Annotated in this window: 45 protein-coding genes and 1 tRNA gene; 24 read left to right on the top strand and 22 right to left on the bottom strand. The window is 72.0% G+C overall.

The window, feature by feature from the left end:
- The first annotated feature begins 3 nt into the window (after positions 1-3).
- On the top strand, positions 4-795 hold the full coding sequence (locus tag AB0A90_RS25855) for a phosphatase PAP2 family protein (protein ID WP_357252916.1): 792 nt from the start codon (positions 4-6) through the stop codon (positions 793-795).
- Between the two features lie 37 nt (positions 796-832).
- On the top strand, positions 833-1,537 hold the full coding sequence (locus tag AB0A90_RS25860) for a phosphatase PAP2 family protein (RefSeq protein ID WP_357252919.1): 705 nt from the start codon (positions 833-835) through the stop codon (positions 1,535-1,537).
- A gap of 13 nt (positions 1,538-1,550) precedes the next feature.
- Here AB0A90_RS25860 and AB0A90_RS25865 read toward each other — a convergent pair whose 3' ends face one another.
- From AB0A90_RS25865 to AB0A90_RS25890, 6 genes are all read right to left on the bottom strand, one after another.
- Positions 1,551-2,729, bottom strand: a complete 1,179-nt coding sequence (locus tag AB0A90_RS25865; protein ID WP_357252922.1) for a MarP family serine protease — start codon at positions 2,727-2,729, stop codon at positions 1,551-1,553.
- Positions 2,730-2,792: 63 nt separating this feature from the next.
- The gene (locus AB0A90_RS25870) at positions 2,793-3,485 is read right to left on the bottom strand and encodes a CoA pyrophosphatase (RefSeq protein WP_357252925.1); all 693 of its coding nucleotides are present in this window, start codon (positions 3,483-3,485) and stop codon (positions 2,793-2,795) included.
- Positions 3,482-4,174, bottom strand: a complete 693-nt coding sequence (locus AB0A90_RS25875; RefSeq protein WP_357252927.1) for a TlpA disulfide reductase family protein — start codon at positions 4,172-4,174, stop codon at positions 3,482-3,484. The genes AB0A90_RS25870 and AB0A90_RS25875 overlap by 4 nt, the downstream gene beginning before the upstream one ends.
- Positions 4,171-4,959, bottom strand: a complete 789-nt coding sequence (gene nth / locus AB0A90_RS25880; protein WP_357252930.1) for an endonuclease III — start codon at positions 4,957-4,959, stop codon at positions 4,171-4,173. The genes AB0A90_RS25875 and nth overlap by 4 nt, the downstream gene beginning before the upstream one ends.
- Positions 4,960-5,000: 41 nt before the next feature.
- The gene (locus AB0A90_RS25885) at positions 5,001-6,182 is read right to left on the bottom strand and encodes a CapA family protein (RefSeq protein ID WP_357252932.1); all 1,182 of its coding nucleotides are present in this window, start codon (positions 6,180-6,182) and stop codon (positions 5,001-5,003) included.
- A gap of 56 nt (positions 6,183-6,238) precedes the next feature.
- Complete coding sequence (locus AB0A90_RS25890) at positions 6,239-6,901, bottom strand: adenosylcobinamide amidohydrolase (protein ID WP_357252935.1); 663 nt, start codon at positions 6,899-6,901, stop codon at positions 6,239-6,241.
- Positions 6,902-7,044: 143 nt separating this feature from the next.
- Between AB0A90_RS25890 and AB0A90_RS25895 the strand changes: the two genes are divergently transcribed.
- The 9 genes from AB0A90_RS25895 (at position 7,045) to AB0A90_RS25935 (ending at position 18,078) form a co-directional block, all read left to right on the top strand.
- Entirely contained in the window at positions 7,045-7,722 is a 678-nt protein-coding gene (locus tag AB0A90_RS25895; RefSeq protein WP_110563686.1) for a Crp/Fnr family transcriptional regulator, read from the top strand.
- Between the two features lie 136 nt (positions 7,723-7,858).
- Complete coding sequence (locus tag AB0A90_RS25900) at positions 7,859-8,602, top strand: metallophosphoesterase family protein (RefSeq protein WP_357252937.1); 744 nt, start codon at positions 7,859-7,861, stop codon at positions 8,600-8,602.
- A 323-nt stretch (positions 8,603-8,925) separates the two neighbouring features.
- The gene (locus tag AB0A90_RS25905) at positions 8,926-9,531 is read left to right on the top strand and encodes a TetR/AcrR family transcriptional regulator (RefSeq protein WP_357252940.1); all 606 of its coding nucleotides are present in this window, start codon (positions 8,926-8,928) and stop codon (positions 9,529-9,531) included.
- Positions 9,532-9,569: 38 nt separating this feature from the next.
- Entirely contained in the window at positions 9,570-10,367 is a 798-nt protein-coding gene (locus AB0A90_RS25910; protein WP_357252943.1) for a TIGR03084 family metal-binding protein, read from the top strand.
- Positions 10,364-12,064, top strand: a complete 1,701-nt coding sequence (locus tag AB0A90_RS25915; RefSeq protein WP_357252946.1) for an acyclic terpene utilization AtuA family protein — start codon at positions 10,364-10,366, stop codon at positions 12,062-12,064. Before AB0A90_RS25910 ends, AB0A90_RS25915 begins: the two co-directional genes overlap by 4 nt.
- The gene (locus tag AB0A90_RS25920; RefSeq protein WP_357252949.1) at positions 12,061-13,257 is read left to right on the top strand and encodes an acyl-CoA dehydrogenase family protein; all 1,197 of its coding nucleotides are present in this window, start codon (positions 12,061-12,063) and stop codon (positions 13,255-13,257) included. Before AB0A90_RS25915 ends, AB0A90_RS25920 begins: the two co-directional genes overlap by 4 nt.
- 31 nt (positions 13,258-13,288) lie before the next feature.
- On the top strand, positions 13,289-14,890 hold the full coding sequence (locus AB0A90_RS25925; RefSeq protein ID WP_357252952.1) for a carboxyl transferase domain-containing protein: 1,602 nt from the start codon (positions 13,289-13,291) through the stop codon (positions 14,888-14,890).
- 16 nt (positions 14,891-14,906) lie between these two features.
- Positions 14,907-16,901, top strand: a complete 1,995-nt coding sequence (locus AB0A90_RS25930) for a biotin carboxylase N-terminal domain-containing protein (RefSeq protein ID WP_357252955.1) — start codon at positions 14,907-14,909, stop codon at positions 16,899-16,901.
- 13 nt (positions 16,902-16,914) lie between these two features.
- Positions 16,915-18,078, top strand: coding sequence for an acyl-CoA dehydrogenase (locus AB0A90_RS25935; RefSeq protein ID WP_357252958.1), 1,164 nt, complete (start codon positions 16,915-16,917; stop codon positions 18,076-18,078).
- Here the strand turns inward: AB0A90_RS25935 and AB0A90_RS25940 are convergent.
- Complete coding sequence (locus AB0A90_RS25940) at positions 18,072-19,112, bottom strand: hypothetical protein (protein WP_357252961.1); 1,041 nt, start codon at positions 19,110-19,112, stop codon at positions 18,072-18,074. The two genes, AB0A90_RS25935 and AB0A90_RS25940, sit on opposite strands and share 7 nt — an antisense overlap.
- Complete coding sequence (locus AB0A90_RS25945) at positions 19,109-19,456, bottom strand: PadR family transcriptional regulator (protein ID WP_357252964.1); 348 nt, start codon at positions 19,454-19,456, stop codon at positions 19,109-19,111. Before AB0A90_RS25945 ends, AB0A90_RS25940 begins: the two co-directional genes overlap by 4 nt.
- Positions 19,457-19,526: 70 nt before the next feature.
- Between AB0A90_RS25945 and AB0A90_RS25950 the strand changes: the two genes are divergently transcribed.
- Positions 19,527-20,219 carry a hypothetical protein gene (locus AB0A90_RS25950; protein ID WP_357252967.1) on the top strand — a complete coding sequence of 231 codons (693 nt, stop codon included), beginning with the start codon at positions 19,527-19,529 and terminating at the stop codon, positions 20,217-20,219.
- Between the two features lie 23 nt (positions 20,220-20,242).
- On the opposite strand, the gene AB0A90_RS25955 is transcribed toward AB0A90_RS25950, so the two are convergent.
- Both AB0A90_RS25955 and AB0A90_RS25960 read right to left on the bottom strand, forming a co-directional pair.
- Positions 20,243-21,421 (bottom strand): hypothetical protein, encoded by a 1,179-nt coding sequence (locus tag AB0A90_RS25955; RefSeq protein WP_357252970.1) that lies wholly within the window; start codon positions 21,419-21,421, stop codon positions 20,243-20,245.
- Complete coding sequence (locus AB0A90_RS25960; protein WP_357252973.1) at positions 21,418-22,356, bottom strand: transporter substrate-binding domain-containing protein; 939 nt, start codon at positions 22,354-22,356, stop codon at positions 21,418-21,420. The genes AB0A90_RS25955 and AB0A90_RS25960 overlap by 4 nt, the downstream gene beginning before the upstream one ends.
- Positions 22,357-22,524: 168 nt before the next feature.
- On the opposite strand from AB0A90_RS25960, the gene AB0A90_RS25965 reads away from it, so the two are divergent.
- A complete protein-coding gene (locus AB0A90_RS25965; protein ID WP_357252976.1) occupies positions 22,525-22,866 on the top strand; it encodes a hypothetical protein in 342 nt (113 codons plus the stop codon).
- Here AB0A90_RS25965 and AB0A90_RS25970 read toward each other — a convergent pair.
- The 7 genes from AB0A90_RS25970 to AB0A90_RS26000 all read right to left on the bottom strand — a co-directional run bounded on the left by AB0A90_RS25970 (position 22,853) and on the right by AB0A90_RS26000 (position 30,767).
- Complete coding sequence (locus tag AB0A90_RS25970) at positions 22,853-24,349, bottom strand: serine/threonine-protein kinase (RefSeq protein ID WP_357252979.1); 1,497 nt, start codon at positions 24,347-24,349, stop codon at positions 22,853-22,855. The genes AB0A90_RS25965 and AB0A90_RS25970 overlap by 14 nt on opposite strands.
- A gap of 30 nt (positions 24,350-24,379) precedes the next feature.
- A complete protein-coding gene (locus AB0A90_RS25975) occupies positions 24,380-24,883 on the bottom strand; it encodes a hypothetical protein (RefSeq protein WP_357252982.1) in 504 nt (167 codons plus the stop codon).
- Positions 24,884-25,052: 169 nt separating this feature from the next.
- Entirely contained in the window at positions 25,053-28,670 is a 3,618-nt protein-coding gene (locus tag AB0A90_RS25980) for an adenylate/guanylate cyclase domain-containing protein (protein WP_357252984.1), read from the bottom strand.
- On the bottom strand, positions 28,667-29,503 hold the full coding sequence (locus AB0A90_RS25985; protein WP_357252987.1) for an MBL fold metallo-hydrolase: 837 nt from the start codon (positions 29,501-29,503) through the stop codon (positions 28,667-28,669). Before AB0A90_RS25985 ends, AB0A90_RS25980 begins: the two co-directional genes overlap by 4 nt.
- A 122-nt stretch (positions 29,504-29,625) precedes the next feature.
- Positions 29,626-30,087: a RidA family protein gene (locus AB0A90_RS25990; RefSeq protein WP_357252990.1), complete on the bottom strand. Its 462-nt coding sequence runs from the start codon at positions 30,085-30,087 to the stop codon at positions 29,626-29,628.
- The gene (locus tag AB0A90_RS25995) at positions 30,084-30,239 is read right to left on the bottom strand and encodes a DUF4177 domain-containing protein (RefSeq protein ID WP_007466198.1); all 156 of its coding nucleotides are present in this window, start codon (positions 30,237-30,239) and stop codon (positions 30,084-30,086) included. Before AB0A90_RS25995 ends, AB0A90_RS25990 begins: the two co-directional genes overlap by 4 nt.
- A gap of 45 nt (positions 30,240-30,284) precedes the next feature.
- The gene (locus AB0A90_RS26000) at positions 30,285-30,767 is read right to left on the bottom strand and encodes a hypothetical protein (RefSeq protein WP_357252994.1); all 483 of its coding nucleotides are present in this window, start codon (positions 30,765-30,767) and stop codon (positions 30,285-30,287) included.
- Positions 30,768-31,301: 534 nt separating this feature from the next.
- Here AB0A90_RS26000 and AB0A90_RS26005 point away from each other — a divergent pair.
- The 3 genes from AB0A90_RS26005 to AB0A90_RS26015 are packed head-to-tail and all read left to right on the top strand — an operon-like array spanning position 31,302 to position 34,107.
- Complete coding sequence (locus tag AB0A90_RS26005) at positions 31,302-31,898, top strand: hypothetical protein (RefSeq protein ID WP_357253064.1); 597 nt, start codon at positions 31,302-31,304, stop codon at positions 31,896-31,898.
- Between the two features lie 26 nt (positions 31,899-31,924).
- Complete coding sequence (locus tag AB0A90_RS26010; protein WP_357252996.1) at positions 31,925-32,902, top strand: ArsA-related P-loop ATPase; 978 nt, start codon at positions 31,925-31,927, stop codon at positions 32,900-32,902.
- Between the two features lie 56 nt (positions 32,903-32,958).
- Positions 32,959-34,107 (top strand): ArsA-related P-loop ATPase, encoded by a 1,149-nt coding sequence (locus tag AB0A90_RS26015; RefSeq protein WP_357253000.1) that lies wholly within the window; start codon positions 32,959-32,961, stop codon positions 34,105-34,107.
- Between the two features lie 6 nt (positions 34,108-34,113).
- Here AB0A90_RS26015 and AB0A90_RS26020 read toward each other — a convergent pair whose 3' ends face one another.
- Positions 34,114-34,434 carry a WhiB family transcriptional regulator gene (locus AB0A90_RS26020; RefSeq protein WP_357253003.1) on the bottom strand — a complete coding sequence of 107 codons (321 nt, stop codon included), beginning with the start codon at positions 34,432-34,434 and terminating at the stop codon, positions 34,114-34,116.
- A gap of 407 nt (positions 34,435-34,841) precedes the next feature.
- Between AB0A90_RS26020 and AB0A90_RS26025 the strand changes: the two genes are divergently transcribed.
- Positions 34,842-37,274 (top strand): transglycosylase domain-containing protein, encoded by a 2,433-nt coding sequence (locus AB0A90_RS26025; RefSeq protein WP_357253006.1) that lies wholly within the window; start codon positions 34,842-34,844, stop codon positions 37,272-37,274.
- Positions 37,275-37,393: 119 nt separating this feature from the next.
- Here the strand turns inward: AB0A90_RS26025 and AB0A90_RS26030 are convergent, their stop codons facing one another.
- Positions 37,394-37,849 (bottom strand): GatB/YqeY domain-containing protein, encoded by a 456-nt coding sequence (locus tag AB0A90_RS26030; RefSeq protein WP_357253009.1) that lies wholly within the window; start codon positions 37,847-37,849, stop codon positions 37,394-37,396.
- A 25-nt stretch (positions 37,850-37,874) separates the two neighbouring features.
- Between AB0A90_RS26030 and AB0A90_RS26035 the strand changes: the two genes are divergently transcribed.
- The 3 genes from AB0A90_RS26035 (at position 37,875) to AB0A90_RS26045 (ending at position 39,980) form a co-directional block, all read left to right on the top strand.
- Positions 37,875-38,768, top strand: coding sequence for a metallophosphoesterase (locus AB0A90_RS26035; protein ID WP_357253013.1), 894 nt, complete (start codon positions 37,875-37,877; stop codon positions 38,766-38,768).
- Between the two features lie 105 nt (positions 38,769-38,873).
- Positions 38,874-38,950, top strand: a tRNA-Pro gene (locus tag AB0A90_RS26040).
- Positions 38,951-39,047: 97 nt separating this feature from the next.
- A complete protein-coding gene (locus tag AB0A90_RS26045; protein WP_357253016.1) occupies positions 39,048-39,980 on the top strand; it encodes a GNAT family N-acetyltransferase in 933 nt (310 codons plus the stop codon).
- Between the two features lie 15 nt (positions 39,981-39,995).
- Here the strand turns inward: AB0A90_RS26045 and AB0A90_RS26050 are convergent, their stop codons facing one another.
- Positions 39,996-40,910 (bottom strand): TIGR01777 family oxidoreductase, encoded by a 915-nt coding sequence (locus AB0A90_RS26050; RefSeq protein WP_357253019.1) that lies wholly within the window; start codon positions 40,908-40,910, stop codon positions 39,996-39,998.
- Positions 40,907-41,665 (bottom strand): DUF2071 domain-containing protein, encoded by a 759-nt coding sequence (locus tag AB0A90_RS26055; RefSeq protein WP_357253022.1) that lies wholly within the window; start codon positions 41,663-41,665, stop codon positions 40,907-40,909. The genes AB0A90_RS26050 and AB0A90_RS26055 overlap by 4 nt, the downstream gene beginning before the upstream one ends.
- Positions 41,666-41,923: 258 nt before the next feature.
- On the opposite strand from AB0A90_RS26055, the gene AB0A90_RS26060 reads away from it, so the two are divergent.
- The 3 genes from AB0A90_RS26060 to AB0A90_RS26070 all read left to right on the top strand — a co-directional run bounded on the left by AB0A90_RS26060 (position 41,924) and on the right by AB0A90_RS26070 (position 44,882).
- Positions 41,924-42,490 (top strand): SigE family RNA polymerase sigma factor, encoded by a 567-nt coding sequence (locus tag AB0A90_RS26060; RefSeq protein WP_357253025.1) that lies wholly within the window; start codon positions 41,924-41,926, stop codon positions 42,488-42,490.
- Complete coding sequence (locus AB0A90_RS26065) at positions 42,487-43,947, top strand: hypothetical protein (RefSeq protein ID WP_357253028.1); 1,461 nt, start codon at positions 42,487-42,489, stop codon at positions 43,945-43,947. Before AB0A90_RS26060 ends, AB0A90_RS26065 begins: the two co-directional genes overlap by 4 nt.
- A 110-nt stretch (positions 43,948-44,057) precedes the next feature.
- Positions 44,058-44,882 carry a class I SAM-dependent methyltransferase gene (locus AB0A90_RS26070; RefSeq protein ID WP_357253031.1) on the top strand — a complete coding sequence of 275 codons (825 nt, stop codon included), beginning with the start codon at positions 44,058-44,060 and terminating at the stop codon, positions 44,880-44,882.
- Positions 44,883-44,949: 67 nt separating this feature from the next.
- Here AB0A90_RS26070 and AB0A90_RS26075 read toward each other — a convergent pair whose 3' ends face one another.
- Positions 44,950-45,423: a hypothetical protein gene (locus AB0A90_RS26075; RefSeq protein WP_357253034.1), complete on the bottom strand. Its 474-nt coding sequence runs from the start codon at positions 45,421-45,423 to the stop codon at positions 44,950-44,952.
- 151 nt (positions 45,424-45,574) lie between these two features.
- Here AB0A90_RS26075 and AB0A90_RS26080 point away from each other — a divergent pair, with 151 nt between their 5' ends.
- Positions 45,575-46,858, top strand: a complete 1,284-nt coding sequence (locus AB0A90_RS26080; RefSeq protein ID WP_357253037.1) for an MFS transporter — start codon at positions 45,575-45,577, stop codon at positions 46,856-46,858.
- The last annotated feature ends 241 nt before the right edge of the window (positions 46,859-47,099 follow it).

Genomic DNA, 47,099 nt, shown 5'->3' on the forward strand with positions numbered 1-47,099 from the left:
CGCATGAGCGCGCCCGGCCCACGTACCCTCGGCACCGCCCGGCACCCGTCCTGGCGGCGCCGCCGACTCGACCCGGACCATTCGCTCGGGCTGCGGCTCACCCTGGCCGCGACGGCGGCGTTCCTGGTGCTCGTGCCTTTCGCGCTGCTCGCGCTGCTGGTGCTCGGCGCCTGGGCACCGCTGCATTGGCTGGACACGGCGGTCACCGAGGCGCTGCACGGTTACGCCGTCGACCACCCGGCCTGGGTCGTGCTGATGCACACCTGGACCGAGGTGTTCGCGCCGATGCCGCTGCGGGCAGCCGCCCTGCTCGTGGTGATCTGGCTGCTGCGCCGGGGAGCCCGCCGACTGGCCCTCTGGGCGACCACCACCATGGTGGTGGGTGGGCTGTTCGGCCCGTTGCTGAAGCTGCTCGTCGGCCGGGACCGACCGGAGCTGCTCGACCCGGTGGCGCGGGCCGCCGGCTATTCGTTCCCGTCCGGTCACGCGTTGAACGCCACCCTGACCGCCGGGGTGCTGCTGCTGGTGTTTCTGCCGTACGTCGGCCGGGGAGTGGCACGGGTCGCGCTCTGGGTCGGCGCGCTGCTGCTCACCGTGGTGACCGGGTTGAGCCGGGTGGCGCTCGGTGTGCACTTCACCAGCGACGTGCTCGGCGGTTGGCTGCTCGGCGTGGCGGTGGTCGCGGCGACCACCGCCGCGTTCACCAGTTGGCGGGCGCACACCGGCCTGCGACCGGTCCGGCCGGCCCGCGACGGCGTCGCTCCCGAGATCGAGCGGCACCCCGGCGCGACCTGAGGCGTGCCGACGACGCCGAACGGGTACTTGCCGGCTCATGCCCGACACCGTGGTCCAGATCGTCCGGCGGGTGCTGCTGCCGGTGTCCCTCCTGTTCGGCGTCATGGTGCTGCTCGGAGTGCTGGTCACCCGGGTGCTCGCCCGGACCTGGCCGTTCACCGTCGAGGACGCGGTGAATCGGGAGTTCGCCGGTGACCGCACCGGCGGTTGGAACAACGTCTCGCTGGTGTTCAGCACACTGGCCAGCACCCAGATGATCGTCGTGGTCACCGTACTGGTGGCGCTGGCGCTGCGGCTCTGGCTGAACCGCTGGCGGGAGCCCCTGTTCCTGTGCGCGGCGGTCACCGCCCAGGCGCTGGTGTTCCTGCTGACCACGATGGTGATCGACAGGCAGCGGCCGGCGGTGGAGCACATGGACGTCTCGCCGCCCACGTCGAGCTTCCCGTCCGGGCACACCTCGGCGGCGGTGGCGCTCTACGTCGGCATCGCCGTGCTGATGGCGCTGCGGGTCCGCAGCACCGGGGCGAAGGTCGCCTGGTGGACGCTGCTGCTGATGGTGCCGCTGGGCGTGGCGTTGACCCGGATGTATCGGGGGATGCACCACCCGAGCGACGTGGTGGCGTCCTTCCTCAACGGCGGCACCTGCGTCGCGATCATGGCCCGTGCCGTGCTGGACCGCGGGCTGCGGTGGGGTCGGGCGAAGCTGCCGACCGCGCGACGAGCCGCGTCGGCCCCCAGCTGACCCCGCACGGCGGTCAGGTGCACTCGCCGGTGCCGACCTGCCGGTTACGTTCGGCACCGGCCAGCGCGACCGGGCGGGCCTCGGCCGCGGTCACCGCGAAGCCGGTGTTCGAGTCGTCGACCGCCGCCGCGAAGATCACGCCGAGCACCAGGCCGTTGGAGGAGAGCAGCGGACCTCCCGAGTTGCCGCTGCGGACCAGCGCCCGGATCGTGTAGATCTCCCGGGTGACGTCACCGTCGGAGTAGATGTCCGGTCCCTTGATCCGGTCGACGTCGCGGATCCGCGCCGACTGCGCGTTGTAGGGGCCGTCGAGCGGGAAGCCGAGCACGATGGCGTCGGCGCCGCTGCCCGCGTTACCGGCGGCGAACCGCAGGGACGGACCGGGCAGTCCGGGTACGAGTAGCACGGCCAGGTCCCGGTCCGGGTCGTAGACCACCACCTTGCCGTCGTACCGCTCGCCGCCCAGCTCCACGGCGACCGTACGGGTCCCGGCGACGACGTGCGCGTTGGTCATCACCCGGTCGTCGGCGTAGACGAAGCCGGAACCCTCGATGCGGCGTGAACAGCTGGGTGCGGAGCCGAGCACCTTGACGACCGACCGCTGCCCGTTGACCACCACCTGTGAGCCGGCCAGTGCCGGGTCGGGCGGCTCGACCTGGCGGGCGCGCGTGGGCGCGAGGTCACCGAAGACGTCCGGGAACCCGTCGGTGTCGAGAGTGTCCTGCAACGCCGTGGTCAGATCGTGGGCCTGGTTGGGCAGGACCCGGTTCACCACCGTGATCAGCGCGCTGTTGCGCACCGCGGCGGCGATCCAGGGCACCGCGGACGAGCCGAACGGCACGGCGATCAGCCAGGCGAACAGGAGCACCGCGAGCAGTGAGACGACGGCTCCGCCGATGTCGTCGGCCCGCCTGCCCACCTCACTGGTGATCGTCTTACGCAGGCGTGAGCCGAGCCAACCGGCGAGCGCCTGACCGATCACTGCCAGCCCGAAGATCGCCACCAGCGAGATCAGCACCCGGGCGACGGGATCCACGAACTGCCTGGCGAACAGCGGCCCGAGCTGGAGGCCCAGCAGCAGGCCCAGGAAGAACCCGGCGAGCGACAGGATGCCGATGGCGAAGCCCTGACGGTATCCGCTGATCGCGAACAGGAGCATGAGCAGGAGCAGCAGCAGATCCACGACGGACACGGGTCAAGCGTACGGGCAGTGTGCCCACCGGATGACCATCGCTTGCGGAAAGTGAAGGCGCGGTCAGCGCAGGGCACTCTCGTCGGCGTCGTCGGTGCCCGCCGACGGGGCTGGGGCCGCACCACTCGGCGGCAGCTCCACCACCCGCTCACGCGGCCACGGCCGAGCCCAGCCGCCCATCTCCAAGAGGGTGGCCAGCACCCCGGCGGTGAAGCCCCAGACGAGCATCCCCCGTGCGGAGAACGCCGGGCCGATCCAGCCGCTCGGGTGGCGGACCCGCAGCCGGTTGGCCGGGTCGACCAGCTCGCTCACCGGCAGACGGGCCACGTGCGCCACCTCGGCCGGCTCCCGGGGGTGCACCGGGTGCGGGTCGTGCCACCAGGCCAGCACCGGGGTGACCACGAAGTCGCTGACCGGGATCCACAGTTTCGGCAGCTCGGCCAGTACGGTCACGCTGGTCGGGTCGAGGCCGACCTCCTCGTTCGCCTCGCGCAGGGCGGTGGCCCGGACGTCGGCGTCCTCCGGGTCGGCCGCGCCCCCGGGAAAGGCCGGCTGGCCGGCGTGGGTACGCAGGGTGGCGGCGCGTTGCAGGACCAGCACGTCGGGGCCGACGCCGGGCTGCTCGCCGAGCAGCACCAGCACGGCGCTCTCCCGACCACCCTCGGCCGGAGTGGTCAGCCGGGTGAAGTCCTCGGCGCGGGCGGTGCCGAGCCGGGTCAGCAACGGCTCGATCCACTCGGGCGGTCGACGGGTCACGCGGGCACCGTCAGGCCGAGGTGCTTACGGACCAGTGCGGCGAGTTGGGCGTCGTCGAGCGCGCCGCTGGCTTCGATGTGCCGGACCTGACCGTCGGCGCCGACCAGAATGGTCATGGGGAAGAAGCTGCGCTCCAGCTTGCGTTGCAGCGCCTCACCCTGGTCGACCAGGATCGGGAACCGGATGCCGAAGTCCTCACCGATGGCCTGGGCGCCGCTGCGGCTGTCCCGACTGTTGACCCCGACCACCTGGAGCTGACCGGCGGCCCGCTCGCTGAGGCGTTGGAAGGCGGGCAGCTCCTTGCGGCACGGCGGGCACCAGGAGGCCCACACGTTGATCACCACCGGCCCGGCCACGTCCCGAAGGGCGACGGGCGCGCCGCCGGTGAAGCAGGACAGCGTCAGCTCCGGCAGCGCCCGACCGCCAGCGGCGGGGGCCGTCGCGCCGGCGCCGGTTGCGGAGACCGTCGCGTCGGGCGTGGCGGCGGGCGACGCGGGGGCAGTCGCGCCGGGTGTGGCGGAGCCGGGCGAGGCAGCCGCGGGTCGGGCGGTCAGCGTGGAACAGTCCCGGAACGGTGATGGTCGCTCGGCGGCGGCCCGGCGGGGGGCCGGATCGTCGGCGGCGCCGCTGGTGCAGCCGGCGAGGGTCAGCAGCAGCGGCAGGATCACCAGGGCGAGGCGGCGGTTCACGGCACCTCCGCGGCGACCGCCTGGGCGGGCACCAACTCCGGGTCGACGCCGGCGGCCACCGCCAGGTCCCGCGCCCGAGGCCCCTTGAGCAGCTTCGCGGCGGCGGCGGGCTCGGTCGGGCCGGTGCCGTACGAGGGGCAGAGCTTCGCGAGCGTGCACGCGCCACAGGCCGGTTTGCGGGCATGGCAGACCCGCCGCCCGTGGAAGATGATCCGGTGCGACAGCATGGTCCAGTCGCGCTTCGGGTACAACGCGCCGATCGCATGCTCGATCTTGACCGGGTCGGTTTCGCTGGTCAGCCGCCACCTGTGGACCAGCCGCTGGAAGTGCGTGTCGACGGTGATGCCGGGAACGTCGAAGGCGTTGCCGAGGATCACGTTCGCGGTCTTACGGCCGATCCCGGGCAGCGTCACCAGATCGGCGAGCCGGCCGGGGACACTGCCGTCGTACCGGTCGAGGAGGGCCTGGCCCAGCTTGATCAGCGAGTCGGTCTTGTTGCGGTAGAAGCCGGTGGGCCGGATCAGCTCCTCCATCTCGCCACGGTCGGCACCGGCGTACGCGGCGGCGCTCGGATAGCGGGCGAAGAGCTTCGGGGTGACCTCGTTGACCTTCTTGTCCGTGCACTGCGCGGAGAGGATCGTGGCGACGGACAGCTCCAGGGCGCTGGAGTGGTCCAGCTCGCAGTGCGCGTCGGGATGCGTCTCGGTCAGCACCCGGCCGATCTTGCGGGCGCGGCGGGTGCGCCCGAGGTCGGTCTCGCTGGCACCGGGGGGACTACTGGTCACGACGGTCAGCCTACGTCGCGCCCCGGACGTTCCCGCTCGGGTCAGCCGCCCGTTGGCGGAGAGATCTTGCCCTGCTCGTCGAACCGCGCGCCACTCTTCGGGAAGTCGCTCCCGCTCAGGTCGCCGATCAGGCCCAGACCCCTGTCGTTCGAGTCCATCGTCGGCTTACCGGCGTCGTTCATGTACGTCGAGGTGAACGAGCCACCGGCCCAGCTGCCGTCCGGCTTCAGCGAGACCTTGAGCACCCCGCCCCAGCCGAGGCGGCCATCGTTGCTCAGCGAGTTGCCGCCGCCGGCGAAGTTGCCCAGGCTGTACGCGATCAGCCGGCCCTGGTAGAACTCCATGCCGCGCAGCACGTGCGGCCCGTGTCCGACGATCAGGTCGGCGCCGGCGTCGATCATGGCGTGGGAGAACTTGACCGGATCACCCCGGTTCTCGCCCAGGAACATCTCGGTGCCCGGCTTCACCCGGGTCTTGTCCGCGCCCTCGCCACCCATGTGCACCTGCACCACGACCAAATCGGCCATGGTGGCGGCCTTGGCGACCACGGCCTTCGCCTCGGCGATGTCGACCAGGCTGTTGGACCAGACGTACGACGAGAAGCCGGCCACCGCGACCTTGACGCCCTTGACGTCGACCACGGTGATCTGGTCCGGCGCACCGGTGTGCTCCAGGTCGTACTTCTCCAGCGCCTGCTGGGTGTTCTCGTAGCCCTTCGGCCCGTAGTCGTAGCCGTGGTTGTTGGCCTGGTTGAGCACGTCGAAGCCGGCGTCGCGCAGGTGCGCGGCGTACTCCGGTGGGGCCCGGAACTGGAAGCAGCGGGTGGAGTTGGCACCGCACTTGCCGGTGCCGGTGTCCACGGTCAGCGGCTCTTCCAGATTGCCCATCACCAGGTCGGCCTTGAGCGCCTCGGTGACCGAGGTGAAGAAGCCCTTGCCACCGGCGGCGGGCAGCCGGCTCGGTGCGTTGCCCATGATGATGTCGCCGGTGGCGGACAGCGAGATCGCGCCGCCCGTGGCGGAGTCCGCCGGCCCGGTGGCCTCCGGGCCGGCCGCGGTCACCGGTGCGCCGGTGCCACCGCCGCCGGCACCGGGCTGCCAGACGGGAGCCTTCTCCCCGCCGGGGTCGCCGCAGCCGGCGACGAGCAGGGCGGCCAGCAGCCCGGCGAGGCCGAGCACGACGCGGCGACGCGGGCGGGACGCGAGAGAGGCGGGAGCATACATCGCTCGCGACCCTACCGGGCCGGCAACGCGCCGACGACAGCCGATCGGTCGGAAGTTCAGTCGGGAAGCTGCTCTGACCAGGGCACGACCGCCCGAGCACCCCCGGCGAGCACCGCCGCGTGCACCGCTCGGGCGAGCGGGGCGCCCCAGGTGGAGCGCGGCCCCCCGTACGCGGCCTCCGGCCCGTCGACCGGGCAGAGCACGGTGACCGCGTCGGTCGGGGTGCCGGTCCCCGGCAGTCCGAGGTCGGTGATCGCCTGGGTCTTCGCCTCGGTCGCCGTGGCCACCGCGTTGATCAGTGCCGAGTCGGCGAGTCGGGCTGGCACGTACACCACGATGTTGACCGTGCCGACCCGCTGGACGAGCCCGGCCGGAGCCGGCTCGGCCGCGCGCACCGGCGTGCCGAGCCCGACCGTCGCCCAGGCCCGGACCCCGGTGTCGGCCCGGGCCACCACCTCGGCCACGTCGACGCCGGTCAGCAGACCAACGCCGGGTCCGTCGAGGGCGAGGTCGGCGGCGAGCGCGGTCAGGTGGGCGGCCGGGTCGTCCCGGTCGTACGACATCGGCACTGTCGCGTTCAGCACCCAGTGCCGGGCGCCGATTCCACCGCCCAGCGGGCCGCTGCTGACGGCCCGCAGAGGTCCGTCGGCGCGCCAGACGAGCAGCGGAATGTCCCACCCGTCCTCGGAGCGACTGGTCAGAGTTGGCTCGCTCAGCACGTCGGGCAGGTTACGCCCAACGATCAAGATTCCAGGGGCGACCTCTGATTCAAGCTCATGTGCGCCTAGACTTGGCGGCGCGCGAGGGGATCAGCGGACGGCGGACCCGGCCGACGGACGGCACGCGCAACCGGAGGTGCGCGATGGACGAGGTACTGGCCCGCAGCGGGATCTTCCAGGGTGTCGACCCGGAAGCTGCCGAGGCGCTTGCCAAGGAGATGGAGACGATCGAAGTCCGCAAGGGCGAGATCGTTTTCAATGAGGGCGAGCCCGGTGACAGCCTCTATATCCTGCTGTCCGGGAAGATCAAGGTTGGTCGCCGCGCAGCGGACGGCCGGCAGAACCTGATCGCGGTGATGGGGCCCTCGGACATGGTCGGTGAGCTGTCGCTCTTCGACCCGGGTCCGCGTACGGCGACCGCCACCGCGGTAACGGACACCCGGCTCGTACGACTGCGCAAGCAGGCGCTGCGGCCGTGGCTGGCCAACCGCCCGGAGATCGCCGAGCAACTGCTTCGGGTGCTCGCCCGGCGGCTGCGCCGGACGAACGACTCGCTCGCCGACCTGATCTTCACGGACGTGCCGGGTCGGGTCGCGAAGAACCTGCTCCAGATGGCCGGTCGGTTCGGCACCCGCGACGGTGGCGTCCTGCGGGTGACCCACGACCTCACCCAGGAGGAGATCGCCCAGCTCGTCGGCGCCTCCCGGGAGACGGTCAACAAGGCGCTCGCCGACTTCGCCTCGCGTGGCTGGCTGCGACTGGACGGCAAGAGCATCATCATTCTGGACCCGGAGCGCCTGGCCCGGCGCGCCCGCGTCTGACCCGGCGCGCCGGGCTACCACCCCGGCGCCCGCGACGTTCCGGCCCGGCCCGCAGCACGCGGACCGGGCCGGATTTTGTCGTCTGCCCGCCGCAGATTCGCTGGACCCGGCTCGGCGCCAGCGTCAGGGTGGGCTGATGCCGAATCGAGTCGCTGTCCTCTCCGACATCCACGGTGTGCTGCCCGCGCTGGAGGCCGTGCTGGCCGAGCCGGACGTCGCCACCGCCGATCTGATCGTGCTCACCGGGGACATCGCGGCCGGTCCACAACCGGTCGAGGTGTTGGACCTGCTCGCTGATCTCGGCGACCGGGTCTGCTGGGTCGGCGGCAACTGCGAGCGCGAGCTGGTCGAGGCCCGCGCCGGCCGCCCCGCCTCCATCGAGGTGTCGAACTGGGCCGCCGAGCAGCTCCGCGACGACCAACTGGATCGGCTGGCCGCACTCCCGCTGACGGTGACCCTGGAGATCGACGGCCTCGGACCGACGTTGTTCTGCCACGCCACCCCGCGCGACGACGAGGAGGTCGTCCTCGTCGACACCCGGATGGAGCGCTGGGCGGAGGTGTTCGCCGAGGTGCCGGCCGAGGTGACGACGGTGGTCTGCGGCCACACCCACATGCCCTTCACCCGGCTGGTCGATCGACGTCTGGTGGTCAACCCGGGCAGCATCGGCATGCCGTACGGCGGCGCGGGGGCGCACTGGGCGCTGCTCGGGTCGGGCGTCCAGCTCCGCCGTACCCGCTTCGACGTCGATGCCGCCTGCGCGCGGGTGGCCGCCGAGTCGACCTTCCCGGACGCCGCCGAGTGGGCCGACGAATTCCTGCGGTCCCGGCACAGTGACGCCGAGGCGCTCGCTGTCTTCGCTCCCCGCGACGGCCGCTGAAGCCGGTCTGTCCCGACCTGCGGCTGCTCTTCCGGGACACGGTGGGGACGGCTGTCATGGAACGAGTGAGCGCCGGCCGCGATGTCGGCGTCCACCGGCCCGGTCGTGATCCGGGCCGGCCGGCCGCCCTGGGTGGGGGGTGACCGTGACAGACGAAAATGCCGCTACCTCGTGCGGCTCGAACCAGGACAACCGCCGCAACCAGGACGACGCTCGGACCTGGCCGCTGACCGGTACGGCAATCGACGCCTCGGCGGCGAGCCGAACGGCGGCCAAAAAAAGTCAGTCTTGACTGTTTGTTTCCGAGGCCGCAGGCTGGTCCGGTGCCCACCGCATCGACGCGCGTCCCTCAGCAGGAGCGCAGCCGCGCCACCCAGGCCCGCCTGCTGGAGGCCACAGTCGACTGCCTGATCGAGCACGGCTGGTCCGGCACCACGACCACCGTCGTCGCCGCGCGGGCCGGTGTCTCGCGCGGTGCCCAACTGCACCACTACCCGACGAAGGCGGCACTGGTGACAGCCGCCGTGGCCCATCTCGCCGAGCGGCGGGCCGTCGAGCTGCGCACCGAGGCCGAGGCGTTGCCGGCCGGCCCGCAGCGGTTGGACCGGGTGATCGACCTGCTCGGCGTGGCGTTCACCGGGCCACTGTTCGTGGCCGCCCTCGAACTCTGGGTCGCCGCCCGCACGGACCAGGAACTCCGCGACGCCCTGGTGCCGCTGGAGGCGACTGTCGGCCGGGAGATGCACCGCCTCACCGTGGCCCTACTCGGTGTCGACGAGCGTCGACCCGGTGTCCGCGAGGCGGTCCAGGCCACTCTCGACCTGCTCCGCGGGCTCGGGGTGGCCAACCTGCTCAACGACGACTCGGCCCGCCGTACCGCCCTGCTGAGCACCTGGAAGCGCCAACTCGCCACCCTGCTCACGCCCTGACCGCTGGCCGCGCCGGCCACAACCGACCGGAGGCACCCATGGTCGATCTCACCGACCTGCTCGCGGATCTGGCCGCCGAGTCCGCCCAACTGGACAGCCTGGTGGCGCAGTTACCGGCGACCGACTGGGCTCGACCGACCCTCGCGGCGGGCTGGAGCATCGGGCACCAGATCGCCCACCTCGCCTGGACCGATCACATGTCGCTGCTGGCGGCCACCGACACCGAGGCGTTCTTCGCGGCGGTGACCGCCGCGCCGGACCCGACCCGCATGGTCGATGACGGCGCCGAAGAGTTCCTCGCCCCGCCAGTCGAGCTGCTCGCCCGCTGGCGGGCCGGCCGGGCGGCGCTCGCCGACGCGCTGGCCGCCGTCCCGTCCGGCGAGAAACTGCAGTGGTTCGGCACCCGGATGTCGGCCACCTCGATGGCGACCGCCCGGATCATGGAGACCTGGGCGCACGGCGAGGACGTGGCCGACACGCTCGGCGTCGTCCGACCCGCGAGCGACCGACTCCGGCACGTCGCGCACCTCGGTGTGCGTACCCTCGGGCACGGGTTCGCCGCCCACGGCCGGGACATACCGACGACGCCGGTCCGGGTCGAGTTGGTCGGGCCCGGCGGCGACGTCTGGACCTGGGGTCCGGCGGACGCCGCCGACCGGCTGAGCGGCCCCGCCCTGGACTTCTGCCTGCTGGTCACCCAGCGCCGACACCGCGCGGACCTGGCCCTGGTCGCCACCGGGCCGGTCGCCGACGAGTGGCTCGACGTGGCGCAGGCGTTCGCCGGGCCGCCCGGCGACGGCCGGCAGCCGGCCGGCGGGAAGGGGACGCCGGCATGATCCGGATCGGCAACGCCTCCGGTTTCTACGGGGACCGGTTCACCGCCTGGCAGGAGATGCTCGACGGCGGCGAGCTGGACGTGCTGACCGGTGACTACCTGGCCGAGTTGACCATGCTGATCCTCGCCCGGGACCGGCTGCGCGACCCCGACCTGGGGTACGCGAAGACGTTCCTGCGTCAACTGGAGACGTGCCTCGGCACCGCCCTGGAACGGGGGGTGCGGATCGTGACCAACGCCGGCGGGTTGAACCCGGCCGGCCTGGCCGCCGCCATCACCGCCCTCGCCGTCCGGCTGGGCCTGCCGGCCCGCGTCGGGTACGTCGAGGGCGACGCCCTCCAGCGCCCGGACGCGTTGAGCGCGAACGCCTACCTCGGCGCGTTCGGCATCGCAGCGTGCCTCGACGGCGGTGCGGACGTGGTGGTCACCGGTCGCGTCACCGACGCGTCGCTCGTCGTCGGCCCGGCCATCGCCCGGTACGGCTGGGGCCGCGACGACCTCGACGAGCTGGCCGGGGCGACCGTCGCGGGGCACCTCGTCGAGTGCGGCGCACAGGTCACCGGTGGCAACTTCAGCTTCTTCACGGAGCTGCCCGACGGCGGCCACCGGCCCGGCTTTCCGATCGCCGAGGTGCACGCCGACGGCTCGACGGTGCTCACCAAGCATGCGGGCACCGGTGGCGCCGTCACCGTGGAGACGGTCACCGCGCAGCTGCTCTACGAGATCGGTGGACCGGCGTACCTGGGGCCGGATGTGGTGACCCGACTGGACACGGTGACGCTGCGCCAGGACGGGCCGGACCGGGTGCGGGTCTCCGGTGTCCGGGGTACGCCGCCACCGCCCACGCTCAAGGTGGGTGTCAACAACCTCGGCGGCTTCCGCAACTCGATGACCTTCGTCCTCTGCGGACTCGACATCGAGGCGAAGGCAGCCCTGGTCCGGGGTCAGGTCGAGGAGGCGGTGGGGAAGGACGGGCTGGAGTTCACGCTGGCCCGGACCGACCACGTGGACGCCGCCGACACCGAGGCCGCGAGTGCCCTGCTGCACGTACACCTGCGGGACGGCGACCGGACGCGGGCCGGACGGGCCTTCTCGGCCGCCGCGGTGGAGCTGGCGCTGGCCTCGTACCCGGGCTGCACACTGACCACCCTGCCGGGTGACGCGACCCCGTACGGCGTCTTCACCGCCGACTCGACGCCGCAGGACGCGGTGGCGCACGTCGCGGTGCTGCCCGATGGTCAACGGGTGCCGATCGCCCCACCGATCCACACCGCCGCCGTGCCGGCGGACGAGACAGTCCCGTACGACGGCACCGCGGTTGGCGGACCGACGCGGCGCGGCGTGCTCGGCGAGCTGGTCGGCGCACGCTCCGGGGACAAGGGTGGGGATGCCAACCTCGGTGTCTGGGCACGGACCGAAGCCGGGTACGCGTGGCTGCGCGCCTGGCTGACCGTCGAGCGGCTGGCCGAGCTGTTGCCGGAGACCGCGCCGCTGCCGGTACGGCGCTACGAACTGCCGAACCTGCGCGCGGTCAACTTCGTGATCGAGGGTCTGCTCGGGGCCGGGGTGGCCGCGTCCACCCGGTTCGACCCGCAGGCCAAGGCGCTCGGTGAGCTGCTGCGCGCCCGGATCGTCGACCTGCCCGCCGAGGTGCTGCCGGGGGCAGCTCCGCAGTCGCGAACAGGGGGAGCACGGTGAGCATCGTGGACACCCCGGAGCGGCGGCACCTGCGCGAGTTGACCCGGGCCTTCGTGACCCGGGAGGTGCTGCCGCACCTGGACGACTGGGAGCGGGCCGGCGAGGTGCCCCGGTCACTGCACGCGACCGCCGCGAAGCTCGGTCTGCTCGGCATCGGCTTTCCCGAGTCGGTCGGCGGCAGCGGCGGGGATCTGCTCGACTCGATCATCGTGACCGAGGAGCTGATCCGCTCCGGCGGCTCGTCCGGCCTGGTGGCGGCCCTGTTCACGCACGGCATCGCGTTGCCGCACATGACGGCGGCGGCCGGGACCCGCTCCGGTGGCTCGCTGGGCGGCCGGCTTGGCGGCACCGCGTCCCCGGGCGACGACAGCCTGCTCGAGCGGTACGTCCGCCCCACCCTGGCCGGCACGATGATCGGCGCGCTGGCCATCACCGAGCCGGACAGTGGTTCGGACGTGGCCGGCATCCGCACCACCGCCCGCCGGGACGGCGACCACTACGTGGTGAACGGGTCGAAGACGTACATCACCAGCGGGCATCGGGCCGACTTCGTCACCACGGCGGTGTGCACCGACTTTCCCGGCAGCGGCGAACTCACCCTGCTGGTCATCGACAAGGGGCTGCCCGGGTTCACCGTGGGACGCCGGCTGGAGAAGCTGGGCTGGCACTGCTCGGACACCGCCGAGCTGTCGTTCGTCGACGTGCGGGTGCCGGTCGCCAATCGGATCGGCGCGGAGAACACCGGATTCCTGGCGATCATGCAGCACTTCGCCACCGAGCGGCTCTCGTTGGCGACCCAGGCGTACGCGACCGCGCAGCGCTGCGTCGAGCTGGCGACGCGCTGGTGTCGGGACCGGGAGACCTTCGGGCGTCCGCTGGCCAGTCGGCAACTGATCCGGCACCGGTTGGCCGAGATGCACACCCGGGCCGAGGCGGCCCGGTCGTACGTGCACGAGGTGGCCACCCGGGTCGCCGCGGGCGAGCCGGTGGTGACCGAGGTGGCGATGGCGAAGAACGTGGCGGTGGCCGCCTGCGACCAGGTCGTGGACCAGGCGTTGCAACTGCACGGCGGCTTCGGCTACCTGCGCGACGCCGAGGTGGAGCGGCACTACCGGGACGCCCGGATCCTCGGCATCGGCGGCGGCACCACCGAGATCATGAACGAGATCATCGCGAAGGGCATGGGCCTGTGAGCGCCCCGCAGTCGCGAACGAGGGAGGCACAGTGACCATCCTGGACAGCGCGGTCGACCCGTCCGCACCGGCGTACGCGGCGAACCGCGCGGCACTGCTGGAGCGGCTGGCCGAGCTGGATGCCGCGCTGGACCAGGCGCGGGCGGGCGGTGGCGAGAAGTACGTGGCCCGGCACCACGGGCGCGGCAAGCTGCTTCCCCGGGAACGGATCGAGCTGCTGGTGGACGCCGACAGCCCGTTCCTGGAGTTGTCGCCGGTCGCCGCGTACGGCACGGACTTCCCGGTCGGGGCCAGCGTGGTCACCGGCATCGGGGTGGTCGAGGGTGTGGAGTGCCTGATCGTCGCCAACGACCCGACGGTACGCGGTGGCGCGGTGAACCCGTGGTCTCTCGCGAAGACCCGGCGGGCCGGTGAGATCGCCCTGGCCAACCGGCTGCCGATGGTCAATCTGGTGGAGTCGGCCGGGGCGGACCTGCCCACCCAGGCGGAGATCTTCATCCCGGGTGGTCGGGTGTTCCGGGACCTGACCCGGCTCTCGGCGGCGGGCATCCCGACGGTCAGCGTGGTCTTCGGTAACGCCACGGCCGGTGGTGCGTACGTGCCGGGAATGTCCGACCACGTGATCATGATTCGGGACCGGTCGCAGGTCTACCTGGCCGGGCCGCCGCTCGTGAAGATGGCGACCGGCGAGGTCACCGACGACGAGTCACTGGGCGGTGCGGCGATGCACGCCGGCACGTCCGGGCTCGCCGACTACCTGGCCGCCGACGAGCGGGACGGCATCCGGCTGGCCCGGCAGTGCGTACGCCGGTTGAACTGGCGCAAGCACGGCCCGGCGCCGCGGACGGCGGTGCCGCAGCCGCCGAAGTACGACCCGGAGGAACTCCTCGGCATCACCAGCGCCGACCTGAAGGTGCCGTTCGATCCCCGCGAGGTGCTGGCCCGGATCCTGGACGGCAGCGACTTCGACGAGTTCAAGCCGGCGTACGGGGACGCGCTGGTCACCGGCTGGGGTGAACTGCACGGGTACCCGGTGGGTGTGCTGGCCAACGCCCGAGGGGTGCTGTTCAGCGCGGAGGCGCAGAAGGCGGCCCAGTTCATCCAGCTCGCGAACGCCTCGGACACGCCGCTGATCTTCCTCCAGAACACCACCGGCTACATGGTCGGCACCGAGTACGAGCAGCGCGGCATCATCAAGCACGGCGCGCTGATGATCAATGCGGTGTCCAACTCGACGGTGCCGCACCTGACGGTGAACCTGGGCGCCTCGTACGGGGCCGGCAACTACGGCATGTGCGGGCGGGCGTACGAGCCGAGGTTCCTGTTCACCTGGCCGAACGCGAAGTCGGCGGTGATGGGTCCGGCACAGCTCGCCGGGGTGCTGTCGATCGTGGCCCGGCAGGCCGCCGCCGCCCGGGGACGCTCCTTCGACGAGGAGTCCGACACCGCGATGCGGATGATGGTCGAGCAGCAGATCGAGTCGCAGTCGGGAGCGCTCTTCCTCTCCGGTCGGCTCTACGACGACGGGGTGATCGACCCTCGGGACACGCGTACCGTCCTCGGGCTCTGCCTCTCGGCGATCCACAACGGACCGGTGAAGGGCGCCGACGGTTTCGGCGTCTTCCGGATGTAGGGGGGCGAAGCCGACAATGATCACCAAATTGCTCGTGGCCAACCGGGGGGAGATCGCCCGCCGGGTCTTCGCGACCTGCCGGGCGCTCGGCGTGCAGACGGTGGCCGTGTACTCGGACGCAGACGCCGACGCGCCGTTCGTCACCGAGGCCGACCAGGCGGTCCGGCTGCCCGGGGACTCGCCCGCCGAGACGTACCTGCGGGTCGAGTTGATCCTGGACGCGGCCCGGCGGTGCGGCGCGGACGCCGTCCACCCGGGGTACGGCTTCCTCGCCGAGAACGCCGACTTCGCGGCGGCGGTGACCGACGCGGGACTGACCTGGGTCGGCCCGCCGGCCAAGGTGATCGCCGTGATGGGCGACAAGCTCGCCGCGAAAGGGCTGCTCGCCGAGGCCGGCGTGCCGATGCTGCCCAGTTGGACCGACACCGGCGCGGTCACCGACTTCCCGGTCCTGGTGAAGGCGTCCGCCGGTGGTGGCGGGCGGGGGATGCGGATCGTCCGGGGGGCCGACGAACTGGCCGACGCCGTCGCGTCCGCGCGCCGCGAGGCGGCTGCCGCGTTCGGCGACGGCACGGTCTTCATCGAGCGGTACGTCGAGCGCGGCCGGCACGTCGAGGTGCAGATCTTCGGGGACACCCACGGCCGGGTGGTGGCTCTCGGTGACCGGGAGTGCTCCATCCAACGCCGGCACCAGAAGATCGTCGAGGAGGCCCCGGCTGTCGTTCCGGAGCGGGTGCGCACGGCGTTGCACGAGGCCGCGGTGGCCGCCGGTCGCGCGGTCGACTACGTCGGGGCGGGCACTGTGGAGTTCCTGCTCGCCCCGGGTGGCGAGATCTTCTTCCTGGAGATGAACACCCGTCTCCAGGTGGAGCACCCGGTCACCGAGCTGTGCACCGGTCTGGACCTGGTGGGGTTGCAACTGCTCGTCGCCGAGGGCGAGCCGCTGCCGGCGACCCTGCCGGTCGGCACCGGGCACGCGATCGAGGTACGCCTGTGCGCCGAGGACGCCGGGGCGGGTTGGCGGCCGGCGACCGGCACCCTGCACCGGTTCGCGGTCCCCCAGGTGACGACCGAGTTCGGTGGGCTGGACCGACCGGGGCTGCGGCTCGACTCGGGGGTGGTGGCCGGCTCGGTGGTCGGCGTGCACTACGACTCGATGCTGGCGAAGCTGATCGCCTGGGGTCGCACCCGGACGGAGGCGACCCGACTGCTGTCCACCGCGCTGACCCGGGCCGAACTGCACGGGGTGACCACCAACCGGGACCTGCTGGTCCGGGTGCTGCGCAGTCAGGCGTTCGCCGCCGTGGAGATCGACACCGGATTCCTGGATCGGCACGCGGAGGTCTTCGCCCCGCTGCTGCCCGCCGACCGGCTCCCGGTGGTGGCGCTCGCCGCGGCGCTCGCCGCGGCCGCCGGCCGTCGCGCCGAGGCGAAGGTGCTGGCCGGGTTGCCGTCGGGCTGGCGCAACGTGCCGGCCGTCCCGCAGGTCACCCGGTTCGGTGGTCCGGACGGCGAGGTCGAGGTCCGCTACCGGTTGGACCGCGTGGGTCGGCTCGCCGAGTGGTCCGCCGACCCGACCGCCACCAGCCCCGCCGCCGCCAGCCCCGCCGCCGGACCACCGGACGTGGCGCTTGTCGAGGCCAGCCCGGGTGGGGTGGTGCTCGACGTCGACGGGGTGCGGTGCGCGTACCGCGTCCACCGGGTGGGGTCGGCGGTCTTCATGGACGGCCCGGACGGGGCGGCGCGCCTCGTCGAGTTGCCGCGTCTCCCGCTGCCCACGGCGGAGGTGGCGGCCGGGTCGCTGCTCGCGCCGCTGCCCGGTGCGGTGACCCGGGTGCACGTCCAGGTCGGCCAGCGGGTCGTGGCCGGCGAGCCGCTGCTCACCCTGGAAGCGATGAAGCTGGAACATCAGGTGCTCGCCCCGACCGACGGCGTGGTCACCGAGTTGCCGGTGCCGGCCGGTGGTCAGGTGCGCACCGGCGCCGTGCTTGCCGTCATCGACATCTGTTGAGGAGGACCCTCTGATGACCTTCGACCTCACCCCTGAGCAGGACCAGCTTCGCGACGCCGTCCGGGCGCTCGGCCGTCGCTACGGCCACGGCTACTTCGTCGAGAAGGCGAAGGCCGGCGAGCACACCACCGAACTGTGGGCCGAGGCGGGACGGCTCGGCTACCTGGGGGTCAACATCCCCACCGAGTACGGCGGTGGCGGCGGTGGCATCACCGAGTTGGCGATCGTGTGCGAGGAGTTGGCGGCCGCCGGCTGCCCGTTGCTGCTGCTGGTGGTCTCCCCCGCCATCGCGGCCACCGTGCTCGCCCGGCACGGCACCGAGGAGCAGCGCAAGCGGCACCTGCCCGGCCTCGCCGACGGCTCCCAGAAGATCGTCTTCGCGATCACCGAGCCGGAGGCCGGTTCCAACTTCCACCGGCTCGGCACGGTGGCTCGCCGGGACGGTGACGGCTGGCTGCTCAACGGCCGCAAGTGCTACATCTCCGGCGTCGACGAGGCCGGCCACGTCCTGGTGGTGGCGCGTACCGAGGATTCATCCACCGGCAAGCTGAAGCCGGCGCTGTTCCTCGTGCCGACCGACGCCGCCGGGCTGACCCGTTCCAAGCTGGACATGGAGATCGTGTCCCCGGAGAACCAGTTCCTGCTCTACCTGGACGACGTCCGGGTCCCCGCCGACGCGCTGCTCGGCGAGTCGCTGGACGCCGGGCTGCCGGCGCTCTTCGCCGGCCTCAACCCGGAGCGGATCACCGTGGCCGCGATGGGTGCCGGCACCGGCCGGTACGCCATCGAGCGGGCCAGCGAGTACACCGCAACCCGCAAGGTCTGGGGTGGCCGGAGCATCGGCTCCCACCAGGGGGTATCGCATCCCTTGGCGCACGCGGCGGTGCAGGTGGAGCTGGCCCGCCTGATGATCCAGAAGGCCGCCACCCTGTACGACGCCGGCCGCGACCTGGAGGCCGGGGTCGCCGGCAACATGGCCAAGTACGCGGCCGGGGAGGCAGCCGCGCTCGCCGTCGACACGGCCGTCCAGGCCCTCGGCGGGGCCGGCATGACCACCGAGTACGGGGTGGCGACCCTGCTCGGCGCGGTCCGGGCCGGCCGGATCGCACCGGTCAGTCGGGAGATGATCCTCAACTTCGTGGCCCAGCACGTCCTCGGTCAGGACAAGTCCTACTGAGCGCGGGTGATCGGTCTGCCTACGCCCTGCTGCGACCCAGCCCGCTCGCGGTGGTGCAGGATCGCCACGGCCACCGCGAAGAGCAACACGGGTGCCAGTACCAACGTCGACCACTGCGCCCAGGTGAGCGCGTCGGGGACACCGTCGTGGCTGGAGCGCTCCAGGTACGTCCCCGTGGTTCCGAGCCCCACCCGGGTGAGAAGCAGCGTGACCCCCACCGGGACGACGAGCGCGAGCAGGCGCAGTCGGAGCGCCGTCGGCGTCGACAGGACGACAAGGGCGAAGAGCAGGTACCCCGCGATCAACAGGATCGCCTCGACGCGGCCGACACCGCTGGTGAACATCCAGGTGCCGTAGATGGGCGACGTCGAAACGTCAGCGGCGGTTACCAGGGCGACGCTCGGCGCGCCGACGCTCACCACCGTCGCCGCCGCCAGTGTGCCGAGCCGCCAACGCCCGAGGACAGCCGTTATGGAACGGGGAGCGCGGAGGGCGAGGGCAAGCGGGACCATCGCGGCGAGCACGACGGGCCAGATGTCGAAGACCGTCGAATAATATCCGTAGGCCTCGGCGACCCGTACCACCTCGAACGCCACGCCGCCGACGGCGATCGCCGCCGCCGCCCGCCCCCATCCGAGTGCGGTGAACACCGCCACGACGAGCCACAGCGCCGCCATGGGACCATGCGGCCAGAGGACGAACGGTTCACCGATCCCCTCCGGATAGCTCTGCGCGTACATGCTGAGGTGCAGCACCGGAACGCGCGCAGAGCGCACGAACAACAGCAGCGCGGCGATCAGGCCGAGCACCTGCGCCGCATCTCGCCACGCGTCGACCGAGAACCGGGCACCTACCTGCCGGACGTGCGCCCGACACGCCCCGGCGAGCAGGGCGGACACGTCTCGCGCCAGGGGCCTGCGCTGGCCCGGTGCCGCGTCGTCAAGCAACACCCCGATCAGTTCGTCCTCGTACTGCCGCCGGTACGCGCGGGGGTAGCAGGCCAGCAGCGACCGGTAGACCTGGTGCAACGTCACGCCGCACCGCCTTCGACGAGGAGGCCGGCACGACGCAGCCGCACGCTCGCCGCGTCGGCGTTGCTCCGCAGGCGCGCCGACTCCTCGGCCAGGCGTTGCACCCCGGCGGCGGTGAGTCGGTAGTACCGCCGCAATCTGGACTGCACCTGTTCCTCGCGCTCGATGTCGATGAGGCCCTCGGTACGCAGCCGGTCCAGCGCCGCGTAGAGGGTGCCGGCGCGCAGGTCGACGCGCCCGTCGGAGATCCGGCGGACCTCGTCGAGGACGGCGTATCCGTGCCGTGGGGCCTCGACGAGCGCGGTGAGGATCAGATAGTTCGATTCGTGCAGGGAAGCCTTCGCCATGACCGCAGCATATACAGTCCGACTGTATATGCGGGCCCCGTCCGAGCGCGTCGTCGGAAATACTGAGCGGGTGCGCAACGACGTCGAGTTCGATCGGCTGGTAGACGGGCTCTACGCCGCTTTCGCCGACCACCCGATGCCCGCCGACATGGAGGCCTGCCCGCACTGCGTGGAGCCGGCGGACCTGGCCCTCTTCGCCAGCACCCCGCTGCGGCAACTGACCACCGACCAGATCGATGACTACCTGGGCAACCGGGGCACCTGGGGCGACGGGACCGAGGTGCCGCACCTGCTGCCCCGGCTGCTCGAGGCGGCCGCCGCTGGCGAGCTGTCGTACCTGCCGCCGGAGGCCGTCACCGGGCGGATGCGGGACCAGTGGCACGGCTGGCCGGCCGCCGAGCGGGCAGCCGTCGAGCGGTTCCTCCTCGGCTGGTGGCACCGGATCCTCGCGGAGTTCCCGTCCACCACCTCGGCCTGGGGCCTGCTGGAGGCGGTCGCCGAGCTGGAGATCGACCTCGGGCCGTACCTGGCCGAGTTCACGGCCATCCCCGGCGAGGCCACCGCGCGGCACCTGGCCGAGGTCGTCGAGGGTCTGTCACACCACGGTCCCCTGCCCGACCGGGCGCAGGAGTCGATGCGGCGCTGGTTGGCCGGCGCGACGCCCACCGACGTGCTGTGGACCGCCGCCATCACCTCGACCAACCCCCAGGTCGCCGACGAGTTGGCCGACGCCGCCGACGCGACAGCACGTCTGTCGCACTGATCGGCCGGCCACCCGTCGCACGTTCAGCCGGGGATCCGGCAGGCGGCGTCGATGCGGTGGACCGGGCGAACCCGGCGGCCCATGCCCTCCAGCAGCGAGTCCTCGACGTGGAAGTCCCGGATGCGCAACTGGTACCGGGGCAACTCCTCCTCGCTCGGGCAGAGCACCTGCGCGCGGACCAGATCGACAGGCACGTACCGCACCCCACCCCGCTCCTGGAGGATCACCATGTTGACGTCGTCCGTGGTGATCACGTGCCCGCGTACGTCCTCGGTGGGTCCGCTCTCCGCGCCCACCGTCGTGACGGTCAGCGGCAACACCGGTGTGCTGATCACCGGCACCGCGGCCCAGACCAGCATGGCGAGCATCGCCACCTCGGTCACCGACGCCAGCGGCCGGATCACCACACCGGGTAGCGGTCCCGCGATGAAGAGAGCCAGCAGCGGCGGCACCGCGAGCAGCGCCAACACCAACAGCTCGCCCTGCTTCCCGGCGTCTCGCAGCGTCGGCAGCAGCAGCCAGCCGTACCCGGCGAGCAGTGCGACGATCATGACCAGTCGTGGCGCCAACCGTTCGTGCAGTCGCCCGGGGCGCAGCTGAAACGCGGCCGCGAACGCCGGCAGCAGCAGCGGCAGGTAGAGCAGCGGCCAGGTGATCAGGGCGAGCAGGAAAGCGGCAAGCACCACCCAGGCCGGGGTGAGGTCGGCCCAGCGGGCGAAGAGTGGGCGACGGCGGGTCCCCGGTGGCAGCCGGTCCGCCCCGACGGCCAGCACCGCCCCGAGCGCGAACACGGCGACCATTCCGGTGGAGAGCAGCCGAGCCGCCGTGGTCAGGAAGCCGGCGAGCAGGTTGACCGGGCCGACGTTCGCCACCAGCAACAGTGTGGTCTGAAGTTCGCCGCCCGCCTCCACACCGAGGCGGAGCACCGAGAAGATCGCCGGTACGCCCACCAGCGCCGTCCAGAAGGACTGGCTGGCACGGGCACGCCGCTCCGCCGGATCCCAACGGACCCGCCCGGGCTCGACGTCGGCGACGACCGGGTCGGCTGGTTCGGCGACCGGCACGCCGACCGGCCAGCCAGCCTGGTCCGGTTCGACGTGAGCCGTACCATCACTGGCCGGCGGTGCCGCCACACCCGGCACGGACGTGCGGGGTGGTGGAACCGGGCCGTCGGCGCCGGTCGCGGTCGGCGCCGTGCTCACGTCGACGGCGCCTTGTCGTCGAAGTCGACAAGCTTCGGCACCTGCAGCGGCTGAGGCTGGCGTTTCTCGACCTTCAGCCACGGACCCAGGGTGCTGTTGTAGGCGCTCTGCCAGGGGCTCACCTGCCCGTTGCGTCCCTTGTCGTAGCTCTTCTGCAGGAAGTACGCGACCAGGTCGCGCAGCGCGGGGTCGCCGATCGGCACGCCGATGCCCAGCAGCTCGCTGGTGCCGAAGGGCATGTCCACGACCTCGAACTCCCTGGGATAGGTGGCCAGGAACCCGGCGAGGATCGTCTCGTCCGAGCTGACCACGTCGTACCGGCCTGCCCGGATGCCGTCGACGCAGTCCCCGACGTCCTTCACCACGAACGTCCTGACCCCGTGCTTCTCCAGCTCGGCCTCGGTCGTGGACCCGCCGCTGGTACACACCTTGTACGCCGGGTCGCGCAGGTCCTCGATGGTGCGGATCCGGTCCTTGAGGCGGACCGGCACCATCACCTCCTGCGTGGTGACCAGGTACGGCCCGGCGAAGCTGACCAGCTTCTCGCGCTCCTCCGTCATCGAGAAGCTGGACACCACGAGGTCGACAGTGCCGCCCTGCAACGCCGGGATCCGGTTTTCGGTGGCCACCGACACGAACTCCAACCGCTGCTCGCCCTGGTAGCCCAGGGAGGCAGCGATGTACCTGCCGATCTCGACGTCGAAGCCGACGTGCTGGCCGTTGCGCAGGTCGCCCATCAACGGCTCCTTGGTGGCGACGCCGATGCGCAGCTGTGCCTGCCGGTAGATGTGCGACTCACGGATCTTCTGCTGCACGGACGGCAACGGTTCCTGCCGGCTGTCGCAGCCGGCGGCGGCCGCCAGGGTGAGGGTGAGGGCGACCGCCAGTGTCGTCGCGACCGAACGGAGCCGGGACCGGGAACTGCGTACGTTCATGAGGTGACCTCGCTGACGGACCAGCCTGCGGAACACCCAGGGTATCGACTGGATGCTTTTCCGTAGCGACGCCGACCGGGTACGTCAGGCGGACCGGTCGGCCGGTGTCGATCGGCGCGCCGCCCGCTCTCCGGTTGACAGCCGCCGATGTCACGACATGCTGAACGAATGAGTCGATTGTCCAGGCCCGATGCGCGGACGGTGGCGGTGCTCGCGGCACTCGGAGCCCTCGTGCCACTGGCCCTGCTGGTCGTCTGGCGCCGACAGGACCTGGTCGGCGTGGTTCTCGCCCTGCTCTGCGTCCTGCTGGCCATGGTCGCCGGGGTGGCCTTCTCCGCCGCCCGTCAGGCCGACGACCCGGAGCCGGAGGACCGGCCGGCGACCACCGGGCCGGCGGAGTTGATGCCGTACGGGATCGACGCGGACACCCTCGACGCCCTGGACAGTCGGGATGCCCTGCGGGCGGTGCGGGACCGGCGGCGCGGGTCGGACGGGATCAGCGGCCGGTGAGGGTGGGCGCGGCGAGTGCGTCCACGCCCCGCCCAGCCAGGCACCGGTACGTCCGGTCGATGCTCCCGTCGACCGGTGGGAGCACCTCCAGGTGCCAGCCACTCGGCTCGGCGATCCCGGTGGTCAACCGGAACGTCGTGGCGCTGCACACCTGTCGCACCTGCGCGGCGGCGACCACGTCGTCGTAGTTGGCGCCGACCAGGGACACCGGCAGGATGCCTTCGGCGTACGTCTCCCAGGTGTGCCGACCGGTGCAGGACAGCCGAGCCGCCTCGGCGCGGTCGCCGCGGATGCGCATCGGGCCGAAGCATTCCAGCTCGGGCAGGCACCGGGCGCCCTCGGGCAGCACGGTGGGCGTGCCGTTGCCGGTCGTGCAGCCGGGCAGCGGCCCGGTCGCCGGGGCGGCGACCTGGGTGGCCGTCGGGCTCGGGGTCGGCGGTGCCGCATGGTCGGCGAACCACGCCCCGGCGGTCGCGGAGCCGGCGAGCGCGAGGACGCCGGCACCGCCGAGGAACCAGCGCCGCCAGCGTCGGACGCCGGGGACCACCTGCTGGGTGTCCTCGATGGGCGGTCGGGGCACCGGCCGGCTGGGCGGGTACGGGCCGGGGCGGGTCGCGCCACCGCTGACCGGGGCGCCGCTGACCGGGGCCGACGGTGGACCGAGTGGCAGGTTGGCGAGCAGGTCGTGCAGTTCCAGTGCGGAGGGACGCTCGGCCGGGTCGTTGGCCATGCCGGCGCGCAGCACGTCGATCAGTTCGTCCGGGACGCCGGGCAGGGCGGGGAGCGGCTGGTTGAACATCTCCAGGACGGTGATCAGGCTGGGGTTGCGCTCGGACTGCCAGCGGGGCGGCCGACCGTGCATCACCGCGTAGAGGGTGGCGCAGAGCGCGTACACGTCGACGGCCGGCGACGGCGGGCTGTGGCTGAACATCTCCGGCGGCGCGTACGCCGGGGTGAGCACCTCCAGGGTGACCGAGGCGTCGCGGTGCTCCGCGAGCACGGCCAGCCCGAAGTCGGCGAGCACCGCCGAGTTGAAGGCCGAGTGGAGGATGTTCGCCGGTTTCACGTCCCGGTGCAGCACCCCGGCCGCGTGTGAGTGGGCCAGCGCGTCGGCGATCTTGATGCCGAGGTCGCGGGCCTCCACCGGGTCGAGTGGCGAGGTCCGCATCCGTTCGGCGTACGAGCCGTCGCAGAGTTCCATGATCAGGTAGGGGTGCTGGTCGACGGTGACCCCGACGTCGAAGAGGTCCACCACGTGCGGGTGTGACGACATCCGGCCGGCCGCCCGCGCCTCGCGCAGGAAACGGGCCTGGTCCCGCTCGCTGTCCAGCGTCCGGTTCTCCACCTTGACGGCGACCTCGCGGCCTACCGAGATCTGGGTGGCCTGGTAGACGGTCGCGTACCCGCCCCGGGCAAAGACCCGCAAATCGGTCAGACCGGGCACGATCGGCACCGGTGGGCCGCCGGTCGGGGTGTCGGTCACCGCTCGAAAATACCCAACCCGGCCGGCGGCTCAGCGCACCGTGTCCGCCGGAGCGGCACCGGACGGGCCGGTACCCTCCTCGGCGGGCGCAGCCGCCCCGGCGCCGTCGGACGAGGGGACTCCGCCCGCCGACGCGCTCCGGCGGGCATCCAGACGCAGACCGACGGCGGTGGCCACCGCCCCCAGGCCCTCCCACACCGCCACCCCGAAGAACCGGCCCGGAGCGATGTCGGAGAGCACGGCGATGGTGAACACGGTGAACGTGACAAGGCGGAAGACGACGGTGAACCGGTAGAACGCCCGCCACTCGGTGATCGTGGCGAGCAGGTAGTAGACGCCCATGTTGAACGCCGCCATCGAGGACGCCAGCAGGAAGGTGCCGGTGTGGTCACCGACGGCACGCGTCTCCGGCACCTCGAGCCCGAGCATGCGCAACTGCGCCTCCGGCCAGAGCAGCCCGACCGCGCCCAGCACCAGCGCCAACACGCCGAAGACCGCGATGGTCCAGCCCGCGATAGAGCGCGGCAGCTTCATGAAGAGGCCTCCCCAGGCACGGCGACGGTCACCACTGCGGACCGGCACACGGTGGTGACACGCTAGCCCCTCACCCCGACCGCCACATCCCCAGAACCGGCAAAAACCGTGCCGTCAACACCCCTGACCGGCCGACCAGAGGTTTCGGTCAGGGAGGCGTCACCAAGGGTCAGGCAGAGGTGGTCAGACGGGCGCGGAGAGCGTTGGCGGCGGCGCGTTCGCTGCGCTGCTCGGTCGCGTACGCCAGGCGGACCGCCTCGTCCGCGCACGACTGCGCCTCCGCCAGGTAGCCGCAGGCGGCCAGCGCCTCGGCCAGCACACCGGCCGCGATCACCTGGCTCCGTACGTCCTCGGCCGGTGCGGTGACCGCCCGCCGGGCCCAGTCCAACGCCTGCTCCCGCTGACCGTGCGCGAGCAGGGCCGCCGCGTACTGGGCCATGGTCTGGCGGCGGGAGAGGAGCAACGAGGGTGCGTTCGCGGCGGCCGTCGCCACCGGGGCGAGCAGCCCGACGGCGGTCGCCGCGTCACCGGCGGCCAGCCGGGCCGTCGCCAGCAGCACCCGGGGTGCCACCTGGGCCGGGGCCTGCGGGTTGTGCGGCTCCACGGCCGTCAGCACCGAGCGGGCCACCCGCTCGGCGGTCTCGCAGTCGCCCAGGTCCAACGCCACGAAGCCGCGCAACGTGCCGGCCATCCCGGTGAGCAGCGGGTGCGAGGTGCGCTCGGCGTACGCCAGGGCGTCGGTGAGCAGGTCCGCCGCGTGCTCCGGCTCGCCCAGCCCACGCGCCACCACCGCCCGGACCACGAGCGCGAACCCGCGTCCCCAGTCGTCGGAGGCGGCGGCGAACTCCCGGTACGCCCGCCGGGCCTCCCGGTCCGCCTCGGCCAGGTCACCCAGCTCGGCGGTGGCGAACGCCGCGACCGCACGCAAGGTGCCCACCGCCCACGCCTCACCGACCCGCTCCCCGAAGGGCAGGAACACCTGCGCCATCCGACACGCCTCGCGCAGTCGGCCGGCGAGCAGCCGGGCGAACGCCGTGGTGCCGCGCAGCCAGGCCCGCCCGTACGGGTCCTTCAGCTCGGCGAAGAGCCGGGCGGCCCGGCCGAGGACCGCGTCGGTGCCGGCGAAGTCACCCCGGGTGGTGGTCACCCAGGCCAGGTTCTGCAACGACCACGCCTGCCCGCGCCGGTCCTGCGCACCGAGACTGACCTGGTACGCGGCAGCCAACCGGCTGCTCGCCTGGCTCAGCCGCCCGGCCACGAAGTCGGCCATGCCGAGCCGGCGCATCGCCGTCGCCCGCTGCACGGGCAACCCAGCGGCCGTGGCGACCTGCAACGCCTCGTGCCAGGCCGTCATCGCCCGGCCCTGGTCACCGAGGGTCTCCTGGGCCTGCCCGGCGAGCAGCAGGGCACCGACGCGGGTGGCCTCGTCCCCGGCGTTCGCGGCGATCTTCTCCGCGTACGCCAGCGCGTCGGCGACGCGACCGACCTGGAGCAGCGCCCGCGCGTGCACCACCCGGTCGGCCGCCGACAGCCCGTCGCGGGCCAACTCGGTGGCGCGTTCGGCGTACTCGATGGCCAGCACCGGCTCACCGGCGGACAGTGACCGGCGGGCGGCCCGGCCGAGCGCGGCGATGCCGAGCGGCACCACCGCCCGGGCGGGCGCGTCCGGGCGCAGTTTCACCGCGTCGGCGAGCGTGGCGGCCCGCTCGACGTGCGTCGCCACGAAGTCGTCCCGGGCCTCGTCGGTGAACCCTCCCGGCGACCCGGCCGTCGCGCCGTCCGCCGGTGCCGCCCAGCGGGCCAACGCGGCGTGCCGCTCGGCCAGCTCCGCCTTGCTCACACCGGCGTACGCGGCCTCCCGCATCAGCGGGGTCGCGAACGAGTAGCCGACCCGGGAGCGGTGCAGCATCCGACGCTGCAGCAGCTCCTCGACAGCTCGGTCGAGTTCCACGGCGATCACTGCCGACGGCCGGCCGTCGCGGCCGGCGCGCTGTTCACGCAGCGCCTCCAGCGCGCCGGTCGGCACCGTGTCACCGATCACCGCGGCGTCCCGCAGCACCGAGCGGGCGTCCGGCGGCAGCGCGTCGATGCGGGCGGCGAGTACGGCGGCGAGGTCACGGGAGAGCAGCCGGCTGCCCAGCGAACCGGGCACCAACCGCCAGCCGGCCGAGGAGCTCTGGTCCCGCTCCGACGGTGCGCGGGCACCCCGCGCTGTCTCCGTCGTGAGCGCCCCCCGCTCGATGAGCAGGGTGACCAACTCGGCCAGGTAGAAGGGGTTGCCCTGGGCGGTGGCGAGCAGCCGGTCCGCGTCGGCCGGTGGCAACTTGCCGCCGCCGAGGTAGCTGGTGAGCAGCCGCGCGGCGTCGGCACCCCGCAGCGGCGGCAGGGAGTGCACCTCGGCGTCCGCGACCCGGGTCAGCGCCCCGGCGGTACGCACCAGCTCGGGACGGCCGAGCAGCAGCACCAGCACCGGGCCGGTGAGCCTGGACAGGGTCAGCCCGAGGGCGCCGATCGTCTCGGCGGTGGCGTCGTGCAGGTCGTCCACCACGATCACCAGCGGCGCCTCCGAGGCGAGCCCGCTGAGCAGGTCGGCGACCGCGTTCGGCACCACCTCGGCATCCGCGGCCGGGGTGCCCGATCCGCTCCACTCGCCGGTGTCGGTGCCGCCGTGTGCCGACAGTTCGGCGTAGCCGAGCAGGGCGAGCAACTGCTCGGTGGCGATCGGCGGGGTCTCACCGCCGGAGCGGGCGAGCCGCTGCCCGAGCCGCCGCAGCCTCTCCTCCACCGCCGGTCGGGTCAGGGCGGTGGCGGCGTCACTGGGCAGGCCGACGGCGGCCCGGACCAGGTCGGCGAGGGGCGCGAGGCGGCGTCGCTCACCGAACGCGGCGCAGCGCACCGAGAGCACCCGGGCGCCCGTGTGTGCGGCGTACCGGCCGGCGCCCACGTCGTACCCGGCGGCGAGGCGCTCCACCTCGGCGGCGAACCGGGACTTGCCGATGCCCGCCTCCGCGGTCATCAGCAGCACCCGCGGGTCACCCTGGTCGATCACCTCGGCGAGCCGCCCGGCGATCCGGCCGATCTCCGTCTCCCGGCCGACGTACGGCGCCTCGTCGCCGAGCCCGGAACGGGTGCCGGGCGCGTCCAGCAGACCCAGCAGCTCGTACGCCTCGACCGGCTCACGCTTGCCCTTGAGCCGCAGCGGGCGCAGTGCCCGCCAGGAGGACACGTGCCGGGTGGCGGCGGCGGTGCGTCCGCCGGCGTAGACCGCGCCGACGGCGGCGGCGTCGGCCAGCCGGGCGGCGGTGTTGACCGTGTCGCCGATGACCGTGTATTCGATGGCGGCCTGGATGCCGGCGATGACGTCGCCGGTGTTCAGCCCGACCCGCAGCCCGAGCGGCGCGCCGCCGCCCCGCTCGTCGTCGAGCACCCGGCGGACGGCCCGCTGCATGGACAGGGCGGCCCGGACCGCGCGTTCGGCGTCGTCCTCGTGCGCCACCGGCGCGCCGAAGACCGCCATGATCCCGTCGCCGGTCAGCTTGTCGACGTGTCCGCCGAAGGTCTTCACGGCACCGGCGAGGGCGGCCAGGACCCGGTCGGTGACCGCGCCGACGCGTTCCGGGTCGAGATCCTCCGACCAGGAGGTGAACTCGGAGAGGTCGCCGAAGAGCACGGTGACCACCCGACGCTCGGCCGCCGGCAACGTGGCGGCGGCCGGCAGCGCGGCACCGCAGTTGTGGCAGAACCGCGCGCCGGGAACGGCAACGGTTCCACACACGGGGCAGGTCACATGTGCTCCAACCCACTGACCCCGGGCGCGGATTCCCCGGTGCCGACACCCAGATACTCCAACTGCGCGCGGACCGACCACTCAGCCGCCCACCAGAGCGAGCGGTCCACGTCGGCGTAGACCGTCGCGACCACGTCGGCGGGCGTGGTGGCACCGGCCGCGACCGCGGCCCGGACCTGGTCCAGCCGGGCCCGGCGATGCGCGAGGTAGAAGTCGGCGGCGGCGGCGCAGTCGGCAAGCGCCGGGCCGTGCCCGGGCAACGCCGCAGTCCCGGTGTACGCGGACAGCAGCTCCAGGCTGGTCAGGTAGTCACCGAGGTGCCCGTCCGGGTGGGCGACCACGGTGGTGCCCCGGCCGAGGATGGTGTCACCGGTGAGCACCACCCGCTCGTCGCCGTGCTCGACCAGGAAGCAGACCGAGTCGGCGGTGTGCCCCGGGGTCTTCAGCAGACGAACCGCCAGGCCGAAGCCGCCGAAGTGTTCGCCCGGCTCGGTCAGCGGCGCGCCGCCGATGGTGTGCGCCGGGTCGACGGCGAGGACGTGGACACCGCCGAGCAGCTCACTCAGCCGGGCCGCGCCCTCGGTGTGGTCGGGGTGGCCGTGGGTGATCAGGATCAGCCCGACGGGGCCGTGCTCGGCGATCCGGGTCAGGTGTCCCTCGTCGGCCGGCCCCGGGTCGACCACGATGGCCGCCTCGGCTGTCGGGGCGCGCAGCACCCAGGTGTTGGTGCCGTCGAGGGTCATCGGCCCCGGGTTCGGCGCGCGCAGCAGTGTCACCCAGGTCGGCAGCTCGTCGGCGACCGCCGCCGCCGGCGCCGTCACGTGCCCGCTCATGGCTGCGATCGTACGACCCCGCCCGCAACACCCCACGATCTTGCCCGCGCGGCCCCTGATTCGTCACCGTTCAGGGCTTTTCTCCGTGCCGGAAGCGCAAGATCGCGGGGCGTCGCGAAGCGTCAGGCGACCTCGACGATCAGTTCGACCTCGACCGGGGCGTCGAGGGGCAGCTCGGCCACCCCTACGGCGCTGCGGGCATGGCGACCGGCCTCACCGAAGACGGTGCCGAAGAGGTCGGAGGCACCGTTGATCACTGCGGGCTGACCGGTGAAGCCGGGCGCGGAGGCCACGAAACCGGTCACCTTGACCACCTTGACCACATTTTCCAGGCCGACCAGCGAGTCGACCGCGGCCAGCGCGTTGAGCGCGCACCGCTGGGCCAGGTCCTTCGCCTGCTCGGCGGAGATCCCGGCGCCGACCTTCCCGGTCGCCAGCAGCTTGCCCTCGGCGATCGGCAACTGGCCGGAGACGTACACGTGCTGCCCGGACTGCACCGCCGGCACGTAGCTGGCCACCGGCGGCACGACCTCGGGCAGGTCGAGCCCCAGCTCGGCGAGCTTCGCGTGCGGACCGTTGCTCACGCCTTCGGTCGCTTCAGGTAGGCGACCAGTTGGTCGGGGTTCGGCCCGGGGACCACGGCGACGAGCTCCCACCCGTCCTCACCCCAGTTGTCGAGGATCTGCTTGGTCGCGTGGACCAGCAGCGGGACCGTGGAGTATTCCCACTTCTGCATCGCTGAAGGGCTCCCTCTCGGTGCGGAATTTGTTCGAGGGACAGCCTACGGTCCGCTGGCCGGACGAGGCGCGGGACGCTGCTCCGGAGCGGCCGGCACCTCCCCGCAGAGCCCTTCGTGTCCGTATCCCTGTGGGCAGCGGGACCGGTCGGGCAGCAGCAGGTCGCAGAAGACCCGGTGCCTGTTGTTCTGATCATCGGCGTTGGACACGGTGGTCTCGCCCGCGTCCAACTCGGGCAGGAAGCCCAGCGACACCGCGACCCGGCCGGCCAGTACGGTCGCCGCCGCCAGACTCGGCACCCGGATCGGCAGGTGGATGACGAAGCCCGGCTCGTCGTCGTCGCGGGTCCGCTCGGTGGCGTAACCCGGCGCCCGGCCCGCCTCCGCCTGCTCCGGCATCCGTCGGTACGACCGTTCGTTGATCGGCTGGCCACCGATCTGCCCACCGGCCGTGAACATGGACCCGGACCGGTGCGGCCGTTCGTTGGTCGGGAACTGGGTGCGAGGGATGTTGTCCACGTCGCGCATGCACTGCCTCCGGTCGTACCGCTCGGATCGCTCTTCCGGTCCGGACCCATTCGTCCGTTCCGGCCCCCGCGCCGGGACGAAAGGTAGGTCCGGGGCCGTAGTCCCGCCAACAAGACGCGCCCGAATGGCCACCTACAGTCACATATGCGACACATGGCAGGTAAGCGACCCGATGGCGCTCCGCACGCGGAGTCCGGTCGGCCGGATCGGTGGCTGGCCGCGCGGCACGGGCGACACCACTTCCGTCATCGACCGCTACCCTTCCGGTCGGGCGGTCGCGCAGCGCCCGGCAGCCCGCTCGATCACGCTCGACGCCAGGGGTGGCGGCGGGCGCCGGACCCCCGGGGGAAGACGATGACCCAACCGCCCAGCGGCGACCAGGCCGGTCCACCCGCCCTCCCGCCGGCCCAGCCGGAACCCACCGATCAGCCCGGCGTCTCGACAGCCCCCGCCGCAGCGGCCCCCGCCGCGCCGTCCGGGCAGCTCGCGCTCCCCGCGCCGCCCGCACCGGCGGCGCTCCCCGCCGCACCGACGATCCCCGTCCAGCAGGCCTTCCCCGCGCCGACCGGTGGGGTTGAGGCGGTCGGCACACCGGCCACGACACCGACACCACCCGGTACGTCGGGTCCGTCGACCATCCCGCCACCCCCGCCGGCGTACCCGCCCTATCCCGGGACGGCCGCGCCGAAGAAGAAGCGTGGTCTGCTGATCGCGGCGGTCACACTCGTCGTGATCATGGTGCTCTGCGTGGGCGGCGGCGTGCTGGCGTTCCTGACCCTGCGCAACACCGAGACCGGCGAGGGCGCCAAGGAGCCGGCGGTCGCCGTCGACGAGTTCCTCACCGCGGTCTACAAGGATCGCGACGCGACCAAGGCGGCCACCCGCGTGTGCGCCGCCTCCCGCGACGACGGAAAGATCGCCGCGAAGGTGGCCGAGGTGCAGAAGTACGCGTCCGAGTACCAGAACCCCCGGTTCAGGTGGACCACCCCGAAGGTGGACAACCAGACCGGTGACCGGGCCACCGTCTCCACCCGGGTCACCATGACCACCGCGGACGAGAAGGTTGCCGACCAGGACCTGCGGTTCACCGTGGTACAGAAGACGGGTTGGTGGGTCTGCGAGGTCGCCTGACCGCCAGGCGTGGATAGGCTCGACGGGTGTGTGCAGCTGAGCGGCCGTTCGACCCGGCCGGTACCGGATGGTCGGCCCGCCTCCACGTGGTGACCGGCAAGGGTGGCACCGGCAAGACGAGCGTGGCGGCCGCCCTGGCCCTCGCGCTCGCCGCCGGCGGTCGGCGCACCCTGCTGGTCGAGGTCGAGGGGCGGCAGGGCATCGCCCAACTCTTCGGCATCGACCCGCTGCCGTACGAGGAGCGGCACCTCGCCGACGCGCCGGACGGCGGTGCGGTGCGCGCCCTCGCGGTGGACGCCGAGGAGGCGCTGCTCGAATACCTGGACATGTTCTACAAGCTGGGCGCGGCGGGCCGGGCGCTGCGCAAGCTCGGTGCCATCGACTTCGCCACCACCATCGCGCCGGGTCTGCGGGACGTGCTGCTCACCGGCAAGGTGAAGGAGGCCACCACCCGCACCACCGGGCAGCGGCGCGCGTACGACGCGGTGGTGCTGGACGCCCCGCCGACCGGGCGGATCGGTCGGTTCCTCAACGTCACGGCGGAGACGGCCCGGCTGGCCAAGGTGGGCCCGATCAAGACCCAGAGCGAGGGGGTCGCTGCCCTGCTGCGCTCCCCGATGACCGCGGTCCACGTGGTCACGCTGTTGGAGGAGATGCCGGTGCAGGAGACGGTGGACGCCATCGCCGACCTGACCGCCCTCGGCTTCGGCACCGGAAAGGTGATCGTCAACGGCACCCGACCGGCGCTGCCGGCCGGCCAGCCGGTCACCGCCGGGGAGCTGCGGCGAGGGCTGGTCGCCGCCGGGCTGCCGGCCGATCGGGACACCGTGGCCGGTTTGCACGACGAGGCACGTGACCAGCTCATCCGGCGCGAACTGGAAGATTCGCTCCGCGCCGACCTGGTGGAGTTGGGGCTGCCGATGGTCGAGCTGCCGTTGCTGCCCGACGGAGTGGACCGGGCGGGGCTCACGACGCTGGCCCAGGCCCTCGTCCGCGCCGATTGACTCACACCTGAGCGCAGCACGGGCGCACGGACCCACCAGCCCGATACGCTCGATTGGTGCCTTCCGAAGACGCGGCGCCGCTGCTGGACGTCGACCAGATTCTCGCCGACCCCGGCGTACGGATCGTCGTGTGCTGCGGTGCCGGCGGGGTGGGAAAGACGACCACGGCCGCGGCGCTGGCGCTGCGGGCCGCCGAGCACCACGGCCGACGCACGGTGGTGCTCACCATCGACCCGGCCCGCCGGCTGGCCCAGTCACTGGGCCTGACCGAGCTGGACAACACACCACGCCAGGTCAAGGGGATCGACGTCGAGGGCAGCGGCGGCGAGCTGCACGCCATGATGCTGGACATGAAGCGCACCTTCGACGACGTGGTGTTGCAGCACACCGATCCGGCGAAGGCCGCCGAGATCTTCGCGAACCCGTTCTACCAGGCGATGAGTTCGACCTTCGCCGGCACGCAGGAATACATGGCGATGGAGAAGCTCGGCCAGCTGCACGCCCGGGGCGAATGGGACCTGATCGTGGTGGACACCCCACCGTCCCGCTCGGCACTTGATTTCCTGGACGCACCGGCCCGGCTCTCCCGTTTCCTCGACGGCCGGATGCTGCGACTGTTGCTGGCCCCGGCGCGCAGCGGCGGACGGAGCATGTTCAGCCTGGTCACCGCCTCGTTCGGGATGTTCTCGAAGGTGGTGCAGAAGGTCCTCGGCGCGCAACTGCTCACCGACCTGTCCGGCTTCGTGGCCGCACTGGACTCGATGTTCGGCGGTTTCCGGCAGCGAGCCGAGCAGACGTACCGGATCCTGCAGGCTGGGGAGACGGCCTTCCTGCTGGTCGCGACGCCGGAGCCGGACGCGGTCCGGGAGGCTGCCTACTTCGCGGGCCGCCTGCGGGAGGAGCGGATGCCACTGGCCGGCCTGGTGCTCAATCGGGTGCACCGACTCGCGGCACCGGAGTTGGACGCCGAGCAGAGCCGGGTCGCCGCCGAGCGGCTGACCGACCTGGGTGGGCACGAGGCCACCGCCGACGTGCTGCGGGCGCACGCGGCGCTGGCTCGCCAGGCGGTACGCGAGCAGCAGGTGGCCGCGCGGTTCACCGAGGCGTTCCCGGCGGTGCCGACGGTGTCGGTGACGGCACAGCCCGCCGACGTGCACGACGTCGACGGGCTGCGGACGATCGGCGCGGCGATCAGCCGGCCGTGACCGTCGTCAGTTGGTCGCACTGACGAGGATCTTGTCCTTTCCGGCCTTTTCCTTGCTGTTCTTCTTCATCGCGGCCTCGAACATCTTGCGCCAGCTCGTCACCTGCGGGTGTCGACGCAGCAGTGCCCGCCGTTCGCGTTCGGTCATGCCGCCCCACACACCGAACTCGATCCGGTTGTCCAACGCGTCGGCCAGGCACTCGTACCGAACAGGGCAGCTCCGGCAGATCCGCTTCGCCACGTTCTGTTCGGCGCCCTGTACGAACAACGCGTCCGGGTCCCCGTTCTGACACGCCGCCAGCGACGGCCAGTCAGTGATCATGCCCATGTGTACACGTCCCCCCTTGCAGTACCTACCGACCTCGTCGATGCACGCCAGCCGGCAATTCCCCCCGATCGCCCGGCTCGCCTTCCCCAAGGCGGCACGGACGACATGTGGCGCTGTCGCCGCCCCCATCATGCTCTGTAGTCGACTGATTACGCAACGTTGTCGACGAAATCCATCATTCCGGACACTCCCGGCTTCCCGGGCCTTCGACCGCCGGTTACCCCGCCGAGGTCGGCGATAACGCTGCGCCACCTCCGGAAATTGGAGGAGACTCGCGCCGGGCTACACGCAACCAGGCACCGGGGGTCGTGCGTTTAGCACAACGAGGGCAGCGCGTGCAGGAAATGGGGAAAGAATGCCCAGGCGCCCCTCGTTCCCTACTCGCGTACCATGCCGAGGTGACCTGGATGCGGAAACGTGACCACAATGTGCTGACCAACGCCGCATCGCTGCTGGTGTGCGGCCTGCTGGCCGGCGTGGTGGTCGCTGCGGCGGCCTTCCCCGCGGTGGCGATGTCCGGCTTGGCCGCGAAGGCCGGCGCCGAGACGTTCGGCGCCCTGCCCACAGAGCTGACGGTGGCCCGCGCGCCACAGATCAGCTATCTGCTGGCGTCGGACGGCAAGACACCGCTCGCGACCATGTACGACGAGAACCGGCGCGACGTGAAGCTCGCCGACATCTCTCCGTACATGCAGAAGGCCATCATCGCGGCCGAGGACCACGACTTCTACAAGCACAACGGCGTCGACATCAACGGTGTCGCCCGCGCGTTCGTCAACAACCAGGGCGACGGCGGCCGGCAGGGCGCCTCGACGCTGACCATGCAGTACGTCCGGCTGGCCATCGCCTACTCGGCCACCCACCCGGCCGACGTCGTCGCGGCCACCGAGGACACCAGCGCCCGCAAGCTTCGCGAGATGCGGCTGGCCCTCCAGGTCGACAAGGAATTCTCCAAGGACGAGATCCTCACCCGCTACCTCAACCTCGCCTCGTTCGGCAACGGCGCGTACGGCATCTACGCCGCCAGCCAGGTCTACTTCGGTAAGCCGCCGAGCAAGCTCAAGATCGAGGAGGCGGCGCTGCTGGCCGGCATGGTGAAGGCGCCCACCACGAACGACCCGACCACCGAGGCGGGTTACCCGCTCGCCAAGGACCGGCGCGACTACGTCATCCAGAACATGGTCGACATCAAGGCCATCACCCAGCCGGAGGCCGACGCCGCCAAGGCCATCGAGCTCAAGGTGCTGGACAAGCGCACCCCGAACGGCTGCGTCGCCGCGAACGTCAACAGCTGGGGCTTCTTCTGCGACTACTTCTACCGCTGGTGGATGGGGCAGGAGACGTTCGGTTCGACCACGTACGACCGGGAGCGGCGGCTCAAGAGCGGCGGCTACACGGTGGTGACCTCCATCGACGTGCAGGCGCAGAGGGGCGCCGACAAGGCGGTCCGCAGGGCCAAGAGCGAGAACAGCAAGGAAGCGGCAATGGTCGCGGTGGTCGAGCCCGGCTCCGGCCGGGTCCGGGCGCTCGCGGTCAACCGACAGTTCAAGCTGGACGACCCGAAGAACCCGAAGAACAAGATCTCCAGCGATCCGGCGAAGAGCAGGAAGGGCATCCGGGGCAACTATCCGGCGACGGTCAACCCGCTGCTCACCGGTGGTAACGGCATCACCGGCTACCAGGCCGGCTCGACCTTCAAGATCTTCACCATCGTGGCGGCGCTCGAGAAGGGCATCCCGCTCAGCTACACGATCAACGCGCCGCAGAAGTTCGAGTCGGAGTACATCGTCGAGCGGGGCAGCGACGCCGCCTGTCCGGGCACCAACAAGTACTGCCCGACCAACTCCGGCCTGAAAGCCGGTGGTGTGCAGAACATGTGGAGCGCGTTCGCCCAGTCGATCAACACCTACTTCGTCCCGCTCCAGCAACAGGTGGGGGCGGAGAACGTGGTGGACGCCGCCAAGCGGCTCGGCATCAACTTCGGGGTCAGCAAGGAAAACGACTGGGCCAATGACAAGGCAGCCGCCCACGACTGGGGGGCATTCACCCTGGGTGTCTCGTCCGTCACCCCGCTTGACCTGGCCAACTCGTACGCCACGCTCGCCGCTGACGGCAAGTACTGCGAGCCGATCCCGGTGCAGGAGATCAAGGACCCGGACGGTAACAAACTGGACATCGCCAACCCGCGCTGTGAGAAGCGGTTCAGCACCGAGGTGGCCCGAGCCGCCGTGGACGCCGCCCGCTGCCCGGTCGGCGACAACTCCAGCACCAGCAAGTGCGGTAGCAGCCGCACCGCCGCCGTCGTGAAGGGCATCGTCGACGCGCCGGTGGCCGGCAAGTCCGGCACCACCGACTCGGAAAAGACCGCCGCCCTGGTCGCGATGACCAAGCAGTACGCGGTGGCCGGCATCATGGCCGACCCGGACTGGCCGCAGACGAACGTCAGGATGCTGCACAAGGAAAAGAACGGCATCAACCCGCCGGTGTACGAGACGCTGCGGGACGCCATGATTGGCAAGGACCGCATCCAGTTCGAGCCGCCGGGCCAGAAGATCTCCGAGGGTGACCAGAAGAGCATCCCCGGCGTGAGCTGCATTTCGGTGGATCAGGCGAAGTCCCGGCTCAAGGATGCGGGCTTCGAGCCGGTGGTCTCCGACACCAAGGTGAAGTCGTCCTGTCCTCCGAACACCGTCCACGGCACCAGCCCGGACGGGCGCACCATCAAGGGCGGCGTGGTCACCATCCAGGTCAGCAACGGTGGCGGCGGCGCCACGCCGGGCACCCCCGGTGGCGGCCAACCCGGCAACACCGGTCGACCCGGCGGCCGCCCCGGCGGCTGAGCCGACGATCAGGACACGACGGGCGGGCACCCACCACGGGTGCCCGCCCGTTTCCGTCTGTCCGGGACCACCGCCTACCCGTCCACGCTCCGGAGAGCGCAGACCGGGATGCCGGTGGATCAGAGGCCGAGCTGTCGGCGTACCTCGGCGGCCACCCGACCACCCTCGGCCTGGCCCGCCACCGCGGCCTGGGCCGCCTTCATGGCCGGGCCCATCTGGGCCTTCCCGGTGAAGCCGCCCGCGGCGAGCGCCCCCGACACCAGCTCGGCCAGGTCGGCGTCGGAGAGCTGCCGGGGCAGGTAGCGGTCCAGCACCTCACCCTCGGCGGTCTCCTTCGCGGCCTGCTCGGCGCGGCCGGCGTCGGCGAAGGCGGTGGCCGCCTCCCGGCGCTTCTTGGCCTCCTTGGTCAACACGGCGAGCACCTCGTCATCGGTGAGCTCGCGCTTGGCCTTGCCGGCGACCTCGGCGGTGCCGACGGCGGCCAGGGCCATCCGCAGCGTGGAGGTGGTCAGCTCGTCGCGCGCCTTGAGCGCGGAACGCATGTCGGCGGTGAGGCGGTCCTTCAGCGTGCTCATGGACGGTCAAACTACCCTGAACGCCATGCGAAAGCGCACACTATTCCGGCTTGCCGCCGGAACCGCCACGGTCGGCGCGGCCACCCTCGCGTACGCGTCGCTCATCGAGCGCAACATGTTCACCCTCCGGCGGTACGACGTGCCGGTGCTGCCGGCCGACGCGGAGCCGCTGCGGGTCCTGCACCTGTCGGACCTGCACATGATGCCCGACCAGGCGCGCAAGCAGCGGTGGGTGGCGTCGCTGGCCGCCCTCGACCCCGACCTGGTGGTGGTGACCGGCGACAACATGGCCCACCCGGGCGCGGTGCCCGGAGTGCTGCGGGCTTTGCAGCCGCTGCTGGACTACCCGGGAGCGTTCGTGTTCGGCTCCAACGACTACACCGGGCCGGTCCTGAAGAACCCGTTCACCTACTTCCTGCCTGACCGGGAGTACACCGAGGGCGTCGAGTTGCCCTACGAGGAGCTGCGGCAGGTGTTCACCGGCGCCGGCTGGGCGGATCTCAACAACGCCCGGACCACGCTGAAGGCCGGCGGCCGGCAGCTCGACCTGGTCGGCGTGGACGACCCCCACATCGAGCGGGACGACTACCCCACCGTGGCCGGCGCGGTCTCGTCCTCGGCGGACCTGTCCATCGCGCTGTCGCACTCCCCGGAGCCGCGGGTGCTCGACCAGATGGCCGCGGACGGCTTCGGGCTGCTGCTCGCCGGGCACACCCACGGCGGTCAGGTCTGCGTACCGGGCTACGGAGCGCTGGTCACCAACTGCGGCCTGCCCCGGTCGATGGCGCGTGGCCTGCACCGCTGGCCCGGTTCGGACTCCTGGCTGCACGTCTCCGCCGGTCTCGGCACCCACCCGACCGCCCCGGTCCGCTTCGCCTGCCCCCCGGAGGCCAGCATCCTCACCCTCATCCCCCGCTGAGCGGCTCCTTCCCGCCCGCCTGTCGATGGTCGGGGGCGGGGCCGGGCGGCGGGGGTACCGAGTTTGACCATCCGGGCGGGTGGGCTACTATTTGTCGGCACGCCTCGGGGTGTGGCGCAGCTTGGTAGCGCGCTTCGTTCGGGACGAAGAGGTCGTCGGTTCGAATCCGGCCACCCCGACCAGAGGCCAGAAGGCCAGGTGAGATCGACTCTCACCTGGCCTTCTGTCATTCCCCCGGCGCGCACGAATGATGGTGCTGCGCTTCGCTAGCCTCTGCACGTGATCTCCTACCGCGCTACCGCCCCCGCGGACCTCGACCGCGTGACCCCGTGGATCGTGACCGAGCCCGTTGGGTGGATCCCCGCCGACCGTTACCTGGCCGAACTGGCCGAAGGCATGTACCGGCCGGAATGGACATGGATCGCCGAGCACGACGGCCAGGTCGTGGGACGGGCATTGTGGTGGGGGCCGAAGGGCAGCCCGCATCCGGTCGCGCTCGACTGCCTCGACGTGGATCCAGCGGTGGGAGACCGTGCCGCCGTCGCCGCCGAGCTGATCAGGGCGGCGCTGGCCGGGTTCCCGGAGCCGGTGGAGTACATGATCAAGGTCACCGGTGGCTGGCGTGACGATCCGGCCATTTTGGCGGCCGTGGAGTGGCGGCGGGCGGCGGCGCATGCGGCGGGCCTCACCCGCGAGGTGGAGCGGCTGCAGTTCGAGTGGGCACCCGCCGACGGGGTGCCCCCCGCGGCCGGCCGGCTGCAGTTCCGCGCGGCCTCCGACGAGGAGTTCCTCGCGGTGTTCAGGAGAATCGCCGAGGGCAGCCTGGATGCCCGGACCCGTGCGAACCTGGCCGCCAAGGGCGTGGACGCCACCGCGCGCGAGGACTTGGACTTCTATCTCGGGGCGCCGGGCAAGCGGGAATGGTGGCGGATCGCCTACACCGGCGAGGGCGAGGTGGCGGGCTTGGCGATTCCCTCCGCGACCCCGTACAACGTGAACGTCGGCTATCTCGGGGTGGTGCCGGAGTTCCGCGGGCGCGGCTACGTGGACGAGGTGCTCGCCGAGATCACCCGCCTGCACGCGACCAACGGGGAGTCGCGCATCACCGCCACCACCGACATGGGCAACGCGCCGATGGCGGCCGCTTTCGGTCGCGCCGGTTACCGCAACACGGAGATCCGGATCAACCTGTCCAACGACGTCCAGCCCTAGACGAGGAGAGGCCGGTCATCGGCGGGCCGCTCCGCTGAGCAGGTCGGTGACCGCGGGTCCCAACTCTGGGTGGGTGAACTCGAAGCCGGCATCGCGCAGCCGGTTCGGGACGCACCGACGGCCGGTCAACACCAACAGCGGATCGGCGCGCAGGAACACCGATCCGACCCGGACCAGAGGCGCAGGGGTGGGAACACCGACGGTACGACCCATCGCCCGGCGGAGCGCGGCCATGAGATCGCTGTTGCGTACGGGGTTGGGGGAGGTCGCATGCACGATGCCCGACAGCGTGGGGTCGTCCGTGCAGTGGCGCACGATCGCGCACAGGTCGTCGATGTGCAACCAACTGATCCACTGTCGGCCGCTGCCCATGCGGCCACCGAGACCCCACCGTACGAATCCGGTCAGTCGATCGAAGGCCGGGGTGTCGCGGTCGAACACGATGCTCGTACGCAGCGTGACGTGGCGCGCCGCGGTGATCTCCGCCGCGGCCTCTTCCCACGCCCGAGCGACACCGGCCATCTGCGGTGGATCGCTGGCGGGCGGGGCCGACTCGTCGAGCACCGCCTCGCCGGCATCGCCGTAGATGGCCAGCGTGCTCATCTGTACGAGCACCCGCAACGGCCGGTCCAGACCGGTGCATGCATGGGCGAGCGCCCGGGTGGGTTCCGTCCGGGAACGTGTGAGCAACACGACGTTGGCCGGTGTCGGCCGCCGGAACACCAGTTCGCCGCAAAGGTTCACCAGGGCGGCGTCGGACAGTTCGGATGCCCAGGGGCCGACGGTCCGACCGTCCCAGTACACCTGCCGGCCCCACCGGACCCGTGTTGCCGAACGGCTCAGCACCACCACGTCGTCGCCGCGAGCGGTCAGGTCGCGGGCGATCCGTTGCCCGAGCGCCCCGGAACCGCCGGCGAGGACGACCTTCACCGGCTGCGAGTGGCGACCGGGCCACCGGTGGGCCGCACCGCCATCGGCGGCAGCGGATTCCACGTGGCGGGGACGTTGCGCATCAGCAGCCCGCAGTCGGGTATCGCGGATCCCGGAGGGAACCGGACCGGGTCGTCGAAGAACGTGGACTGCACCGAGGCCAGGTCCACCGGCGTGACCTGCCAGCCCCGGGTGAGCAGCTCCACTCCGTCGAGGTGGCTCGGATCGGGGGTGGTCGAGAAGCCGGTGGCACCGCGCCGGAAGAACTCCGAGGCCTGGTCGACGTCGTCGAACAGGTGGCTGCCCGACAGGGCGGCTGCCACGCGGACGTGGACACCGACGCGTACCTTGTCGACCGGATCGGCGAGGGCGATCCGCAGCTCGTCCGCGCTCTCTCTGACGTCGAAGCGGCTGAGGTGGTGCCGCCCCGGAAAGAGCCTGCCGCCGACCCAGGAGTTGAGCCGGGAACCGGTGTCACGGCGTGGGATGTAGACGCCCTGTGCGACGCCGTCAGGTGTGTCCCACTCAACCGCGATCCGGTGCGCGCCATTCTCGCTACGCAGGCCGAAGGGTGCGGGCACGGAGGGGAGACGGACTCCGCTCAACCGGATCAGGCAGATGCCGGACACGGCCCAGCCGTTGACGACCTGCGGTCGCAGCGGGGCGGGCAGCAGCCGCGCGGTGACCTCCGGTTCCGTGCGGTAGTTCACGAGGAGGCGGCGCTGGACGACGCTCACCAATCGGGGGGCTCTCATCTGGCCGCCTTCCGTGGTCCCGCGTGCCGGAACACCTTGCTCCGGCGCGCCGCTGACATGCCGGGGTAACACCTGGTCGGGCGCACGCACTCGACCGAGTTGAGCAGTCGCTCAAACTGAAGCTTACGACGCCGGTGTCAGGTGCGCGAGAGGTGATGGTCGTCGTTGCCCGCGTCGTGTGCGGATTGCCACCCGCGGGCCTTCAACCTTCACGGCCCCACCAGAGTCGTGCTGGGTAACCAATCGAGGCGGGGGCTTATGGCAGTTGACGACGAGCATTTTCGCGAGTTCGTCGAGACGCGCTACATGGATCTCTTGCGCGTGGCGTACCACCTCACCGGGTCGGCGCAGGATGCCGAGGATCTGGTGCAGACGGCGCTGGTGAAGGTGATGCGTCGATGGCGTCGGATCGACGATCCGATGGCGTACCTGCGACGGGTCATGATCAACCACCACATCAGCAGTTGGCGTCGCCACCGGGTGCACGAGGTGGTGACGTCGTTCCTGCCGGACCGGTCCGGTCGGGACATGACGGAGGCGGTGACGGAACGGCACGCCCTGTACGAGGCGATGCGGGAGCTGACGCCCCGAACCCGGGCCGTGATCGTGCTCCGGTACGTGGTCGACCTGCCGGAAGCGGCGGTCGCGGCCACTCTGGGCTGCTCCGTGGGGTCGGTCAAGAGCCGCGCGTCGAGAGGTCTGGCTCGCCTGCGCCTGGCACTGGCGTCGGAAACATCGACGCCGAACCCGTTGCCAACGACGACCTCAGCGGCAACCGATCCAGCACCGACCGGGACGACGACGATGACGGGGGTAACACCATGACTGCCGACGGGGAAGTGGGTCGGGCGCTGGCCGAGCTGAGCAGGGCACTGACTCCACAGCCGGATCCGTACGGTCGGGCCAGGGCGCGTTACCGACGGGACCGGCAGCGCCGCCTCGGCGGACTGGCCCTCGCTCTGGTGCTCTCCCTGGGCGGAACCGCCTTCGCGATCGCCGACCCGGGCCGGACCACCCCACCACCACCCGCGGACGCGACGGAGTCCAACGCGCCCGTGCTGGCCTGGTCGAACAAGCTCCTCCAGTCGCCACCGCGCGGCGTCGTCGGCCAGGACAGCGGCTACGTCCGCCAGCTCTCCGAACTCCTGTTGGCCGCGCAGCGCCGAGGAGACTTTCCCCGCCTGAGGGTGCCGTTGACCGCGGTGAAGGTGCTGTTCGTCGACGACGTCGGCGGCCAGCGGATCGCCCTCGCCGCCTTCGTCCGCGACCAGCCCGATCCGGGCACCGGCTGGCCGAGCGCCGCGATCTGGCTGGCCGCCGAGGAGGGTGCCAGCGCCGAGAAGCTGACCAGCACCAACGCCGATCGGGGCGTCGGCGACGGGCTGGAACCCTACGAGAGCCGCGCCGTGGAAGACCCCTCCGGCCCGGGAAAGCTCATCCACGTGGCGATCGCACCCGCCGGGTGTGTCTTCCTCACCTCACCGTTGCCCAACGGCAGGGCGTTCCAGTGGGCGCCGGAGCCGACCGGGTCGTACCTGATCCGCACCCCGAAGACCCAGCGGCCCGAGTGGTGGCGGGTCGACTGCGGCGGGGTGACGCGCAAGATCACCGCGGGACCGGGTTCGCTGGCGTCGGAGCCGATCACCGACGCGCAGCTCGCGACCGCGATGTCCCGCGTACGCGGCAGTGTCCCGGAACCGAGGGCCCGACTGTTGGTGTCGCAGTACGCCCAGTCGTCGGGATACCAACTGACCGCCCTGCCGAGCGTGGTGTGGGGCGGGCACGCCGCTCACCTCCCCGTGCGTTCCGACGACGGCGCGCCGCCCACCGGCGGGCCCTCGGTGGAGAGCGGCAAGACGATGATCGTTGCTGCTCCCGCAGCCGGCGGCGGCTGGCTCGGCGAGGTGAACATCGACCTCGATCAACCACGGCCCAACGGCGTGGTCGGCACCGGCACCTCCTTCAGCGTCGCAGCGGACCCGACCGACCCCGCAGGCGTCCTGGCGGTGTCGATCGACAACGGCGTCATCGGCGAAGGAGCCCAACGGTCCCTGCTCGTGGTGACGCCTGCGGCAGCCACCCAGGTACGGGTGGCGCAGAACGGGCGCGAGGTGGCGACGGCCGCGGTGAGCGGCTCCGGGGCGGTGGTGCCCGTGCACCCCGCCATGACGGACCTCGTCGTCGAGGCGCTCGACGCGTCCGGCCGGACGCTCGCCACCGGTCAGGTGGCCACCGACGGTGCGCCGTCGACACTTGAGACGGACACCTGGAACCAGGACTGATCGTGACGCTGCCTGCGGAAACCGCCGCCAACATAGGTACTTCAGCCGATCCCCAGAGGCGGTGGGTCACCTAGCGTCAAGGGCACCACTACCGTCCGAGGGGGACGCCCATGAGCACCGCACTCGACTTCGACGCCGTGAAGACACGCCAGCAGGTGACGTGGGCCAGCGGCGACTACGGCGCGGTCGCCGCACTCATCCATCCGATCTCCGAATTGCTGGTGACGGCGGCCGACCTGTCGGCCGGTGCCCGCGTGCTGGACGTCGCGACCGGCTCCGGCAACGCCGCCATCGCCGCCGCCCGCTGCGGCTGCGTCGTGACCGGCGTCGACTACGTACCCGAGTTGTTGGAACGGGGCCGTCAGCGGGCGGCGGCCGAACGGCTCGCGGTCACCTTCGTGACCGGGGACGCGGAGCGCCTGACGCACCCCGACGGGTCGTTCGACGCGGTGCTCTCCGTCGTGGGCGTGATGTTCGCCCCGGACCAGCAGCGGGCGGCGGCCGAGCTGGTCCGGGTCTGCCGCCCCGGCGGCACGGTGGCGCTGGTCTCGTGGACGCCGCAGGGGTTCATCGGCGAGTTGTTCCGCACGGTGGCCCGGCATGTGCCCCCGCCACCGGGACTGCGCCCGCCCGTCGAGTGGGGCGACGAGGCCCGGGTCCGCGAGCTGCTCGGCGAGGCCGTGGGCGACCTGCGGGCGGTACGCCGGGAGTTCGTCTTCCGCTTCGGCACACCCGAGGAGTTCGCCAACTTCTTCCGGGCGAACTACGGGCCCACGCTCAAGGCGTTCGAGGCGCTGCCCGAGGAACGGCGACCGCACCTGCACGCCGACCTGGTCGAGCTGGCGCGTACGCACAACCGGGCCACCGACGGCACGGTACGGATCCCGGCCGAGTACCTGGAGGTCGTGGCGCAACGGCTCACCAACTCCAACTGACACGACAACTGCCGGCCCCTGCCGTACGCCACCGGGGCGGCCACCACAGAGGTGGCCGCCCCGCCGGTCAGTCCTGTCGTTCGGTGCGCTCGATCTCGGCGAACGCGGCGGCCAGGTAGTCGTCGAACGACACGCCTGTCGTCGCCAACAGGTCGGCCACCAGGAGCGGTGCATGCCGGGCCAGCGCCGACGCGTCCGGACGGGACTCGTCGCCCTCGGGGTCGTACACGCCGAGCGCGCCGGCGAGCAGCACGAGCACCACGTGCGGGTCCACGTCCGACCGCCACCGCGTCGCGCTCTGCACGCATCGGGTCAACACCTGGCGGATGTCGTCGCCGGTCAGCCCCTCCGGATGGCTCTCCTCCAGCAGCAGCCGGACCACCGCGCCGAGCACCAGGCCGGATCGCTCGTCGGCGGCGAGGCCACCGACCGCCTCGTCGTACGCCTGACCGTCGCGCGCCTGCGCGGCGGCGACGGCCGCGGTGGCGGTCACCGCGATGGCGCGGGCGGTAGCGGGCAGGTGTCGCCAGGTGCCGGTCATCGAGCCAGCATCGCAGACCCGGGGGACAACGACCGACCGCCACCGAGACCAGTGGATCATCGTGGGATTGGTCACCCGAGGACACCAGCGAGGGCGGAGCGCGGCCGAAACGGTTCGCGCGGTGTCACACCTGGGGATCAGAATGCCGGACATGCTGCGTCGTGCCCTGCCCCGCCGAGCGGACGCCCGCCGGATCATGCTCGGCACTCTGCTGTCGGCGATCGGGCGCGGTCTGACCCTGCCGTTCCTGTTCATCTACCTGACCGACGTACGCGGGCTCACCGACGCCCGCGCCGGGCTCGTGATCGGCTGGTACGGCGCGGTCACCCTGGCGCTGTCACCGCTGGGCGGGACGCTCATCGACCGGTTCGGCGCCCGCTGGGTGGTGGTGCCCTGCCTGGTGCTGGAGGCGATCGGCACGGGCTCGCTCGCGCTGGTCCACTCGACCGGTTCGGCCCTGCTGGTGATGACGGTGATCGCCATCGGCAGCTCGGCGATCTGGTCCGGGCAGAACACGATCCTCGCGTCGTTGACCGACGACGACGAGCGGCAACGCGTGTTCGGGCTGAACTTCGCCCTGCTCAACCTCGGTATCGGCGTCGGCGGCATGACCTCCGGCGCGATCGTCGACACCGCCCGACCCGGCACCTTCCAGGCGATCTACCTACTGGACGCGGTGACGTACCTGCTGCCGGCGCTGATCCTGCTCACCCTGCCCAGCGTGGGCCACCGACTCGGCAACCGTCGAGGGGTCGACGATCCGTCGCCCGGCGGCTACCTGACCGTGCTGCGGGACCGCCCGTTCCGGCGGCTGGTGATCTTCGGGCTGGTCCTCACCACCTGCGGGTACGCGCAGATCGAGGTGGGCTTCGCCGCGTACGCCGTGCGGGTGGTCGAGGTGAACCCCCGCGTGGTGGCCTGGGCGCTCGCGGCCAACACCGTGATGATCGTGCTCGCGCAACTGCTGGTGATCCGCCGGATCGAGGGGCGCAGCCGTACCCGGGCACTGGCGGTGGTGGGGGCGGTGTTCGCCGCCGCCTGGTTGGTCCTCGGTGCGGCCGGCCTGGTCACCGGGGAGAGCGCCGTGTTGGCTGCCCTGTGCGTGGTGGCCTGCTCGGCGATCTTCGGCTTCGGTGAGACGATGCTGTCGCCGGTGATGCCCGCCCTGACGAACGCCCTGGCGACGGACGAGCTTCGTGGTCGGTACAACGCGATGAGTTCGATGATCTTCGGAATCAGCGGTGTGATCGGCCCGGTGACCGCGGGACCGCTCATCGCCGCCGCCGACGGCAGGGTCTGGGTGGCGACGGTGGTCGGCGGTTGCCTGGTCGCCTCGTTGATCGCGCTCTCCCTGCGCCGACTGCTCACCGCGGAGCAGGACGGCCGCGCGACAGCCGCCGCGGTGTCTCCCGGCCCGACCCCCGTCGCCGCCTGACCCGCACACCCCCACGCCTCACGCCCTGCCCTGCCCCGCGCCGCCCTGCCCCGCGCCGCCCTGCCCCGCGCCGCCCGCACCGCCGCGCCGCCCCGCACCACCGCGCCGCCCCAAGATCGTGCTGGATCCGGGATGTAGTGGCCTCATCACGCCTCGATGCCACTACATCCATGTTCGAGCGCGATCTTGCGCGCGGCGCGCGGCGCGCGACGCGGGGCGCGGGGCGCGGCGGGGCGCGGGG

It is taken from the genome of Micromonospora sp. NPDC049204, from assembly GCF_040647935.1.
Taxonomy (GTDB): Bacteria; Actinomycetota; Actinomycetes; order Mycobacteriales; family Micromonosporaceae; genus Micromonospora.

Bases quoted from the DNA above. Each gene is read 5' to 3' on its own strand.
- AB0A90_RS26075 (WP_357253034.1), bottom strand. From the start codon at position 45,423: ATGACCGGCACCTGGCGACACCTGCCCGCTACCGCCCGCGCCATCGCG.
- AB0A90_RS26035 (WP_357253013.1), top strand. From the start codon at position 37,875: ATGCGAAAGCGCACACTATTCCGGCTTGCCGCCGGAACCGCCACGGTC.
- AB0A90_RS26020 (WP_357253003.1), bottom strand. From the start codon at position 34,434: ATGGGCATGATCACTGACTGGCCGTCGCTGGCGGCGTGTCAGAACGGG.
- AB0A90_RS26000 (WP_357252994.1), bottom strand. From the start codon at position 30,767: ATGCGCGACGTGGACAACATCCCTCGCACCCAGTTCCCGACCAACGAA.
- AB0A90_RS25855 (WP_357252916.1), top strand. From the start codon at position 4: ATGAGCGCGCCCGGCCCACGTACCCTCGGCACCGCCCGGCACCCGTCC.
- AB0A90_RS25985 (WP_357252987.1), bottom strand. From the start codon at position 29,503: ATGAGCGGGCACGTGACGGCGCCGGCGGCGGCGGTCGCCGACGAGCTG.
- AB0A90_RS25975 (WP_357252982.1), bottom strand. From the start codon at position 24,883: ATGAAGCTGCCGCGCTCTATCGCGGGCTGGACCATCGCGGTCTTCGGC.
- AB0A90_RS25945 (WP_357252964.1), bottom strand. From the start codon at position 19,456: ATGGCGAAGGCTTCCCTGCACGAATCGAACTATCTGATCCTCACCGCG.
- AB0A90_RS25885 (WP_357252932.1), bottom strand. From the start codon at position 6,182: ATGTATGCTCCCGCCTCTCTCGCGTCCCGCCCGCGTCGCCGCGTCGTG.
- AB0A90_RS25900 (WP_357252937.1), top strand. From the start codon at position 7,859: ATGCCGAATCGAGTCGCTGTCCTCTCCGACATCCACGGTGTGCTGCCC.
- AB0A90_RS26030 (WP_357253009.1), bottom strand. From the start codon at position 37,849: ATGAGCACGCTGAAGGACCGCCTCACCGCCGACATGCGTTCCGCGCTC.
- AB0A90_RS25910 (WP_357252943.1), top strand. From the start codon at position 9,570: ATGGTCGATCTCACCGACCTGCTCGCGGATCTGGCCGCCGAGTCCGCC.
- AB0A90_RS25965 (WP_357252976.1), top strand. From the start codon at position 22,525: ATGAGTCGATTGTCCAGGCCCGATGCGCGGACGGTGGCGGTGCTCGCG.
- AB0A90_RS25935 (WP_357252958.1), top strand. From the start codon at position 16,915: ATGACCTTCGACCTCACCCCTGAGCAGGACCAGCTTCGCGACGCCGTC.
- AB0A90_RS26065 (WP_357253028.1), top strand. From the start codon at position 42,487: ATGACTGCCGACGGGGAAGTGGGTCGGGCGCTGGCCGAGCTGAGCAGG.
- AB0A90_RS25960 (WP_357252973.1), bottom strand. From the start codon at position 22,356: ATGAACGTACGCAGTTCCCGGTCCCGGCTCCGTTCGGTCGCGACGACA.
- AB0A90_RS26060 (WP_357253025.1), top strand. From the start codon at position 41,924: ATGGCAGTTGACGACGAGCATTTTCGCGAGTTCGTCGAGACGCGCTAC.
- AB0A90_RS25915 (WP_357252946.1), top strand. From the start codon at position 10,364: ATGATCCGGATCGGCAACGCCTCCGGTTTCTACGGGGACCGGTTCACC.
- AB0A90_RS26055 (WP_357253022.1), bottom strand. From the start codon at position 41,665: ATGAGAGCCCCCCGATTGGTGAGCGTCGTCCAGCGCCGCCTCCTCGTG.
- AB0A90_RS25895 (WP_110563686.1), top strand. From the start codon at position 7,045: ATGGACGAGGTACTGGCCCGCAGCGGGATCTTCCAGGGTGTCGACCCG.
- AB0A90_RS25995 (WP_007466198.1), bottom strand. From the start codon at position 30,239: ATGCAGAAGTGGGAATACTCCACGGTCCCGCTGCTGGTCCACGCGACC.
- AB0A90_RS25860 (WP_357252919.1), top strand. From the start codon at position 833: ATGCCCGACACCGTGGTCCAGATCGTCCGGCGGGTGCTGCTGCCGGTG.
- AB0A90_RS26025 (WP_357253006.1), top strand. From the start codon at position 34,842: ATGCGGAAACGTGACCACAATGTGCTGACCAACGCCGCATCGCTGCTG.
- AB0A90_RS26070 (WP_357253031.1), top strand. From the start codon at position 44,058: ATGAGCACCGCACTCGACTTCGACGCCGTGAAGACACGCCAGCAGGTG.
- AB0A90_RS25930 (WP_357252955.1), top strand. From the start codon at position 14,907: ATGATCACCAAATTGCTCGTGGCCAACCGGGGGGAGATCGCCCGCCGG.
- AB0A90_RS26080 (WP_357253037.1), top strand. From the start codon at position 45,575: ATGCTGCGTCGTGCCCTGCCCCGCCGAGCGGACGCCCGCCGGATCATG.